Here is a 54192-nt window from a genome sequence, read left to right as displayed (position 1 = left end):
CAAAATCAACCAATTCATAAAAACAAATCGGTATCAACAAACTTGGCACACTATTGAGTTCTCAAACAACAGACACAATCCGAATACTCCTCGGAACAAATTCGATGTTCCGCATTTCCTCGCTGCGATGTTTCTACTTTATTTCATTCATTTCAACTTTGCAAATCCAGGATTTCTCCAGAAATTTACCCAAGTGAATCGAATTTTCCCCACAGAGTCGATAAATTATCCGATTTCCAGACTTTTGGTCTAAACCGAATTATTCACATTCAATGGGATTTTGTTCGCAATTTATCCGCTTCAGCGGCAGCGACTCAGAAAACGATACACGCTCCCCCGGAGCCGCGCAAGTCGGCTCGGAGGAGCGTGCAATAGAACATGGAACAGCCCGTCTGGCGCGCCCACACAAGAACACACCGTGGAGCTAAGTAGGCGTCAGACGGTCACTTCGACGGTGGCCAGATTCTTCTTGCCGCGGCGCAGCAAAAGGTACCGGCCGTGTAGCAGTTCCGCCTGGTCGATGACGGCGTCGGGGTCGGTCACCTTGCTGTTGTTCACGTAGGCGCCGCCCTCCCCCACCGTGCGGCGGGCAGCGGACTTGCTCTCGGACAATCCAGACGCAACCAAGAGGTCGATGATCCCGAGGCCATCCGCGCCGATCGAGGCAGACGGCAGCTCTGCAGTTGCCGACGCCAAGGTCACTTCGTCCAGAACCGAGAGATCGCCATTTCCGAACAGTGCAGCCGAAGCAGCGATCACTTTCTCCGTCGCGTCCACTCCGTGCACCAGTGAAGTGACCTCGAAAGCGAGCCTGCGCTGGCCTTCGCGGGCGAACGGGCGCTCGGCAACAGCGGCTGCGAGTTCCTCAATCTCGGCGCGGCTAAGGAACGTGAAGACCTTGAGGCGGTCAACGACGTCGGCATCCGCAGTGTTGAGCCAGAACTGGTAGAAGGCGTACGGGCTGCACATGTGGGCGTCGAGCCAAATGGCGTTGCCTTCGCTCTTACCGAACTTGGTGCCGTCAGAGTTGGTGATGAGGGGCGTCCCCAGGGCGTGGACAATCTTGCCGTCGACCTTGCGGATCAGCTCCGTACCGCTCGTGAGGTTGCCCCACTGGTCCGAGCCGCCGGTCTGCAGCACGCAACCGTAGTCGCGGTTGAGCTGGAGGTAATCCATGCCCTGCAGGATCTGGTAGCTGAACTCGGTGTAGCTGATGCCCTCATCGGAGCTGAGACGGGAGGCCACGGCATCCTTGCGGAGCATGGTGCCCACACGGAAGTGCTTGCCGATTTCGCGCAGGAAATCGATGGCGCTCAGGGGCGCGGTCCAGTCAAGGTTGTTCACCATGCGTGCGGCATTGTCGCCCTCGAAGCTGAGGAAGCGTCGGACCTGGGCCTGAAGGTAGCCGACCCACTCCGACACGGTGTCCTTGGTGTTCAAGGTGCGTTCCGCCGTCGGGCGCGGATCGCCGATCAGTCCGGTGGAGCCGCCCACCAGGCCGAGCGGCTTGTGGCCGGCCAACTGCAGACGGCGCATGAGCAGGAGCTGGACAAGGTTGCCAAGGTGCAGTGACGGAGCCGTGGGGTCGAAGCCACAGTAATACGTGATCGGGTCCCCGGCGAGCAGCTTTTCCAGTTCCGTTTCATCCGTGGAAACGTGGATCAGGCCGCGCCATTTGAGCTCTTGCCAGATATTGGCAAAGCCCGGGTCGTTGTGTTGGGACTCGAGGTTGTTTACGTGTGACACGAGTTCTAAGTTAGCAGGATTGCCGATCAGCTTGCGTACATGGCTCAGCGCTCGATACCCGCCGGCAGTGGCGCCGCGGTGATGAGGCGCAGCCGCTGCGTCGGACGCGTCATGGCGACGTAGAGATCGCCCACCTTGCCATGCTCGTGATTGAGCATCGCGGCTGGCTCAAGAACAACCACGCCGTCGAACTCCAGGCCTTTGGCTTCCTTGGGGCTGATGACCACGATGTCCTGGGAGTAGCTGCCCGCTCCGGTGCCCACACGGTGACCGTAGACCCCACGGAGGGCGGCTGCAGCCCGAGGCAGGAGGGCGCCGTCGGCAATCACGGCCAGGAGGCCGCCGTCGATCGCTTCCAGTTCCTCCGGAAGGATTTCGACGAGCCGGTCTACCATCCCCGCTTCGTCGACGCGGTCCACGATCGGTGACCACTTGCCTTCGCGAACGGCCTTGGGAGCAGAAACAACCAGCCCAGCGCGGTTCGCCATGCGGACTGCCGCTTCGGCGATCTGCGAGGGAGTCCGGTAGTTGACGGTGAGTTCTTCGAGCTGCCAGCGGTCCCCGAACGACGGCGCGAGGGCACTTTGCCAGGAATTCGCACCGGCGGAGGAACTCGTCTGGGCGATGTCGCCGACGATCGTGAAGGACTTCAGCGGGCAGCGGCGGACCAAAAGCCGCCACTGCATGGGCGAGAGCTCCTGCGCTTCGTCCACCACAATGTGTCCGAACGCCCACGAACGGTCGCTCGTGGCACGTTCTGCGGCGGTCAGCCGTGTTTCGCGTTCCTGGTTCTGGTCTGCCAGTTCTTCGGCCGTCATCAACACGTCGACGCCCATGGCCTCCATGTTGACCAGTGTCTGCTTGGCGTTGGCGATGTCGCGGGCACGGTCGTGTTCTTGCTGGGCCAGTCCCCTGCCCGCGGCAGGATCGAGCTCGCCGAGGAGTTCAGCGGCCTCGTCGAGCAGCGGAACATCGGCTTCCGTCCACGGTGCATCCGCGGGGCGAAGCAGGAGGGCACGCTGCGCCGGCGTGAGGTGCGGGGTGCAGGCCTCCAGGATGGCTGGCTTGCTGAAGAGCTCGGAAACGAGCTTCTCGGGAGTCATGGGCATCCAGCACAAGTTCAGGACGATCCTGACGTCGCGTGCCGAGCGGACGTCCTCAGCGAGGTAGGAACGGTCGGCATTGTTGCCGATGTTCGATTCCTCGACGATCTCCGTCAGCTGCTCCGTCAGCTCGCGCAGCAAAATCTTCACGAACGTCACGCGCGCTTCATTGTGCGGCTTGCCGGTGGCGCGTGCCCTGTCCCGGGCGCGGCGGACTTGCCGCACGGACAGCGTGAGCTTGCGGGAATCGACCTCGAGGATGCGGTCCTCAGCGGGAGTCCGCTGGCGGTTGGCCACGGCATTCGCAATCACGTCGGCCATGTTCAGCTTGCCCTTGAGCGCTGCGACGTCCGGATCCGCCTCCGGGACGGCATGGATACCGGGCATGAGGCGGCCCAGGCTCGCCATGACCACGCCGGTCTCGCCGAGGGACGGCAGGACCCGCTCGATGTAGTGCATGAACGACGAAGAAGGTCCAACAAGCAGCACACCTGCCGACTTCAGGCGGTCACGGTGGGTGTACAGCAGGTAGGCGGCGCGGTGGAGCGCGACGGCCGTCTTGCCGGTACCGGGACCACCTTGGACAACCAAGGCACCCGACATGGACGAACGGATAATCCGGTCCTGCTCGGACTGGATGGTGCCGACGATGTCCGACATGCGGCCGGTGCGCTTGGAATTCAGGGCGGCAAGGAGTGCGCCCTCGCCCTGGAGCGAGGCGTTGTCCGCCAGCATGCTGGCATCCAGGACATCGTCCTCGATCGCTTTGACCTCCCGGCCCTGCAGGATCAGGTGACGACGACGGCGGACGCCCTGCCGGTCGAAAGCGGTCGCCTGGTAGAAGTGGCCGGCTTCGGGGGCGCGCCAGTCGACCATAAGCCGCTGGAGATCCGCCGTGGACAGTCCGATGCGGCCGATGTACTGCGCCTCGCCGCTGTCCAGGTCAAGGCGTCCGAACACGAGACGGTCGTCGACGGCGTCCAGCTGGGCGAGCCGGTCCTCGTACAGTGCCGCGAAGGCGTCCCTTTCGGAAACGTTCTGCATGGTGCCCACCGCTCCGGCGCGCCGGACCTGCGCCAGCTGTTGGCGCTTTTCCTCCCGCAGCTCATCCAGGCGCGAGTAGAGACCGGCCACGTACTCCCGCTCGTGGATCAAATCAGCGTCGTGCATCGAAACGTTCCCCTATCGAAAAAGACGGACCGTCCATTCTACAGCGGTTTTGCTTGACGTGGGTGAAACTGCCCGCACGCCGGTGCGTCACACAATGTTCACCCGGCGCTAACCTCCTGAGCTTTTCCATCCGCACCAAGTGGTGCTTCAATGCTGCAATGCAGCACGACGTTGCCCTGACCCGACACGGCATCAGCCTGGTCCCGCTCTCCCCCGCACATGCCGGTCCGCTCTTCGATTTTGTGGACTCCGGGATGTGGTCCGGCATGGCCGCCGAGCAGCCCTTGAGTGCCGCGGAACTGGCCGAACTCTTCGCGGCCCGCCTCGAAGATCCGGCGACCATGCCGTTCGCCGTCGTCGAACAGCGGACGGGAGCGCTGCTCGGAACCACATCCCTGTGCGAGTACAGTCCGCGCCAGCAGCGCTTGGAAATCGGCGGCACTTTTTACGGGCGCCCGTTCTGGGGCAGCCACGTCAATCCGGCCGCGAAGCAACTGCTGTTGGCGTACTCCTTCGATGTGTTGGACGTCCACCGGGTGGCCTTCCGCTGCGATGCCCGCAATACGCGCAGTGCCTCGGCTATCCAGCGGCTTGGGGCCAGCTACGAGGGCACCCTGCGGGGGCACCGCTTCGCTCCCGACGGGAGCCGTTGCGACACGGCCGTCTTCTCGATCCTGCGCGAAGAATGGCCCCACGTGCGCGAGTCCCTGCTTGGCCGCCTCGCGCCGTTCGAGCTGGCCGACAACCAGTGTGCGTATGTCGCCGAGCCTGCCCGGACCGAACACGCCGCTTGAAGGATTCCTCGCTGGGCCCCTACAAAGGCTTCTCGACGGCGCGGCTGCGGCCCGGCTTGTAGCGGGACACCGTGGGATCCCCGGAGAGCCAAAAGCGCCACGGGTAGTCGGCGGAACCGCCGTCGCCCGATACTCCGACCCGGAGCCCGCTCGCGACTGCCGATGGCGCCGCCGGAGTGACCGGAAGTTCGAGGCCGAAGGGCTCGGCCAAGGCATCCCGGCCGCTGTCCGCCGTCGTCAGCCCCATGGCGGACGCCAGCCGGGCGGGCCCGCTGGCAAGATCGGTCGGCGATTTCGACGCCGGACGGCGGGACTGTGCCAAGGCTTGGCCGGCCACCACCTCCCCTGCCCGCAACAGCAGCGCGGACGCAACGCCGTCGGGACCGCAGACAATGTTGGCGCAATAGTGCATGCCATACGTGAAGTAGACATAGAGGTGGCCTGCCGGACCGAACATGGGAGCGTTCCGGGCGGTGGGGCCGCCGAAGGTATGGGATCCAGGGTCGGGTTGGGCCGATCCCCGCGGGCCCAGATACGCTTCCACTTCGCTGAGCCGGACGGACACCGTGCCCTCGGGAGTCCGGTGGCTCAGCACGGCGCCGAGGAGCAAGGGGGCAACGTGCCGCGGATCACCGGAAAGAATGGCCCTGATGGCCTCCGGAGACGCACCCTGCGTTGTCATGCCCAGACCCTAGCAAAAATCCGCCAACCGGGCCGTGGCCGGCTATGTCCGATTTCCGCTAGGACGCGCCTGCCGATGCTGAAAGGATGAAGTCATGGACTTTTGGCAACGCTACCGTGCGATCGATGCGCGGGATCCCCGGTTCGACGGCCAGTTCTTCACCGCCGTCCGCTCGACGGGCATCTATTGCCGGCCGTCGTGCCCGGCACGGACACCCAAGGCAGAAAACGTGACGTTCTACGAAACCTCGGCCGCCGCCCACGAGGCCGGGTACAGGGCCTGCAAACGCTGTCTGCCGGAGGCGGTTCCGGGCACGCCTGCGTGGAACCTGCGCTCGGACGTCGCCGGCAGGGCGATGCGGCTCATCAACGACGGCGCGATCTCCCGGGTGGGCGTCGAAGGACTCGCCGCCAGGCTGGGCTACTCCTCCCGCCAGCTCAACAGGATCCTCAGCCACGAACTCGGGGCCGGGCCGCTGTCCTTGGCGCGGGCCAGCCGGGCGCAGACGGCCAGGACGCTTCTGGTCTCCACCTCGATGAAACTCTCGGACGTGGCGTTCGCCGCCGGGTTCAACAGTGTCCGCCAGTTCAACGACACCATCAACGAAGTCTTCGCCCTGACTCCCACGGCACTCCGGGCCACCGCCAGGCCCCTAGGCCATCACGGCAAGCAGGGTGAGGCCACTTCCTTGACCCTCAACCTCCCGTACCGGGAGCCTTTCGACACGGGGATTTTCGATTTCCTCGCGGCCCGCGCGATTCCCGGCGTCGAACTGGCGGGCCCCACCAGCTATGCGCGGACCCTCCGCTTGCCCCTCGGCAACGCAGTGTTCGCAGTGGAGTACGACGCCGGGGCGCGCGGCGGCGCGCTGACCCTCGCCGTCAGCACCTTGGATCTCCACGATCTTCCCGTGCTCCTTAGCCGGGTGCGGCGATTGTTCGATCTCGACGCCGATCCCGTGGCCGTCGACGAGGCGTTGGCCTCCGATGCCAGGCTCTGCCCGTCAGTTCGCGATACGCCCGGGATCAGGGTTCCGGGTGCCGTGGATCCCCAGGAACTGCTGATCCGGGCGATGATCGGCCAGCAAATCACCGTAGCCGCCGCACGCACCGCTTTGAGCCAACTGTCCGACGCCGGGACCCGCTTGCCGGAAGGGCACCCGGGACACGCGCTGGGCCTGGACCGTCTCTTCCCCACGACCGGGGAAATCGCACGCTCGGGCCGGGAACTACTGAAAGGCCCCCAGCGCCGCATAGATTCCGTGCTTGCCGCGGCAGCAGCCATGGCCAGCGGGGAACTCGACTTCGACTACGGCGACGACCCCCAAACGCTCGCGGACAAACTATTGCCGTTGCCCGGCGTAGGACCATGGACCGTGGGCTACGTGGCGATGAGGGTCATCGGCGACCCGGACGTCTTCCTCGCCAACGACGCAGCCGTCCGGAACGGCCTCAAGAAATTGGCCGCCTCGGAGGGCCTGCCTACAGACTTCCGCAACGTGAGCCCGTGGCGTTCCTACGCCACGATGCATCTGTGGAGGGCAGCGGCAAGCAAACGCGGCAGCGCTATCGTGTCGCGGGAACGCTCGATGGCCACGGGAGAAGCTCCGGCAAGTCAACACCGTCCGCGTCGGCAGAGGCCCGCAGGCTCCCCAGGGTAGGCGTGCGGCCGGCGAGCCAGGCCGCGATATCCGTGATCATGCCGTTGATGGCAACGGACTGCCGCCCCGAGCCGATGACCACCTGCGGCAGGCCCAGGGGCTGAAGCACGAATTTCTGGTCTGCGGGCACGCGGGCCGAGAGGAAATCGAAAAGGTGCTCGCAGAATTGCCGGCTCCAGGCTTCCGGTCCGCGACCGATTCCCAGGTCCGTGACGTGGATGACCAGTTCGCGCCAGAGCGCCAGGCCGCCGTCGAGCACTGTTCCGTTCCGGAAGCTGATCCGGGTGTTCCAGCCGGACTCCACAAGCCCATCGAAGGCCCGCAGGGCCCGCGAGAGGGCCGCTTCGGTGGCGTCACGGTGTTCGGCAAGGCTATGGCTAGCCGCCAGCTCAATCGCCTTCGTACGGCCCTCGTAGCCGCCGTCGTAGATGTCGATGGTCTCGCCGCGTGCGGCGTATTCCAGTTGCCTGGCCATGGCGTTCGAGATACCGGCAATGTGAGCCAGTACGTGGCCGCGGGTCCACCCGGGCAGCTCGGAGTGAGCTGCAACATCGGCGTCGTCGAGTTTGGCGACAACGTCGGTGACAGTGCCGGCTGCTTTGTGGAGCTCGGCAAGAAGCGCTGAGGTAGTGATCTCGGTCATAGCGCCATAGTATCCGACAGGGTTAATGACTGTTAACGAGGATTAACTGGCAGCGGCGGGCATTTCGCTGCAGCCTTTGCGAAAAAGACTGCCTCGAAATACCCGCCGGCGTTGGCCTTCTTTTCGTTACTCCGCGTACTTCCGCACCGCCGCGAGCTCCGCTTCGAGGGCAAGCAGTTGGCGCTCGACGGCGGCCGGGGCCGTTCCGCCTTGGGAGTTGCGGCTGTTGAGTGAACCTTCGGTACTGAGCACGGTGCGGACCTCGGGAGTCAAGTGCTCCGAAATGCCCGCGTACTCTTCGTCCGTCAGGTCCCACAGCTCGACGCTGCGCCCTTCAGCCAGCTTCACCGCCGCACCGGAGAGCTCGTGCGCCTCGCGGAACGGCACTCCCTGGCGGACAAGCCACTCGGCGATGTCCGTGGCAAGCGCGAAGCCCTGCGGTGCCAGCGATGCCATGCGCTCGGTGTTGAAAGTGAGCGTGGCGATCATGCCGGAGACGGCCGGGAGCAGCACCTCCAAGGTGTCCGCGGCGTCGAATACCGGTTCCTTGTCTTCCTGCAGATCGCGGTTGTACGCGAGCGGCAGGCCCTTGAGCGTTGCCAACAGCCCGGTCAGGTTGCCGATGAGGCGCCCTGCCTTGCCGCGGGCGAGCTCGGCGACATCCGGGTTCTTCTTCTGCGGCATGATCGACGACCCCGTGGAGTAAGAATCATGGAGCGTGACGAAGGAGAACTCCTTGGTGGCCCACAGAATGACTTCCTCGGAGACCCGCGACAGGTCCACGCCGATCATCGAGCAGATCCATGCGAACTCGGCGAAGACATCGCGCGAGGCAGTGCCGTCGATCGAGTTGTGGACCGCCGAGAAGAAGCCGAGGTCCGAAGCGACGGCCTCGGGATCCAGGCCGAGCGAGGAACCTGCCAGGGCACCGGAACCGTAGGGCGAGACACCGGCGCGCTTGTCCCAGTCCTGGAACCGCTGCACGTCGCGCAACAGTGCCCAGGCATGGGCCAGCAGGTGGTGGCTCAGCAGGACAGGCTGGGCATGCTGCAGGTGCGTCCGGCCGGGCATGGCAACGCCCTGGTGGGCCTTGGCCTGATCAACGAGGGCGTCGATCGTGGCGAGCACGCCGCGGGCGATGATGCGGGCGTGGTCGCGCAGGAACATGCGGCCCAACGTGGCCACCTGGTCGTTGCGCGAACGGCCTGCCCGGAGCTTGCCGCCCAGGTGGGTTCCCGCGCGCTCAATGAGCCCGCGTTCGAGGGAACCGTGGACGTCCTCATCGCTCTCGGCCGGCTGGTAGGCGCCGCTCGCGACGTCGTCATCCAGCTGGGTGAGCGCCGCGAGCATGCCTTCTAGTTCGGCGTCGTCCAGCAGCCCCGCCTTGTGCAGCACGCGGGCATGGGCCTTGGAGCCGGCGATGTCGTAGCGGGCCAGCCGCCAATCAAAATGTGTGGACTTGCTCAGCGCCGCAAGCGCGTCCGCGGGACCGCCGGCGAACCGGCCGCCCCACAGCGCGCCAGTGTTCGTTGCCGAACGCTCCCCAACCTCGCTGCGCTCGGCCGGGGACCCCGGCGTCCGTGGGCCCACCGACGTCATTTGCCCGACACCCGCAGGTCGCGGCCTGCGGCGACCTTGGAGGACATTCCCCACAGCTCGATGAAGCCCTTGGCCTGCGACTGGTCGAAGGTGTCGCCGGTGTCGTAGGTGGCGAGGTCGAAGTCGTAGAGCGAGGTGTCGGAGCGGCGGCCGTTGACGATGGCCTGGCCGCCGTGCAGGACCATGCGGATGTCGCCGGAGACGTACTTCTGGGTGTCCTCGATGAAGGCGTCCAGGGAGCGCTTGAGCGGGGAGAACCACTGGCCGTCGTAGACCAGCTCGGACCAGCGCTGGCCGACGGTGGCCTTGAAGCGGGCCTGCTCGCGCTCGATGGTGACGTCCTCGAGGTGCTTGTGGGCGGTGATGAGGGCCATCGCGCCCGGAGCTTCGTAGATTTCGCGGGACTTGATGCCCACCAGGCGGTCCTCGACGACGTCGATCCGGCCAACGCCCTGGGCACCGGCGCGGCGGTTCAGTTCCTGGATGACCTGGAGCGGAGTGTGCTTGACGCCATCGATGGCCACCGGGACGCCGGCTTCGAAGGTGATGGTGACTTCGTCCGGTGCCGGCGGGAATTCCGGGGTGGCCGTGTAGTCGTAGATGTCCTTGGTGGGAGCGTTCCAGATGTCCTCGAGGTAGCCGGTTTCGACGGCGCGTCCCCAGACGTTCTGGTCGATCGAGTACGGGTTCTTCTTGGTGGTCTCGATCGGCAGTCCCTTTTCCTCGGCGAAGGCGATGGCCTTGTCGCGGGTCAGGGCGAGGTCGCGGACGGGTGCGATGCACTTCAAGTCCGGGCCCAGCGTCTGGATGCCGACCTCGAAGCGGACCTGGTCGTTGCCCTTGCCCGTGCAACCGTGCGCAACGGTGGTGGCACCGAATTCGCGGGCGGCCTTGACGAGGTGCTTGACGATCACGGGGCGCGAGATCGCCGAAACCAGCGGGTAGTGGCCCTGGTAGAGGGCGTTGGCCTTCAGCGTGGGCATGGCGTATTCGTTGGCGAATTCGTCGCGGGCGTCGGCCACGTAGGCCTCGACGGCGCCGCAGCCGAGGGCGCGCTGGCGGATGGTCTCCAGCGACTCGCCGCCCTGTCCGACGTCGACGGCCACAGCGATGACCTCGGCCCCGGTGGCTTCACCGATCCAGCCGATGGCTACGGAAGTATCAAGGCCACCGGAGTAGGCCAGAACAATGCGCTCAGTCACGAGAGTGCTCCTTTGTTGTTGCTTGGTTCTTTTGAGTCAAAGCTTGGTTCGGGCCGAAGGCCCGGGTGGAACAGCGCCGGAATGGTTCACTTGCCGGGCTGGACTAGCTCCCCGGTCCGGCTTCCTGGGCCAGCTGGAGGAAACGGGCTGCCAGCTCGGCGCCGCCGTCGGGATCCCTGGCAACCAAAAGCAAGGTGTCGTCGCCTGCGATCGTACCCAATACCGACGGCATCACCGAGTGGTCGATGGCCAAGGCGAGGAAGTTCGCGGCACCCGGAGGCGTCCGCAGCACCACGATATTGCCCGACGCCTCGGCGGTCACCAACAGCTCGCCGCACAGGCGCGACAGGCGCGCGTCCAGGATTTCCTGGGTGACACCGCTTTTCGCATTGCGGTCGCCACCCTCGCCGGGCACTGCGTAGACCAGCGCGCCGTCCTTGCCGCGCACGCGGACCGCCCCGAGTTCCACGAGGTCCCGGGAGAGTGTCGCCTGCGTGACCTGCACGCCGTCGTCCGCCAGCAGTGCCGCGAGCTCGGCCTGCGAGCGCACGGACTCGCCCGTCAGGATCGCGGTGATCCGCGCTTGCCGGGCAGTCTTGGTGGCAGGGCTGGCGCCTTGCGACGCAGGATGGGTGGACACTAGAACGTGCTCTCCCCGGTGCCCTCAACGGGGGAAAGGCCGTCGACGAATGCGAGTCCCGACTTGTGCATCAGCCACGCCATGAGCGCTTTCTGGGCGTGCAAGCGGTTCTCGGCTTCGTCCCAGACGATGGACTGGGGCCCGTCGATGACGCCAGCGGAGATTTCATAGCCTCGGTAGGCGGGCAGGCAGTGGAGCACGACGGCATCCGGTGCGGCGTGTTCCATGGCCGCCTCGTCCACGGAGTACTCGCGGAAGAGCTGCATCCGGGCTTCTTTTTCGGCTTCCTGGCCCATGGACACCCACGTGTCGGTGGCGACGACGTCGGCGTCGTTCAGGGCTTCCTTGGCGTCGGTGGTGATGAGCACGGAACCGCCGGTCTCGGCAGCGCGCTCTTCCGCTGCCGCCACGATCTCGGCCGCGGGCAGGTAGCCTTCCGGGCCCGAGATCCTGACGTGCATGCCCGCCGTGACGCCTGCCAAGAGATACGAGTTGGCCATGTTGTTCGCAGCGTCGCCCAGGTAGGCCATGGTGAGGCCCTTGAGTTCGCCCTTGTGCTCCTTGACTGCCAGGAGGTCCGCGAGCAACTGGCAGGGGTGGTAGTCATCGCACAGGGCATTGATGACGGGAACCTTGGAGTTTTCGGCCATTGCTACGAGGCCGGAGTGCGCGGACGTACGCCAGACGATGGTGGAGACCATGCGTTCGAGGACCTTTGCGGTGTCCTCCACGGATTCCTTGTGGCCGATCTGCGCCTCGCCCGGGTTGATGATGAGCGCGTTCCCGCCCATGTCCGCGATTCCGGTAGCGAAGGACACACGGGTCCGGGTGGAGGTCTTGTCGAAGATGACAGCGACGGTCTTGCGCCCATTGCCGGCAGCTGCGAACGGCTGGACGCTGTACGGAGCGGCCTTCATTCGAACGGCGAGCTCAAGCACTTCGGCTTGCTCGGCCGGTGTGAGGTCCGTGTCCTTGAGGAAATGACGTGTGGTGTTCACTGTGCGTCCTTAGCGGTCAGGGGTGCAGCGTTCTGGGCTGCCGCCGCCTGGATAATGCCGGGCAGCGCGTCGAGGAAACGGTCGGCCTGCTCGGTGGTCAGGATGAGCGGCGGAGCCAGCCGGATGGTGCGCGGGCCCGGGCTGTTGATGATGAAGCCCGCGTCGAGGGCGGCAGTCACCATGGCAGGGGCAATGTCGGCGTCAAGGTCGAAACCGATCAGGAGGCCTTCGCCCCGCACTTCGGTGACTGCGTCGACGTCGGACAGTCCGGCCCGCAAGCGGGCGCCGACGCTAAGAACGTTCGCCAGCACGCCCTGGCTTTCGATGGCATGCAAGGTGGCGAGGGCGGCGGCAGTTGCCACCGGGTTCCCGCCGAAGGTGGTGCCGTGCTGGCCGGCGGTCAGGAGCGACGACGTCGGCTCCCCGAAGGTGATGAGCGCGCCGACCGGGAAGCCGCCGCCCAGGCCCTTGGCGAGGGTTACGGCGTCGGGCACGATTCCGGCGTCTTCGCTGGCCAGCCACTTGCCGGTGCGCCCGATGCCGGTCTGGACCTCGTCCAGGATCAGCAGCGCGCCGGCGGCGGTGGTGGCTTCGCGGGCAGCCCGCAGGTACTCGACGCTGAGCGGGCGGACGCCCGCTTCGCCTTGGATGGGCTCAAGGAACACGGCCGCTGTGCTTTCGTCGACGGCGGCACGGAGCGCCTCGATGTCGCCGAACGGGATGTGGACCACGCCTCCGGGCAACGGCTCGAACGGTGCCCGGTAGGCTTCCTTGGCGGTCAGGGCCAGGGCGCCCATGGTGCGGCCATGGAAGGCACCTTCCAGGGCGATGATCTTGGTGCGCGTCGCAGAACTGTTGCGCCGAGCCAGCTTGAACGCGGCCTCGTTGGCCTCGGTGCCGGAGTTGGCGAAGAACACCTTGGAGCCGGCAGGAGCCTTGGTGATGGCCAGGAGCTTCTCGGCGAGCGCGATCTGCGTGGGGCTCGTGAAGAAATTGGAGACGTGCCCCAGCGTGGCCAGCTGGCTGGAGATGACAGAGGTGACGAACGGGTGGGCATGGCCCAGCGCGTTCACGGCAATCCCGCCGAGGAGGTCCAGGTATTCCTTGCCGTCGGCGTCCCACACGAGGGCTCCCGCGCCACGGACCAGGACCCGCTGCGGGGTGCCGAAGACGCCCATGAGCGAAGAAGAGTAACGGGCAAGCCAGTCGCTTCCCGTGCTCTGGGAAACGAGCGTGGTTGCGGCGGCCTCCGCAGCGCCGGTCGGGCTCAAACCAACAGTTTCGTTCATGCGTTCACTTCCTCGTCGGGGACAACTTGGGTTCCGATGCCCGCGGTCGTAAAGGTTTCCAGGAGCATGGAGTGCGGCAGGCGGCCATCCACGATGTGCGCCCGCTCGACTCCTTCATCGATGGCCTTCAGGCAAGCCGTCATTTTCGGGATCATGCCGGACTCCAGGCGCGGCAGCATCTCCCGCAATTCCGTGGCCGTCAGCGAGGAAATGAGCGAGGACTTGTCCGGCCAGTTGGCGTAGAGGCCCTCGACATCGGTCAGGATGACGAGCTTGGATGCGCCCAGTGCCGAGGCAACCGCCGCTGCTGCCGTGTCCGCGTTGACGTTAAGCACTTGTCCGGTAGTGGAGCCGGTGCCATCCCCTTCGTCAAGGATCTCGGGGGCGACCGTCGAAATCACCGGGATGCGGCCGGCGTCGAGGATGTCCTCGATACCCCTGGGATCAACGCCCACCACTTCGCCCACCAAGCCGAGGTCCACTTCCTCGCCGTCCACCACGGTGCCGGTGCGCACGGCACGCAGGAGTCCGCCGTCTTCACCGGACATCCCGACCGCATAGGGTCCGTGGGAGTTGATGAGGCCCACGAGCTCGCGGCCCACTTGTCCGGTGAGCACCATACGGACCACGTCCATGGCCTCGGGAGTGGTGACGCGCAGGCCGCCCTTGAATTCGGATTCGATGCCCAGGCGGCCAAGCATCGAGTTGATCTGCGGGCCTCCCCCGTGCACGACGACCGGGTGGATACCCACGTGGTGCAGGAAGACGATATCCTCGGCGAAGGCGCGTCGGAGTTCCTCGTTGACCATGGCGTTGCCGCCGTACTTGATCACCATGGTGGTACCGGCGAAGCGTTGGATCCACGGCAGTGCCTCGATCAGCGTCGCGGCCTTGTCCTGGGCATCGCTCATGGAGGTATTTTCGCGGGTGTGCGCAGTCATGGTCATCCCGTCTAGCTCGAGTAGGCGCTGTTCTCGTGCACGTACTCGTGCGTGAGGTCGTTGGTCCAGATGGTGGCCTCGGCGTCGCCGGCCTGCAGGTCGATTTCCACGAGCACCTCGCGGGGCTCGAGATCCACCAGGTTTCGGTCGTCGCCGATGCTGCCGTTGCGGCAGATCTGGATGCCGTTCATGGAGACGTTGAGCTGGTCCGGTTCGAAGACGGCGTCCGTGGTGCCCACCGAGGACAGGACGCGGCCCCAGTTGGGGTCCTTGCCGAAGATGGCGGTCTTGAAGAGGTTGGAGCGGGCCACTGAACGGCTGACGATTTCGGCGTCGCGCTCGCTCGCCGCGTTGAATGTGCGGATGGCGATGTCGTGGCTGGCACCTTCTGCGTCGCCGATCAACTTGCGGGCAAGCTCGGCACACACCTGGGTGATTCCTGCGCCAAGCTGCTCGGCGGACGGGATGGCCTCGGAGGCCCCGGAGGCCAGCAGGACGACTGTGTCGTTGGTGGACATGCAGCCGTCCGAGTCGGTGCGGTCGAAGGTGACGCGCGTGGCGTCGCGGAGGACGACGTCGAGCTCTTCCGCCGGGACCTGGGCATCAGTGGTGAGCACCACGAGCATGGTTGCGAGGCCTGGCGCCAGCATGCCGGCGCCCTTCGCGATGCCCCCGACAGTGAACGAGTTGCCTGCGGAGTCGGTGCCGCTGAAGACTGCTTCCTTCGCCACGCTGTCCGTGGTCATGATCGCCGTAGCGGCGGCAGGACCGCCGTTCTCGGAGAGTTCCGCGAACGCCGCTTCGATGCCCGGGATGATCTTGTCCATGGGCAGCTGCTCACCGATCAGTCCGGTGGAGCAGACCACGACGTCGGAGGCGGAGATCCCGAGCACGGCCGCCACTTTCTCTGCGGTTGCGTGCGTATTTTGGAATCCCTGCGGACCGGTGCAGGCGTTGGCGCCGCCGGAATTCAGCACCACTGCGTCAACGCGCCCGTCGGAGAGGACCTGCCGTGACCAGTGCACGGGTGCCGCGGCCACGCGGTTCGAGGTGAAAACGGCTGCCGCGGCTTTCAGGGGGCCGTCGTTGACAACCAGGGCAAGGTCCGGATTCCCGGACGCCTTGATGCCGGCTTTGACACCTGCGGCCCGGAATCCCTGGGGGGCGGTGATGGTCACGGGGCAACTCCTTGGACGTTGAGGCCGGCGGATTCGTCCAGGCCGAGGGCAATATTCATGGACTGCACGGCGCCGCCGGCGGTCCCTTTGGTCAGGTTATCGATGGCGCACGTGACAACCACGCGGCCGGAATGCTCGTCGAAGGCCAACTGCATGACTGCGTGGTTGGAACCCTGCACCGATTTAGTGGTGGGCCACTGCCCTTCGGGCAACAGGTGGACGAACGGTTCGTCGTCGAAGGCTTCGGCCCAGGCACTGCGCAGTTCGGCGGCCGTGACCCCGGCCTTGACCTTTGCTGTCGCCGTGCTCAGGATGCCGCGGCTCATGGGCGCGAGGGTGGGAGTGAAGGACACGGTGACTGGTTCACCGGCCGCGTTGGAAAGTCCTTGTTCGATCTCGGGGGTGTGGCGGTGTCCGCCGCCCACGCCATAAGGACTCATGGACCCCATGACCTCGGAACCGATGAGGTTCACCTTGGCTGCCTTGCCGGCACCCGAGGTGCCGGAAGCAGACACAATCACGACGTCGTCCGGCTGGAGAAGCTTGTTGGCGAAGCCGGGCGTGAGGGCGAGAAGGGCCGACGTCGGGTAGCAACCGGGCACCGCAATCCGCTTCGCCCCCTTGAGTGCGTCGCGCTGGCCGGGAAGCTCCGGAAGCCCGTAGGGCCAGGTCCCCGCGTGGGCGGAGCCGTAGAACTTTTCCCACGCCGCGGGGTCTTCGAGCCGGTGGTCAGCGCCGGCGTCGATCACCAGTGTGCCTTCGGGCAGCTGCGCCGCGATCTCAGCCGAGGCTCCGTGCGGGAGGGCCAGGAACACGACGTCGTGGCCAGCGAGGTTTTCCACGCTGGTGTCCTCGAGAATCCGGCTGGCCAAACCGTGGAGATGCGGCTGCAACTCCCCTAGTCTGGAACCGGCATTGCTGTGCGCGGTGATGGCGCCGATGGTGACGTCCGGATGGCCCGCCAGGAGGCGCAGCACCTCTCCCCCGGCATAGCCGCTGGCACCGGAGACGGCAACAGAAATAGTCATGGCACGACTATACAGCAAAACTATTCATGGTTGCCGATATTTATGCACGACCTTTTCAGGGCTTTCTGGAGCAGCCCGGCTCGGCGCGCCGATTTGGGAGCGTATGCTGAATAGAGGGTGATCTAGACCGTGCAGCCGATCGTCGGTTGCAGCGTTGCCCGTTATGTATTACGGGGCAACTGCATATGTCACAGACCTCCACCACTGAACGTCCTAGCAAGGTCGTCCGGCCACCCAACGCCGTCGTGCTCAGCTATTCCGAGCTTCTCAAGACGGTCCGCGCGGAGGGGCTTTTGAAGCGCCGCGTCGGCTTTTATATCAGCGTTTTCGCTTCCCTGGTCCTCCTGCTGACCGGCACCTGGTTCGGCTTCGCGCTGATCGGCCCCAGCTGGTACCAACTACTCATCGCCGCAGCCCTGGGCATCCTTTGTACCCAGTTGAGCTTCCTGGCACATGAGGCCGGCCACCGCCAGATTTTTGCCTCGCGCAGGGCCAACGACTGGTCCGCGCGTATCCTGGCCACGTCGGTTGCCGGCATCAGTTACTCCTGGTGGGAACAGAAGCACGGCGCGCACCACAACAGCCCGAACGTTATTTCCAAGGACCCGGACATCAAGACCGGCGCCCTGGCCTTCCACGTTGAAGCCGCTGCCGGCAGGCAGGGACGCTTCGCGTTCCTCACGCGCAGGCAGGGCTGGTTCTTCTTCCCGCTCCTCCTCCTGCTGGGTATCAGCCTGCAGTGGGAGTCCTTGATGTACATCTGCCGGCCCGGAGCCATCAAGCACCGCTGGGTGGAGACGCCCATCCTCCTGGCACGGCTTCTCGCCCTGCCGGTCCTCGCCTTTACCTTCCTGCCGCTGGGCATGGCATTTGCCTTCCTGGGCGTCCAGATCATGGTGTTCGGCTTCTACATGGGTGCTTCCTTCGCCCCGAACCATAAGGGCATGCCGGTTCTGCCGGAAGACTCCCGCGTCGATTTCCTGCGTCGCCAGATCCTGACTGCCAGGAACATCTCCGGCGGCCCCTTCATGAACATCCTCCTGGGCGGCCTCAACCACCAGGCCGAACACCACCTCTTCCCGGACATGGCCCGCCCCCACTTGCGCCGCGCCTCGGAGATCGTCCGAAGCTACTGCGAAAAGCACTCGATTGCCTACACCGAAACCACGTTGATGCAGTCATACGCCATCGTCGTGCGTTACCTCAATGAGGTCGGACTCGCCGCGGGCCGCGGCTTTGACTGCCCCGTCGCTTCCGCGCACGGCAGGGGCTGACACGCCCGGAAGTCATCCGGACACATTACGGCGAATCACCGCCCCGAGCCGCTGACTGGACACTCGACGGACTCCGCTCCCTAGGATGGTTGTGTGAATGCGGGCACGAAAGTGCCTCGACGGAGAAGGAGACCCATGACGCACGCAATCATTGCCCGGAAAGCCGGAGGACCCGAAGTCCTCGAACTCACCGAGGCAGAGGTCCCGGTTCCGGGTCCGCGCCAGCTCCTTGTCAAAGTTGCAGCCGCCGGAGTGAACTTCATCGACACATATCAGCGCAGCGGCATCTACAAGGTTGAGTATCCATTCACCCCCGGCTCCGAGTCGGCAGGCACCGTAGTTGCCATCGGCGCGGACGTGGTGGATTTCACCGTCGGCGACAGGATCGCTACCGCTGAAGGATCCCGCAGCTACGCGGAGTACACCCTGGTGGACGCCGACAAAGCGCTTCCGGTACCGGACGGCGTCGACGACCACACCGCGGCAGCCCTGCCGCTGCAAGGAATGACCGCGCATTACCTGATCAACTCGTCTTTCCGCGTAGAGCCGGGCCACACCGTCCTGACCCATGCCGGCGCCGGCGGCGTGGGACTCATCCTGACGCAGTTGCTCAAGGCCCGGGGTGCCCGCGTCATCACCACAGTCTCGTCGGACGAGAAGGAAGCCCTGGCCCGGGAAGCCGGCGCGGACGAGGTCCTGCGCTACAGCGGATTTGCGGACAAGGTCCGCGAGCTCACCGACGGCGAAGGCGTCAACGTGGTGTACGACGGCGTCGGCAAGGATACTTTCGACGGATCCCTCGCGAGCCTTCGCATCCGCGGCGCACTCGTCTTGTTCGGGGCAGCGTCCGGACCCGTGCCCCCGTTCGACCCGCAGCGACTGAACGCAGGCGGATCGTTGTCCCTGACACGCCCGACGCTTGGCCATTTCCTCCAAAACCCGCAGGAACGGCACTGGCGTTCGGCCGAAGTCTTCCGCGCTGCCGCCAGCGGCGCCCTCAAAGTCCGGGTTGGCGGAACCTACCCGCTCGCCGAGGCCGCCCAGGCCCATCGCGACCTGGAAGCGCGCAACACCACAGGCAAACTACTGTTGGTCCCATAAATCGAGGCAAATGCCACGCGGCCGCTGACACTTTTTGTTCACCTCAATCCGAGAAACTTGGGAACGTGACCCAGGAACATGAAATCCCGGCGGACAGCCTGGAACTCAAAGTCGTGCATCTCCCCCAGCTGCAAGGCTCGGCAGCCGCACCTCCAGCGCGCACACTCGTCGAGATCCTCCAGGACACGGCCCGGACATTCCCGGAGGCGTCTGCCCTCGATGACGGGCACAAGTCGCTGAGTTACTCCGAACTCATGGCTCAGGTGCGCGGTTTTGCGGCGACGCTCAACGCAGCCGGACTGGGGCCGGGAGACAAGATCGGCGTGCGGGTCCCTTCCGGATCCAACGATCTGTACATTGCCATCCTGGCGATCCTCTCGATTGCGGCCGCCTACGTGCCCGTGGACGCGGACGATCCCGAGGAACGGGCACGGCTGGTTTTCGGAGAAGCCAAGGTATCTGCCGTTGTCACCAAGGGCCGCAAGATCGAAGTGTCCGGAGAGCGCCCGGCACCGCACCCGGCTCCGCGCACCCCAGGGCTGGACGACGATTCGTGGGTCATCTTCACCTCAGGTTCCACCGGCACGCCCAAGGGCGTGGCGGTGCAGCACCGTTCCTCCGCTGCCTTTGTTGACGCCGAAGCCCGGATCTTCCTCCAGGAAGATCCGATCGGTCCGCAGGACCGGGTGCTCGCCGGCCTTTCAGTGGCCTTCGACGCTTCCTGCGAAGAGATGTGGCTTGCATGGCGGCACGGTGCCTGCCTGGTCCCGGCACCGCGCGCCCTCGTGCGTTCCGGCATGGACCTCGGCCCATGGCTCATCAACCACGGCATCACAGTGGTGTCCACCGTTCCGACGCTCGCGGCCCTGTGGCCGGCCGAAGCCCTTGAGAACGTGCGCCTGCTTATTTTCGGCGGCGAGGCGTGCCCGCCCGAACTCGCCGAGCGCCTCGCGGTGGAAGGCCGCGAAGTGTGGAACACCTACGGCCCCACCGAAGCGACCGTCGTGGCGTGCGCGGCTCCCCTCGGCGGGGACGGCCCCGTCCGGATCGGACTGCCGCTGGACGGCTGGGACCTCGCCGTCGTCGACGCCGCCGGGGTTCCGGTGGCGGAAGGCGGGACGGGCGAACTGATCATCGGCGGCGTCGGACTGGCCCGCTATCTGGATCCGGCCAAGGACGCCGAAAAGTACGCCCCCATGCCATCCCTTGGATGGGAACGGGCGTATCGCTCGGGCGACCTCGTCCGCTACGAGGAAGCCGGCCTCATCTTCCAAGGCCGCGCGGACGAACAGGTCAAGCTTGGCGGCAGGCGCATCGAACTCGGCGAGATCGACGCCGCCCTCCAGGCCCTCCCGGGAGTCGCCGGTGCCGCGGCCGCAGTCCGCACGACGGCGGCGGGGAACCAGATACTGGTCGGCTACCTGGCTCCGGCCGGACCTGAGGACATCGACCTCGCAGCTTCCCGCGAGCTCCTGACGGAAAGCCTGCCCGCCGCGCTGATCCCCCTGCTCACGGTCGTGGATTCGCTTCCAACGAAGACCAGCGGCAAAGTAGACCGGCATTCCCTTCCGTGGCCGTTGGCGGGCGCAGGCGCCGCGGATGCCGACAAGGCACCACTCAACCTTCCCGAAGACGCCCAATGGGTGGTTGAGCAATGGGAAAGCGTCCTCGGCTCCAGCGTCACCTCGCTCGACGCCGACTTCTTCGCCTACGGTGGCGGCTCCCTCGCCGCCGCCCAACTGGTCTCGGCGCTGCGTGTGCGCTACCCCACCATCACTGTGGCCGAAATCTACGCGACACCCCGCGTCGGCGCCCTGGTCGACGCCGCGCGGCAGTCTTTGCCCGAAGGCGGCATACAGGCGCCGGCGGCGGAACGCACGGTTCGCCCCACCTCCCGGAAATCGCAGGTCTTCCAGACCCTGATGGGGATCTTCCTCAACATCCTGGTTGGCATGCGCTGGCTCACGTATCTCATGGCCGCGAACCATTTGCTGGCCGACCTCGCCGGTTTCACAGCCGCTCCCGTGGTGTCCTGGTGGTGGATCCTGGCGTCTTGGCTGGTGTTCGTGAGCCCGCCCGGACGCATGGGCATCTCGATCCTGGCCGCGCGAACCCTCTTGCGTGGGGTCCAACCCGGAACCTACCCGCGATCGGGCAAAGTCCACTTGAAGCTGTGGCTGGCCGAACAGATCCAGGACCTTTCGAGCGCCATCAGCCTTGCCAGCGCTCCGTGGGTTCCCTACTACGCCAGGGCACTGGGGGCGAAGATAGGGAACAACGTCCATTTGCACTCCCTTCCTCCCGTCACAGGACTGCTGTCCTTGGGCAGCGGCTGCAACATCGAACCCGAAGTGGACCTCTCCGCCTGGTGGATCGACGGTGACTTTGTCCACATCGGCGCCATCCATGTAGGTGCCGGTGCCACAGTCGGCTCCCGCAGCACGCTGATGCCAGGGACCAGCATCGGCGCGGGCGCGCGGGTGGAGCCCGGTTCCGCGGTGTTGGGCAAGGTCAAGGCCGGGCACCTCGTTGCCGGATCCCCCGCCGAACGCCGTGGCAAAGCCAAGAATGGATGGCCCGAGACCCCCTCGTCGCACCACCTGATCGGCCGGCTCTGGTTTGCGGCGTTCGCTGCCGCCTCGGCGCTGCTCGCCTTGATTCCGTACATTTCGGCATTCGTCGCCGCGATCGTCATCCTGGTCTTCATCCAAGGCCGGAGCTCGCTGCAGGATGCCTTCCCTGAACTCCTGCTTGCCATTCCCCTGGCTGCACTCGCCTGGTTCCTGTGCAATCTCCTGCTGATCCTGGCGACTACCCGGATGCTCGGCGTCGGTCTCAAGGAGGGATACTATCGCGTCCGCAGCCGCGTCGGTTGGCAGGTTTGGGCCACTGAACGGGTCTTGGACATGGCCCGGGATCTGCTCTTCCCCATCTACGCCAGCCTCTTCACGCCCGTGTGGCTGCGCCTGCTGGGCGCCAAAGTAGGCCGCAATGTGGAGGCTTCCACGGTGCTGCTGCTGCCACGCATGACGACCATCGGCGACGGCGCGTTCCTCGCCGACGACACCATGGTGGCCTCCTACGAGCTCGGCGGCGGCTGGATGAAGATCGGACCGGCCAAGATCGGCAAACGCTCGTTCCTCGGCAACTCCGGCATGACCGCCGCAGGACGCAGCGTGCCCAAGAACTCACTCGTCGCGGTCCTGTCGGCCACGCCGGCCAAGGCCAAATCGGGCACCTCCTGGCTGGGCAGTCCGCCCGTCAGGCTGCGCCGGACCGCCGTCAACGCAGATCTGAGCCTCACCTTCAACCCGCCGCTGGCCCTCAAGACCAAACGGGCCCTGTGGGAACTATGCCGGCTGGTGCCGGTCATCCTGACCGTGGGGATCGCCGTCGGCATCATGCTGGCCCTCGACTGGATCGCCACCGAGACCTCCTACTGGCTTGCCGCCGTCCTCGGAGGCGTCGTGGTCCTCGCGGCCGGCGCGGTGGCCGCGGCAAGTTCGGTCGCCGCGAAATGGATACTGGTGGGGCGCATCAAAGAGGGCGAGCACCCCCTGTGGAGCTCATTCATCTGGCGCAACGAAGTGGTGGACACCTTCATCGAGATGGTCAGTGCTCCATGGTTCGCACGTTCGGCATCCGGCACGCCTGCGTTGGTGTGGTGGCTCCGTGCCCTCGGGGCGAAAATCGGCCGGGGTACCTGGTGCGAGAGCTACTGGCTCCCCGAAGCCGACCTCGTCACGCTCGGCGAAAGCTCCACGGTCAACCGTGGCTGCGTGGTCCAGACACACCTCTTCCATGACCGCATCATGAGCATCGATACCGTGGTCCTCGGGGATGGCGCCACGATGGGTCCGCACGGTGTCATCCTGCCGCGCGCAAGTATCGGGGCCGGCGGAACGGTGGGACCGGCGTCGCTGGTTATGCGTGGCGAGACGGTTCCCGCGGGCACATACTGGATGGGCAACCCGGTCAGCCCGTGGTCCGGACCGTAGCGTAGATTGGCAAGAGGGCGTGAAATACCGGCCCGTGACACGACCGCAGCACAACAAGCTACACGGAGGCAGCCAGCGCACATGAGCCGCAGCGAACCCGGAACAACCCAAGCGCAGGAAACAACCGCGACTGCCGCCGATCCCTACACCCTGCACCACGGGAGCACGGCATTCCAGGTGCTGAGGTACGAGCTGGACCTGGACTATAGCCTGGGCAGCAACCGGCTCAACGGCCGCGCCATGCTCCGTTGCATAACCCTCGAAGACACGGACTCCGTAGTCTTGGACCTGGTGGGCCTGAGGGCTTCCAAAATCCTGGTTGACGGCAAGAAAGTGCCGAAGTTCAGCCCGCGCGGCGAGCACCTCGTGATCACCGTCAAAGACCGCTTGCGGGCAGGCCAGCACTTCACGGTTGAACTCCGCTACGACGGCAACCCGAAGCCGCGCCGGGGCCTGTGGGGCGAAGTCGGGTGGGAAGAGCTCGAGGACGGCGTGCTGGTTGCCGGGCAGCCGAACGGCGCCGCGTCCTGGTTCCCGTGCAACGACCATCCGCGGCACAAGTCCAGCTACTTGATCAGCATCACCACCGACGACAACTACCGGGCCATCTGCAACGGCCGCCTCGTCTCCCACAGCAGGAAATCAAGCCGCGAAACCTGGGTCTACGAACAAGCCGAGCCGATGGCAAGCTATCTCGCCACGGTGCAAATCGGACGCTACCGGGTTCACCAGCTCAGCCCCGCCCTCGACGGCGTCCGCGCCGGGACTGCCCATCACGCCGAAGCCCTGCGGCAGGCTCCGGTGCCCCAGTTCGTCGCGGTCTCCCCCGGTTTATTGACCGAGGCCCGTGAAGGCCTGGCACGGCAGGCCGACATGATGCGCACCTTTGTGGAGTGTTTCGGTCCGTATCCCTTTGCCGAATACACGGCCGTGGTGACCGAGGACGAACTGGAAATCCCGCTTGAGGCCCAGACGCTCTCGATCTTCGGCCGGAACCACATGGAGCAATCGTGGGACGCGCAGCGCCTCATCGCCCACGAGCTGTCCCATCAGTGGTTCGGCAACTCGCTCACGGTGAGCAGCTGGAGGGACATCTGGCTGCACGAGGGCTTCGCCTGCTACGCGGAGTGGATCTGGTCCGAGGAAGCCGGCGTCATGTCCCTCGCCAACCGCGCAAAGACGGCGTGGCGCAAGCTCGACATGGGCGCCCAGGACTTGGTGATCGGGGACCCCGGGCCGGAGCACATGTTCGATGATCGCGTCTACAAGCGCGGAGCCCTTGCCCTCCATGCCGTCCGTCGTGCATGCGGAGACGCAGCGTTTTTCGGGTTGCTGCGGCATTGGACCGAGGCCAAGCGCCACAGCTCGGTCTCCACGGAGGAATTCATCGCTGCGGCCAACGCCTACGTCCCGGGACTCGACGCGGCCAGTGTCCTGGAACCGTGGCTGTACCAAGCAGGGCTGCCCGCTTTCAGCTGACCCTGGAATTCAGCTAAGCCAAGGACTCAGCGGGACGTTACCGCGAGCGCGGCGAGGAGTCCGGCCGGAAGATCCCGGCCGTCAGCGCTGACCGGGAGCTGCAGGTCCCACAGTCCCGGCCGTTCAAGCACCTCGAGGGAATCCGGAGCCACCCTGAGCCCTTCGCCTGTCATCTTCAACCAGGCTTCCTTGCGCGCCCACAATCGTGCCCGCTCTTGGGCCCGACGTCCGGGTTCCAGCGCGGCGAGATGGCGCCGCTCCCGTGCGGTCAGGGCAACGTCGTCGAAGCCGACGAACTCCGTGCCCGCCGCATTTTCCAGGTCGACGCCCACCCGCAGCCCGGGCCCGGGATACGCGACGGCGGCAAACAGCACCCAGCCCGACGACCGTGAGGCGCTGAGCGCCAGGGGTGCGGGGCCGCCGTCGAGCATGTATCCGGGCCGGCCATGCGCGATGTCCGGACCAGAACCGCAGTCCGGGCACTCATAGGCCGCCTTGAGCTTCGAGGCGGGAACACCCAGAAGGTTGGCGGCGAAGTCTTGCTTCGCCAGCCTGGATGCCAGGAACTCCAGGCGCAGGGTCGCAGCCATGGCGTCTCCCCTTAGGGTTTCGGCCGGAGACAGCAATTCCGCCGCTATCTTTTCGATGGCGGCGGAATCGGCAAGATCCAGGGACTGGATGTGAACAGCCAGCCCCTGGATGCCCGGGTTGATACTCGTCAGCGCTGGACTGCTCCGAACCGCTCTGCGGCGACGGCGACGGCGGCCTCGCGTGCCTCCGAGGCCTCGTCGGCGGTCAAGGTGCGGTCCGTGGCACGGAACCGCAGCCCGAAGGCAAGCGATTTCTTGCCGTCTTCGATGCCCTGGCCCGCGTAGACATCGAACAGGGCAACGTCTTCGAGGAGTTCGCCGGCGCCTTCCCGCAGGGCAGCCAGCACGGCGTCCGCCGGAACGTCCTGCGGCACCACGAGGGCAACGTCCTGCGTGGCGACCGGGAAGCCCGAGATGTGCTTGGCAACAATGACGTCCGGAGCAGCATCGAACAGTGCGTCCGCGTTGAGCTCAAGGGCCACGGAGCGCGCCGGCATGTCATGTGCTGCGAGCAGCTTGGGGTGCAATTCGCCCGCGTAGCCCACGACGTCGCCCGAGCGAAGCGCCAACTGGGCGGCACGGCCCGGGTGGAACGCCTGGTGGCTGCCTTGGCTGACCACGAGTTCCACGCCGAGGACGTCGCCGACGAGCCGCGCAACGTCCAGGGCGTCGGCCCAGTCCCAGGCACGCGGGGTGTGGGCCGCGGCTGCCGGGGAATCATGGCCGGTCAAAACAGCGGCGATGTGCAGCGGCTGGTCCGGGACGCCGTCGTACAGTCCGTCAAGGACCTCGTCGGTTGGCTTGACTCCCAGCGGCGGGATGGATGCCGTGCCCAGCTGACCGTCGGGGAGGAACACCGAGCCTGCCTCGAAGAGGGCGAGGTCCCGGAAACCGCGGGAGTGGTTGCGGCGGGCCACCTCGATCAGGCCGGGAAGCACGGAGGTACGGAGGTAACCGTGTTCCTCGCTGATCGGGTTGGCCAATTTGAGGGCGGTGCGTGCCGCGCCCTCTTCCGCCACGCCGAAGGTGTCGTTGGCCGACTTGGAGACGAACGGGTAAGAGAGGACCTCGGTGAGCCCGGCGTCGGCGAGGGCCTGGACCACGCGGCGCTTTTGCTGCTGGGTCCGGGTCAGGCCGCGCCCTGGAGGTGCCACGGGTAGGGTCGCCGGGATGTTGTCGTAGCCCACCAGCCTCGCGATTTCCTCGGAAAGGTCTTCCTTGGTTTCCAGGTCATTGCGCCAGCTCGGTGCCGTGACCACATAGGAGCCGCCCACTTCGTCCTTCAGGACGATGGCGCCCAGGTCCTTGAGCGAACCCGTGATCTGTTCTTCCGTGAAGTCGATGCCGATCCGGGAGGCCGCGTAGCCGGCAGGCAGCTCGATGGTCACGGCGTCAGGTGCCGTCCCGACGTCGGTACCGGCTTCGTCCGCCGTCCCGCCGGCGAGTTCCACCAGGAGGTCCACGACGCGCTGGGCGGCAACGTTGGCAACCTGCCAATCCACTCCGCGTTCGAAGCGCTTGGACGCCTCTGACGGCAGCTTGTGCCTGCGGCGCGAGCGCCCGATCGAGACCTCGTCGAAGTGCGCGGCCTCGACCAGGACGTTGGTGGTCGAATCGGAAACCTCGGTATTGGCTCCGCCCATGACGCCCGCGATGCCGATTGCGCCGGAGTCGTCGGTGATCAGGAGGTCTTCGACGTCGAGCGAGCGCACTTTGTCGTCGAGGGTGGTGATCTTCTCCCCCGCGACGGCGCGGCGGACCACGATATCGCCCGAAAGCTTGTCGAGGTCGTAGCAGTGGTTCGGCTGGCCGAGTTCGAGCATCACGTAGTTGGAGATGTCCACAGGCAGCGAAATGGAGCGGATGCCGGCCAAGCGCAGCCGGGAGACCATCCACGGCGGGGTGGGGCGGGTGGCGTCCACGCCGCGGACCGTGCGGGCCACGAAGCGGTCGCAACCGGGCTTCCCGTAGATGGGGGCGTCGTCGTTGAGCTTGACGCCGTAGCCGCCGGAGAGCGCGGCGGGGGCATTGACCTTGGCAGCCGGGTCCGTGAAGACGGTTCCGGTGGCGTGGGCGTACTCGCGGGCCACGCCGCGGATCGAGAACGCGTAGCCGCGGTCCGGAGTGACATTGATTTCGGCGGCTTCGTCGTAGAGGCCAAGGAGGGACATGGCGTCGGTGCCGATTTCGGGATCCAGGCCGATGCGGGAAAGCACCAGGATGCCGTCGTGGTCCTCGCCGATGCCGAGTTCACGGACGGAGGCGATCATGCCCGCGGACAGGTGCCCGTAGGTCTTGCGCGCGGAAATGTGGAAGTCACCCGGGAGCACGGCGCCCGGGAGGGTCACTACAACCTTGTCTCCCTCGACGAAGTTGTGGGCACCGCAAATGATGCCCTGCACGCCGGAGGGATCGATGCCCTTGCCGGTCAGGGTCTGCTCCTGGCCTTCGGGGACCACGCGGACCTGGCACCAGTTGATGGTCTTGCCGTTGCTCTGCGGTTCCTTGACGAGGCTCAGGACCTGGCCCACCACGATGGGACCCTTGAGTTCGTCCGTGGGGCGGTGGACAGCTTCTTCTTCAAAGCCGACCTTGACCAGTTCCGCCATGACGTCTTCGGCCGTGGCGTCGGCCGGAACCTGCGCGAATTCACGCAGCCATGAAAGTGGGATACGCACTGTTAGATCTCCATCCCGAAGTGCTCGCTGAAACGTACATCGCCTTCGATCATGTCGCGCATGTCGCCGACCTCGTTGCGGAACATGAGCGTGCGCTCGATGCCCATGCCGAAGGCAAAACCTGAATACTCGTCCGGGTCGATGCCGGCAGCGCGCAGGACGTTGGGATTGACCATGCCGCAGCCGCCCCATTCGATCCAGCGGGGGCCGCCCTTGGCACCGGGGTGCCAAATGTCCAACTCCGCGGACGGCTCGGTGAACGGGAAGTAGTTGGGACGCAGGCGGATCTGTGCCTCGTCACCGAACATCTGGCGGGCGAAGTGCTCCAAGGTGCCGCGCAGGTCGGCCATGCTCAGCTTCTTGTCAATGGCCAGGCCCTCGAACTGGTGGAACACGGGTGTGTGCGTGGCATCGAGTTCATCGGTGCGGAATACCTTGCCCGGGCACAGCACATAGATGGGTACTTCGCGCTCCAACATGGACCGGACCTGTACCGGGGACGTGTGCGTGCGCATGAGCAGGTGCGCCTCGGGAGGTTCCACGAAGAAGGTGTCCTGCATTTCGCGCGCCGGGTGGTCCGGCTTGAAGTTGAGGGCGTCGAAGTTGAACCACTCGGACTCGACCTCCGGTCCTTCGGCGATTTCCCAGCCCATGCCGACGAAGATGTCCGCCACGCGGTCCTGCAGCGTGGAGAGCGGGTGGCGGGCACCGGCGCGGCGCCGCCGCGGCGCTGCCGTGACATCGACGGTTTCCTCGACAAGGATGCGGGCGTCGTTTTCGGCTTCGAGCACAGCGGTCCGTGCTGCGAGCGCCTGGTTGACGCGGCCACGGGAGGAACCCATGAGCTTGCCTGCGGCGGCCTTCTGCTCCTTGGGCAGGCCGCCGATTTCACGGTTGGCAAGGCTCAAGGGCGACTTCTCGCCGGTGTGCGCCAAGCGGACGGCTTTGAGTTCTTCGAGGGAGGATGCAGCGGCAATCGCGGCGACGGCTTCCTCAACGGCAGCGGTGATGGCGGCTTCATCCAGAGGGTTCGGGATGGCAGCGCCCGGCAAAGTGTCAGTCATCTACTGTTCTTAGCTACGAGTCGGAAATGGTCTTCACCAGGCAGGGCCATGGCAAAAGCAGGAGCGATGCTCGCTGGACGCGTCCGGCGGGCACTAACAACCAGTCTAGTAGAAGGGTCCCGCGGGGATTTAACCCGTGACCCTGCCTCATCGATTCATCGGCGCGCCCGGGGCTAGCATGGCCTCATGACACCGGTCCGCACCATCACTGTCACCGGAGAGGGAACCGCGGAAGCCGTTCCCGACCTGCTCACGCTCACGCTCGCCGTCGAGGTCAGGCGCGACGCCGCCGAAGCGGCCTATGGCGATGCGGGAGCGATCGTCTCGGCGGTGACCGACGCGTTACGAGGGCACGGCGTGGCCGGTTCCGACTTGCGGACCAGCGGCCTCAATCTTCGCGCCGACCTTGTGTGGGCTGAGAACCAGGGGCAAAAGGTCAGCGGTTATGTTGCGTCAACCACCCTGGTTGCCAGGGTCGGCCCGCCGTCGGCGGCCCCCGCGGCCATCTCCGCCGCGGTGGCGGCGGGCGGCGACAACCTTCGCATCCACGGGATCGAACAGGGATTCACGGATGCCGCGGCCGTTGCGGCACGGGCACAGGAGGCTGCCTGGCGGGAGGCCGAAGCGAAGGCGGCCCGCTTCGCCGCGCTTGCCGGCGGCCGTTTGGGGCACGTCCTCTCCATCGATCAGCGGCCGGAGCATGGATCACCGGTGCCTATGATGGCCGGTATGCAGCGTGCTTCAACGAGCGAAGGCGTGCCCATCGAAGCGGGATCGTTGGCGGTTTCCGCGAGCGTGGTGGTGCAGTGGGAGCTGGATTCGCCCGCGCCGGCCTAGTGAACGGCGCCCGCGGACAGCTTGGTGTCCACCGGAGTCTCAAGCGCAGCGCGAACGACGACGGCGATCCCCCGCCCCATGTCCCGCGTCGCCATCCCGGGCGTCGCACTACCCTGCGGAAGTAGGGCTTCGTCATAGGGAACGTGGATGAAGCCGCCCCGCGCGCGGGGCGGAACGGCTCCGGCGAGTTCGTGCATCAGGGCATAGAACACGTGGTTGCACACGTAGGTCCCGGCAGTCTGCGAGACCTCGGCACGGATTCCGGCGATCTGGAGCGCCCGGAGCGCGGACTTCACCGGGAGTGTGCTGAAGTACGCCGCGGGACCTTCGGGGATTACCGGCTCGTCGATGGGCCTGTTTCCGGCGTTGTCCGGAATCCTGGCGTCATCGCAGTTGATGGCAACGCGTTCCAACGAGAGCCGGTCCCGGCCGCCGGCGAGCCCGACGCAGATGACCAGCTCCGGGCGCAGCCTCTCCACGGCCTCGCGCAGGACCGCGGCGGATTCACCGAAAACGCACGGCAGTTCGAGCGCTTCCACGTCATGGCCTTCGGAGCGCAAGATCTCCTGTGCTTCGAGGACGGCAGCCCACGAGGGATTGCTGGAATCGCCGCCAAAAGGCTCGAATCCCGTCAGCAGAATCATGCATCCACCCTAGCAACGGCTGAGCGATTTCCAGGTGGCTCGTTCGATCCTTAACCGGCCTTCTTTCAACCGACCTTGACAAGTGTTCGAACATATATTCGAATGGAGGCCATGAGATGGGACGCACAGGCACTTTCACCACAACGTGGTCCGGCACCCGGAGACAACAGCAGCAGCGGTCCGTCCGGAGCCGCCCCAGCAACGGACGCACTGCTGCCGCTGGCCGGGCTTGTGCGTTCCGTCTCAACCCCCGAATTCTCCGGAGTCACCTTTCATGAGGTCACCGCCAAATCGGTGCTCAACAAGGTGGCGTCCGGTTCCCAGATGCCCTTCGAATGGACGGTCAACCCGTACCGCGGATGCAGCCATGCCTGTGTCTACTGTTTTGCGCGCAAGAGCCACACCTATCTGGAGTTCGACGCCGGACACGATTTCGATTCCCAGGTGATCGTGAAGATCAACGCGGCAGAGGTCTTGCGCAAGGAACTGTCCAAGCCGTCGTGGGGCCACCATCATGTGGCCCTCGGCACCAACACGGATCCGTATCAGCGGGCAGAAGGCCGCTACCAGCTGATGCCGGGGATCATCCGGGCCCTGGCCGATTCCGGTACTCCGTTCTCCATCCTCACCAAGGGAACCCTCCTGGGCCGCGACATCCCCCTCCTCAAGCACGCCGCCAGCCACGTGCCCGTGGACCTGGGCATCTCCCTGGCCATGACTGACGAAGCCCTGGCCTCGGCAGTGGAGCCCGGCACACCCGCGCCGCGCGCCAGGCTCAAGCTCATCCGGCGGCTGCGCGAGGCCGGGCTGCCGTGCGGTGTCATGGCCATGCCCATCCTGCCGTGGCTGACGGACAGCGATGATGCACTGGAGTCGCTCTTTACGGCACTCTCCGGGGCCGGCGCCACTGGCGTCACGGCCGGGGCGTTGTACCTGAAGCCGGGCACGCGGGAATGGTTCATGCAATGGCTGGCGGCCAACCACCCCGAGCTCGTTGGCAAGTACCGGCGCCTCTATGGCCAAGGCTCGTATGCCTCGAAGGAATACAGGACCTGGCTAAGCGGCCGTATCAACTACTTCAAGGCCCGTCACGGTTTCTCCGGGAGCAGCGGTTTCAGCCACAGGAACGCGACGGCGGGCAAGGAGACGCCCGCTTCGCTTCCACCTGCTTCCTTTCCAACAACGGGCCAGTCCGCGCTTTTCTAGTTGAGCAGGCCGGAGGCCACCCGTTCCAGCAGTGCACGGACAATCGGCAGGTCGGCAGGAATCCACGGCAAGGTCAACGCCTCGTCGCCATTGCCAAGCGGAACCCACCGGAGTTCATCGTGGTCCTGGAGCGGACGCGGCTCGCCGTCGAGCAGTTCGGCGAACCATACCCTCATGACGGCGCGCTCGTTCAGCGGCCAAGCGGCGCCCGCGTCAGGCTCCACCTCAGACCCGAGCCGGACAGTGATCCCGAGTTCCTCGAGCAACTCGCGGTGCAGCGCGTCTTCGAAGGATTCCCCGGCCTCCAGCTTGCCGCCCGGGAACTCCCACATTCCCGCGAATTGCGGTGGGGCGCTGCGCCTCGCGGCGAGCAGCCGTTTCGGATTTTCAAGGGAATCGACGACGGCGGCGCCCGCCACGCTTATCAGTCCAGTCACCGCAACAGTCTATTGGCCCTCCGGTCATCGCCCCCGCTATGGAAGTTGTCACATTCAGGGCTATTCACCGAGGACTCGAACTAAGCTTGAAAGTCGGCTTTATTCCCTCCGAGTTGCATCCCGCTCGCCCCAAGAAACAGGACGATGACCACTACTGCTGTCACCAAGACCTCCCAAAAGACCCGAAGCCGTCACGTGGCGCTGGCGATCTTCGCCCTTGCCATGGGTGGATTTGCCATCGGGACAACGGAGTTCACCATGATGGGCTTGCTCAAGGAGATCGAGCAGGGACTCCACATCAGCACTCCCGAGGCCGGGAACCTGATTTCGGCCTACGCCTTGGGTGTCGTGGTGGGGGCGCCCATCTTCGCGGCACTTGGTGCCCGGCTCCCCCGCAAGCAACTTGCCCTGGGGCTCATGCTGTTCCTGTCGATAGCGAACCTGACGTCCTTCATCGCACCGGACTACGGAACCATGGTGATCACGAGGTTTGCCTCGGGACTGCCCCATGGCGCCTTCTTCGGAATCGCCGCGGTCATCGCCGCGAGCCTGGTTGCTCCCACCAAGCGCGGCTGGGCGATTTCGATGGTCATGGGCGGACTGACCGTCTCCAACGTCATCGGTGTTCCCGCGGCGACGTGGCTCGGCCAGACTTTCGGGTGGCGCCTTCTCTTCGTGGTGGTGGGCATCATCGGCCTGGCCACGAGTGTGTTGCTCTGGAAGTTCGTCCCCTTCGAGCCAGCCCACCCGGAGGCAAGCATCCGCCGGGAACTTGGTGCCCTCAAACGCATCCAGGTGTGGTTGGCATTGCTGATCGGAATCATCGGTTTTGGCGGCTTCTTCGCCACCTACACGTACATCTCCCACACCATGACGTCCGTGGCCGGCATCCCGGAGGCGCTGATACCCCTCGTGGTGGCCCTGTACGGACTGGGCATGGTGGCAGGCAACATCCTGGGCGGCCGCATCGCCGATAAGTCGGTCATGGGAACCATCTACCGGGTGCTGCCCCTCATCGCCTTGGCGCTGGTGGCCTACGCGGTCGCGGCCCACTGGGCGTGGTCGGCGTTCGTCATGGTCTTCATCGTGGGCGGCATCGGCTCCATGCTCATCCCGCCCTTGCAAACGCGCCTGCTCGACGCTTCGCCGGACGCGCCGTCCTTGGCCTCTTCGCTCAACCACTCCGCGCTCAACATCGCCAACGCCCTTGGCGCATTCCTCGGCGGGGTGGTCATCGCCTGGGGCTGGGGATACGTTGCCCCTGCCCTCGTCGGGGCCGTCCTGGCGATCCTGGGCCTCGGCGTCGCGGGCATCAGCGGCTGGTTGGAACGCAAGAAGCCGCTGGCTGCCTAGACCTGGACACGCTCTACGTCGGGCTCGAGGTAGATGACCCGGGCGATCGGTACCGCGGTGCGGATCCTGAGTTCGGCGGCGTCGATCGCTGTCGCAATCGCCTGCCCCGTATCTGCCGCGCCCACGCTGATCTTCGCAGCGACCAGCAACTCTTCCGGGCCCAAATGCATGGTCTTGAGGTGGATAATCCGCGTGCCATCCGACTCAATGGCTTCCGTGATCCGCGCATTGTCCTCTTTGGTGGCAGATTCGCCGAGCAGCAAGGACTTGGTTTCCACCGCGAGCACCACGGCGATTCCCACAAGGAGCAGGCCGATCATTCCGGTGCCCGCGGCGTCCCACAAGCCGTTGCCCGTGATGAGGGTCAGGCTCACGCCGAACAGCGCGAAAACGAGGCCCAGAAGGGCTCCGAAATCCTCCAGGAGGATCACGGGCAGTTCCGGTTGCTTGGCGTTGCGGATGAACTTGATCCAGCTTTGCTTGCCGCGCAAGGGATTGGATTCGTGGATGGCGGTCCGGAACGAGAAGGATTCCGCCACAATAGCGCCGAGCAGCACGGCCAGGGGTACCCACCAGAAATCGCCTTCAATGGCATGGGGGTGCTGGAACTTCTCCCAGGATTCATAGAGCGCAAAGAGTCCGCCAACACTGAACAGCACGATCGAGACGATGAAGGCGTAAATGTAGCGCTCACGGCCATAGCCGAACGGGTGCTCGGGACTCGCTGCGCGCTGTGCGCGCTTCCCGCCAAGCAGCAGGAGCAACTGGTTGCCGGAGTCGGCGACGGAGTGGATTGCCTCGGCCAACATGGACGACGACATCGTCAGGACGAATGCGACGAACTTGAGCACAGCGATCGCCAGGTTGGCACTCAATGCCGCCACGATTGCCTTGGTACCGCCATTTGCAGCCACGGAGGCTCCACCTCTTCTTCAATTCAGGGGATGTGAGTGAAAGGCACGAACAGACCGCGAGGTCGCGTTCCTGCAAGCAATACCGTACCTGCAGCGGGAGTGTCAGGAGGCTTGCTGCGAGCGTGCGCTGGCGTAGAGGCAAACCGTGGCTGCTGTGCCAAGGTTCAGGCTTTCCGCCGAACCGTAGACGGGCACTGCGACACGATGGTCGGCAAGGGCAAGCTCGGAGTCTGAAAGCCCTTGCGCCTCGTTGCCGAACAGCCAGGCGGTCGGGGCTTCGAGGGCGTAGGCGGAAGTCGCTGCTGACGCACCCAGGCGGCGCGCCGCGTTCTCGTCCTGAAGTTTGTCCAGGTTGAGGGTGCCGTAACCGTCCGCTGCGAGGATCCCGATGCCGCGCTCCTTGCATCCGGCCACGAGTTCCCCGACGTCCGCACCCAACACAACCGGTAAGTGGAAGAGCGAACCTGCCGTGGACCGCACAGCCTTCGGGTTGTAAATGTCAACGCTGGAGGCCGTCAGGACCACGGCATCCGCCCCGGCGGCATCAGCGGCCCGAAGCACCGTGCCCGCGTTGCCGGGGTCGCGCACCTGGCACATGACGGCGATCAGCCGCGGCCCGGCGTCGAGCACTGATTCAAGGCTGACGTCCACAAAGCTGCAGACGGCCACAATCCCTTGGGGATTGACGGTGTCCGCCATGGCGGCCAGGACATCGTCGTTCGCGAGCCGCAACGCAACGCCGTCGGCGAGTTCGGCGAGTTCAGGGAGCCGGTCCAGGCAGCTTTCGCTCGCGAACACTTCGTGTACGACGCCGGACTCCCCCGCCGCGGTCCGCTCCCGGTGCAGGACCAGCGCCTCGCGAACGGCCTGGGGGCCTTCCGCGAGGAACCGCCCGCGCTTTAAACGGGCCGGGCGCCCTGCAAGCTTTGCGACATCCCTGACCCGATCGGCTCGGGGGTTGGACATCGGAAGTTCTTGCGGGCACCCGGTTTCGTTCATATAAAGAACTTTAGTGGCAGTTGCGACTAGTTCTTGATCTGCTGGCGGGCTTCGCCACCGGCAGGCTCAAAGCCTGCAGCCTTTGCGGCCTCAACGGTGGAGAACCAGTACTCGGCAACAGTCACGTCGTACCAGGTGGAACCCGGAACGTGGTACTTGTTGGACTCGGCGTTGCCCTTGATGGCGTGGCCTTCCGGTGCGGCTTCGCCCTCAACGGCGACAACAGCGCCTTCGATGGCCGGCTTCTCGGAGGCAGAGGCCTTGACGGCGGTAGCGGTCTTCGCAGCCGGAGCAGCCTTGGCGGCAGCCTTCGGAGCGGCCTCGGCCTTGGCGGCCGGAGCGGAAGTGTCGGCAGGCAGGGAGTCCTTGGCAACCTTGACCAGCGCGGCGAAAGCGTTGGCGTCGGAAACGGCCAGCTCTGCCAGCATGCGGCGGTCAACCTCGACCTCAGCGGCCTTCAGGCCCTGGATCAGACGGTTGTAGGTCAGGCCGTTGGCGCGGGATGCAGCGTTGATGCGCTGGATCCAGAGGCGACGGAAGTCACCCTTCTTTTTGCGGCGGTCGCCGTAGCTGTACACAAACGAGTGCAGCAGCTGCTCTTTTGCCTTGCGGTACAGGCGAGACCGCTGACCGCGGTAACCCTTGGCCCGTTCAAGGACAACCCGACGCTTCTTGTGGGCGTTTACCGCCCGCTTCACACGTGCCACGTGCGTACTCCTTCAAAATTCTTATCCCAAGCTGCTACTGCCGGAAACCCGGCCGGCCTGAGAAGGCTTTGGTGTAGTCGGCGGCTACCGGATGGCAGCAACCAGAAAACTTGGAACTTAGACGCCGAGCATCTTCTTGATGACCTTGGCATCGCCCTTGAAGACGATCTTGTCGCCGGCAAGGCGACGGGTCAGGGTGGAGGACTTGTGCTCCAGGTAGTGGCGGCGGTTGGCCTGCTGACGCTTCAGCTTGCCGGTGCCGGTCAGCTTGAAGCGCTTCTTAGCACCACTGTGGGTCTTCATCTTCGGCATGGGAACCGATCTCCTTACGTGTCCGCAGACTGGGTCTGCAGTTCTTTCGTGCAGCCACCCCATAGGAGGCGGCTGCTGCTTTCGTGCCGGGCGGAGGGAATGCCTCCTGCGGCGTGACTAGTTGGTCTTGCGTGCCGCTGGCTTCGGAGCGGCCTTGGGGGCTGCCGGCCGAGCTGCAGGCTTCGGAACCGCGGGCTTCGCCATCGGTTTCGGTACTGGTGTGGCAGCAGGCTTGGGGGCAGCCGGCACAACAGGCTTCGAAGCTGCCTGCTCAGGTGCCTTTGCCGGTGCCGGTGCCTTTGCGGGCGCCGGCGCGACAACGGGAGCTGCTTCAACCGCGGGAGCCTTTTCGACAACTGGAGCTGCTTCAACTACAGGAGCTGCTTCAACTACAGGAGCCTTCTCGACCACCGGAGCTGCTTCAACCACGGGAGCCTCTTCGACAACCGTTTCCTCAGCGACCGGAGTCTCTTCGACTTCAGCGGCCTCCGCCTCAACGGCTTCCGATACGGTCTCCTCGGCCTGGGTTTCCTCGGCCTGGGCCAGGAGTTCCGCCGGCAGCAAGTCCGCGAGTGACTGGGTCAGGGGAGCATCCTCGCCTGAAACGTCAATCCGGCCTGCGGCCTTGGCTTCATTCTGGGCCTTGGCCTCTGCACGCTGCGCCGCGCGGCGGGCCTCGGCCTTGGCCTCGGCCTTGTTTTTCAGCGGACCGATCACCATGACCATGTTGCGGCCATCGATGCGCGGGCTGGACTCAATCACGCCGACTTCGGCAACGTCCTCAGCGAAGCGCTGCAACAGGCGGATGCCCATTTCAGGGCGCTGCTGCTCACGTCCGCGGAACTGGATCATGGCTTTCACCTTGTCACCGGCACCCAGGAAGCGAAGCGCGTGGCCGCGCTTGGTCTCGTAGTCGTGGGTATCGATCTTCAGGCGGAAGCGGATTTCCTTGAGGACCGTGTTGGTCTGGTTCTTGCGGGCCTCACGGGCTTTAACAGCGGCTTCGTACTTGTACTTGCCGAAGTCCATCAGCTTGCACACCGGAGGCTTCGCCTGCGGTGCAACTTCAACGAGATCCAGGTCAGCCTCGGCAGCCAGACGCAGGGCGTCCTCAATACGGACGATTCCAACCTGTTCGCCGGCAGGGCCGACCAAACGCACCTCGGGGACGCGGATACGCTCATTGATTCTTGGCTCGCTAATGTCAAAGCTCCTGTTGTTGTGATGAGTATTCCACCGGCAAATAGAGAAGGCCCCCAATTGCTGGCGCAATCGAAGGCCTCGAAGATCGGAAACGGCCCCTCAAGGGAGGCGTTCGCACCATCCAAGGCTGACCTTGAACGGTGTCCGACCAGGTACCCGGCAACTTACATCCCCGAAGGGAAACGGCTGACGCGGGTGGGAGAGAACTCCGCTTGCAAACTGAAAATCAATTCTACAGAAATCGGCAACCAACCGCACATTAACGGTGGGTGGCCGAGCGCTGCGTGAGCCATGGAAAATGGCAACTTCCAGTCGGTCTGTGACAAGCTTACCAGCATGAGCACTTCAGACAGCAATTCCCTCGACCACGAGCCCGCCGGCACTGGTGCCGGAGTAAGCCAGCAGATCCGCGACATTTCGGAAGTTCCGGCTGTTGAGGTCATCACCACCGGCGCCGTTCACCTCATGAGCGCGGCAGCCGTCAAAGTGGGCTTGGCCGACGACCCCGAGGCCGAAGAGCTCAAGGACCTGGACGAGGCCCGCAAGCTGATCACCGCCTTGGCCGGACTCGTCACCGCCGCAGCACCGGAAATCGGTTCGCAGCACGCCGGCCCCTTGCGCGACGGCCTCCGCTCCCTACAGCTTGCGTTCCGCGAGGCGTCCCTGATCCCGGACGAGCCGGGCAAGGGCCCGGGCGAAAAGTTCACCGGCCCGGTCAACTGATCCGGACTATCTGTACGACCGCGACGGCGGGCTGGCCCCTTTGGCCGGCCCGCCGTCGTCGTTTGGCGGCTTAGGCGCGACTCAGGTGGCGGGGTCTCCCGCGCCCGTCTGGGTGATGGTCATGCTCCGGCGCCGACGCAGCTGGAGGAACAACCCGGCAAGGCACAACACCACTCCCGCCGTCCCGATGGCGACGAAGCCGGCCCACGGCCCCACGCCGTCGATGAAGAGGCCCGCGACGGGCGAACCGAAAGCCACGCCTGCAGTGAGGGCCGAGCCGTACCAGCCCATGGCCTCGCCGCGCCGTTCCTCATCCACGATGTCGGCGACCTTTTCCGACGCCGCGGACAGCACCGGCGCGCAGAGCAGGCCGGGAAGCAGAGACAACAATGCAAGGGTCCACGTGTCCCCGGCGAAACCCATCGGGATGGTCAATGCCGCCATTCCCAGCAGGAGCAGGATGGGCGAGACGGGCCGGTGCATGGCGCCGTAGATGAGCCCGCCGACTACCGATGAGGCGCACCAGAAGACGAAGACAATTCCGATCTCGCTCTCGTGCCCGCCGCGCTGCAACACCGCGACGATTCCGACGTCGGTGCCGCTCAGGACCATTCCGGATCCTGCGGCGACGGCGAACACGGCGGCTACCGCCGCGGTGAACCATGTGAAGTTCCGGGCCATCTTTCCCCGCAACCCGGAAGGTTGCGACACTGTCGGAGCCATCTCCGAAGCCGCCTCCTGAAGATGGGCCGGAGCCGATGCCACCACCGCGGCTTCGGCCGCATGAAGCTCATCGGCATCCCGGTCGGCCGTCTGGCCGGCGTCCAGGACGCCCTCGCTGCGGGTGGGCGGGTTGAACCAGAGAAGGAAGAGCCCGGCGGCCGACGTGCACACACCCACGATGGTCAGGCCGAGGACCGTGAACCCGCTGGTAGCCACGACCGCGCCCACCGCGGGGCCGATCATGAAGACCACTTCGGTGCCAATGGAGTCCAGCGCATAGGCCGAACGCCGCTGCTCGCCGTCAACCAGCACCCCCAGGGACTGGCGGATGACGCTGAAGATGGGCAGCGTCAACAGGCCCCCGACGAAGACAAGTGGGAGGATCCATTCGTAACTGACGTGCGGCACCACGGACCAAATCACCAACTCAGACACAACGGAAGGAATAAGCGCCTTGCGCAGGCCGACAGTGTCCACGCGCCGCCCCCGCCACGGAGCGCCGATCGCGATGCCGATGGTGAATACCGCCGCGGCAGCACCGGCGGCGGCATATCCCTTGCCCAAAGTCAGCACGATGTGCAGGGTGAGCAGGACTCCCGCTGCCGAGTGCGGTATGCGGGCCACCATGCCCACCAGCAGGAGACGCCGCACGGACGTGATGGACAGCATCTCCCGGTAGAGAGAGAAATTCACGAGCTCATCCTCTGTTCTGCCGAGGGCAGGACAAGGACGTTCCCCCTGTGCCTTCGGCTACTGTGCCGCCCGCTGCAAGCTGACCTCGATCGAGTCAACCCGCTCGGCGAACAATTCGTTCTGCGCCCAACGCCCGTTCAGTCCGGAGACGAGATCCTGCACCGCGGCGGCGTCCAGGCCGTCTTCGAGGTACAGCACCACGCGCAATTCGGGGCCGGGTCCCCCGCCGGCCATGGCCGATCCGTCAGCCGTGCGCGAAGCCATTCCAGATCCCGGCCGCACCTCCAGGCGCCGCACGGCCGGGTACATCCCTGCCAGGGAATTGAGAGCAGACTCCAGTTCATCATCAAGGTACGACGGCGTCCAGTCGCGCTGCTGTGCCAGTGACCACATGGCAGGCCGGCGGACGACGAAGGTGACATCCGAACCGGGATCCAGGACGAGCAGCTGGGCTCCTTCGGAGACGGCAGACAGGGCCGCCCGGGCCGCATAAACAGCGACGGGACGGGCCTGCGGATGCCAGGCTTCAAGGGCGGCCGCCGACGTGAACACCGGCATGGCCGTGCGGCCATCAGGCGCCTTCAATGTCACGAGCGCCATGTCGGCCTGCTTGTCCGCATGGAGTCCGTCCACGCCCTCGGCTTCCTCAGCGAGCTGGGCCACCACCGGGACGAACACCCTCGCCGTTGCCAACGAAGCCACCACACCGGCCTCGCTGCCGGTTCCGGCGAGCAGAGCCGCGACGGCGGCGAGGTATCCGGCGTCGGCCGTTCCGTCGTCGTCCTCGAAATTATGGATCTTTGCGGCGTCGCCGCTCAGGTCGCGGCCTGCCCAGGGCTGGCCGGCAGAATCGCCTGCGCCGCCAGCACCTGCCAGGGCCGCAGCGATGTGCCCGGGCAACTGCCGGGGTGCCGGAGTCGAAGCCTGATCAGCTGCCGGGAACTGTGGATCGTGAGACATCAGCGGCGGCCGGCGACGTCCAGCGCTTCCGGGAGCGTAAAGGCACCGGCATACAGCGCCTTGCCGACGATCGCTCCTTCGACCCCAAGCGGTACGAGCTCCCGCAGGACGCGCAGGTCCTCAAGGCTGGAGATGCCGCCCGACGCGACAACTGGCTTGCCGGTCTTTTCGACCATCTGGCGCAACAGCTCGACGTTGGGTCCCTGCAGTGTCCCGTCCTTCGTGACGTCGGTGACCACGTAGCGGGCGCAGCCGGCATCCTCAAGGCGGGCCAGCACCTCCCAGAGGTCCCCGCCTTCCTTGGTCCAGCCCCGGCCTGCGAGCGTCGTTCCACGGACGTCGAGCCCGACGGCGATCTTGTCACCGAAGCGGTCGATGGCCCGGCGGGTCCATTCCGGATTCTCCAGCGCGGCGGTTCCGAGGTTCACGCGGGCGACGCCGAGCTCAAGCGCGCGCTCAAGGGATTCGTCGTCGCGCAGTCCGCCGGACAGCTCCACCTTGACGTTCAGCTGCGAGACGACCTCGCTGATGAGGCCGGCGTTGTTGCCGCGTCCGAACGCCGCGTCAAGGTCCACCATGTGCACCCACTCGGCTCCGGCGTTCTGCCAGTTCAGCGCCGCTTCCAGCGGGGTGCCGTAACTGGTCTCGGAGCCGGCTTCTCCCTGAAGGAGACGAACGGCCTGGCCGTCCACGATGTCGACGGCGGGCAGGAGTTCCAGAACGGGCAGTTCGGAGGCGGTGGTCATTGAAGTCCTCGGTGTTGTGGGGACGGGCGTCAGTTGCCCGGCAACTTATTTTGCAGGCAAAGTGAAGAGGTAGGCGGCTAGCAGAGCCAAGCCAGCGAGTACGTAGAACGAAATGGAGACCCAGGCGGGGCGTTTCTGCTGGTGGAAGGAGATTCCGCCGCCAACCAGCAGCCCGGCCGCGCCCATGAAGATAACGGACCACATATCAGGCAGCGCCTCCGGCCTCGGTCGGCTGCGGCTGGGTTTTTGCTTGCGGGCGCAAACCCTCAACCCAGTTGCGCAGGAGCCGGGCTCCTGCGTCGCCCGACTTCTCGGGGTGGAATTGCGTGGCACACAACGGTCCGTTTTCCACGGCGGCGATAAAGGGGGCGCCGTGTTCGGACCACGTCACCTTCGGCGGAGCCATGCGGGGCTGGACAACGTCGAATTCCCACTTCTGTACGCCATACGAGTGCACAAAATAGAAGCGTTCGTGCTCGACGCCGGCGAACAGCTTCGAGCCTTCCGGCACGTCCACAGTGTTCCAGCCCATGTGCGGCACAACGGGGGCAGGCAGGAGTTCCACTTTGCCGGGCCACTCGCCCATGCCTTCGGCCTCGGTACCGTGCTCCACTCCGGCCTCGAACAGGACCTGGAGCCCTACGCAGATACCCAGGACTGGCCGGCCTCCGGCAACGCGACGGCCGATCATCCGGATCGCGTCCACTGCCTTGAGTTCGCGCATCACCGTTTCGAAGGCGCCGACGCCGGGGACCAGGAGACCATCGGCGTTCAGGACGTCTTCTGGTTTGGCGCTCAACGTGACTGCCGCTCCGGCACGCTCAAGCGCGCGGACCGCCGAGCGGACGTTGCCCGAGCCGTAGTCAAGGACCGTTACGGTCGGCTTTCCCTCGGGCGAGACGATGCGGCTGGCAGCCTTCGGATCGACCACAGCGCCGTCCTTGAGGATCTGCCCACTCACAAGGCACCCTTGGTGGACGGAATGCCTTCGACACGGGGGTCGGACTCGACGGCGGAACGGAGTGCACGGGCAAAGGCCTTGAACTGGGCCTCCACGATGTGGTGCGGATCCCGGCCGGCCAGGACATTCATGTGGAGGCAGATACCGGCGTGCAAGGTGATGGCCTCAAAGACGTGGCGCGTCAGCGAACCGGTGAAGTGTCCACCGATCAGGTGGTACTCCTGCCCTGCGGGCTCACCGCCGTGGACCAGGTAAGGACGTCCGGAGACGTCGACGACGGCGTGGGCCAACGCTTCATCCAACGGGACCGTGGCCTCGCCGAAGCGACGGATCCCTGCTTTGTTACCCAAGGCGGTGCGCAGGACCTCGCCGAAGGTAATGGCAACGTCCTCCACGGTGTGGTGGGCGTCGATGTGGGTGTCTCCGCTCGCCTTGACGGTCATGTCGATGAGCGAATGCTTGCAGAGCGCCGTCAGCATGTGGTCATAGAACGGCACCGAGGTGCTGATATCCGAGACGCCCGTGCCGTCGAGGTTGATTTCAACCAGGACGGAGGATTCGCTGGTGGTGCGTTCCATGCGTGCTGTCCGGGCGGCCGCCGTGCTGGCGCCGTTTTCGCTCATCGATATGTCCTTAGGAGGAAGGAGTGGTGGGACTTGTTCAAGTCTAGGCCGGTGCGGAGACCTGGCCGTCCAGCAAGGCTTCGAGCGCCTTGAGGAATGCAGTGGTTTCAGGCTCCGTGCCGGCGGTGACGCGGAGGTGGCCCGGGATGCCGACGTCGCGGATCAGGACTCCGCGCTCCAGCAGGCCTTGCCACAGGGCGTGGGGATTCTCGATTCCACCGAAAAATACGTAGTTCGAATCCGAGGCGGCCGGCTTGAAGCCCATGCGGGTCAACTCGCTGACAATGCGATCGCGCTGGACCTTGATGTCCTCGACGTCCGCCATGAGGGCTTCTCGGTGACGGAGGGCCGCCAGTGCGGTCGCCTGCGTGATGGCGGAGAGGTGATATGGAAGGCGTACCAGACGGATGGCGTCGGCGACCTCGGGGGCGGCTGCCATGTAGCCGATGCGCGCACCGGCGAGGGCGAACGCCTTGCTCATGGTCCGGGACACAATAAGGCGCTCCCGGCCGGGGAGGAGCGTCAACGCGCTTGGCGTGTTGTCGTGGGCGAACTCGTGGTAGGCCTCGTCCACGATCACCACGGTCCGGCTCGCCTCGCCGGCGTCGTACACGGCTTCGACAACGTCCAGGCCAAGTCCCGTGCCGGTGGGGTTGTTCGGGGAGCAAAGGAACACGACATTCGGCTTGAGTTCACGGACCTGCGCGGCCGCCGAGGCCGCATCGAGGCCATAGTCTTCGGCGCGAATACCAGCGATGTATGCAGTGTCGGTTCCGCTCGCGAGCAAAGGGTACATGGAGTACGTCGGCGGGAAACCGAGCGCGGACCTGCCCGGGCCGCCGAAGACCTGGAGGATCTGCTGGAGTACTTCATTGGAGCCGTTGGCTGCCCAGATGTTCTCGGCCGAAAGGTCGTGGCCAAGGTATTCCGCAAGGGCCTCGCGCAATTCGGTGAACTCGCGGTCCGGATAGCGGTTCAGTCCGGTGGCGGCTGCCGCGACCGCTTCGGTGATGGCCGCCTGAACGTCCGCTGGGACGCCATGCGTGTTTTCGTTGACGTTGAGCAAAATCGGAACATCAAGCTGCGGCGCGCCATAGGGGCTCAGGCCGCGAAGGTTGGTCCGGAGGGGAAGTCGGTCAAGTCGCTCAAGCTGGTCACTCACCATGACAGTTTAAGGTGCCGCGGCGGATGCCCTGAAACTGTGACGGCACGGAGACCGTCCAGGGGCCGGGCAACCCGGTCCAAGTTGCCGCTAAGTCGAAGGAATGAACAGCTGCTGGCCGGGCACGATGTGGCCGTCCTGGAGGTTGTTCAGCTGGATGATCTCCGCAACGACGTCGCGTGGATCCCGGGACGGTGCGGCGCTTCCCGCAATCCCCCACAAGGACTGGCCCACTTGTACCGTGACGCTCGTGCTGGAGGTGGGCTGCAGTTCAGCGGCGGAATCAGCAGCCTTGGCCGGCGAATTCAGGAATCCCGCCAAGCTAAGGAGCGCTGCAACCAGGAGCATGGCCGGGACGCCGAAGAAGACCATGCGGCCCCTGCGGGTCAGGCGGAGCCGGCCCGCCGGCGCACCGTGGCCGGGTGTGTGGGTGATGGTGTTTGCGGACATGAGCTGAGCCCTTCTGAACAATGCCGCGTTCCGGAATCTCTGGTTGCGGCTGCCAATTCTTGCCTTCATTCAGTGCTTGCAGGACGGTTGTTCGTTGTTGTCTTCGAACGATTCGGGCGAACACCCGGACCCCGCACCACTTTTATAGAACACATATTCGAACCTTGCTATGACATTTTTAGCACTTATCAACGAACGATGTCGAGACTCGCTAGAACAAATGTTTGATAAACGCCTGCGCCTGCCCTACGTTTGAGTGAAGGAACGAGCACTGAATCAGTGCAACAGGAGGGTCTGACATTTCAGGCCGACAGTCCCGGCAAGCCCCTCAGGGCCGCGCGGACGGAACGGAAGGGTGTTGGCGAACATGGCAGCGAAAGCCACTGGCAGCGGGTCGGCCTCAGCGCGGAGCCAGCAGCCGCAGAAGGCCCCCAAGAGCCTGACCGTCCGCCAGAAGAAAATCCTGGAGACCATCCAACGTTCAGTGAACGATCACGGGTATCCGCCGTCGATGCGCGAAATCGGAGACACGGTCGGCCTGGCCAGCTTGTCCAGCGTCACCCACCAGTTGTCGCAGCTCGAGAAGCTCGGTTATCTTCGCCGCGATCCCAAGCGTCCACGCGCCATGGAAGTCCTCATGCCGTTGACCCTGGACGGCGGCTCCGCCATCCCCGGCGTTGAAGCGCCGGCGAAACTCCGCAGCGCCGGCGGCCTGGCCGTCACGGAACTCGCGAGTGCCAGTGACACGGCCATGGTTCCCCTCGTCGGGCGCATTGCTGCCGGTGGGCCCATCCTGGCCGACCAGACCGTTGAGGACGTCCTGCCTCTGCCCCGGCAATTGGTAGGCCATGGCGAGCTCTTCATGCTCAAGGTCGCCGGTGATTCCATGATCGACGCCGCTATCTGCGATGGAGACTGGGTGGTAGTGCGGCGTCAAAACGACGCACTCAACGGCGACATCGTGGCCGCACTCCTGGACGACGAAGCCACCGTCAAGACCTTCCGGCAGCGCGACGGCCACACGTGGCTGCTCCCGCAGAACACGCAGTACGAACCCATCCTGGGCGACCATGCCACCATCATGGGCAAAGTCGTCTCGGTCCTGCGCTCACTCTAGGACGCGCTCGCTCTAAGGCACCCTCACCCAGGGGCCCCTGCCTTAGTCCGTGGCCGACTCGGCGTAAAGACGTTCGAGGGCACCGCGCACCACTGAACGGTCCGTGGTGGGCCAGAAGGGCGGCAACGCTGCCCTGAGGAAGTTGCCGTAGCGCTCCGTCGAAAGCCGTGAATCCAGTACTGCCACGACCCCCTTGTCCCCCGTTGAACGGATGAGGCGGCCGGCCCCTTGTGCCAGCCGAATGGCCGCGTGCGTTGCAGACACTGCCATGAAACCGTTGCCCCCGGCCTGGGCGACCGCGCGGGACCGTGCCGTCATCAGGGGATCGTCCGGGCGAGGGAACGGGATCCGGTCAATCACGACCAGCCGGCATGAACCGCCGGGAACGTCGACGCCCTGCCAGAGGGACATGGTGCCGAACAGGCAGGTGTCCTCCTCCTCGGCAAACTGCCTGACCAGCGCGGCCATGGTCGATTCTCCCTGGCACAGGATGTCCACATCCAGGCGCGACCGCATCGCTTCCGCGGCGTCCTCAGCCGCACGACGGGAAGAGAACAGGCACAAAGCTCCGCCGTGCGAGGCCTTGATGAGCTCTTCAAGTTCGTCCAACGCTTCGGGCGAGGTGCCGCGACCCGGCTTGGGCAGGTGCTTGGCGACGTACAGCATGCCCTGCTTCGGGTAGTCGAAGGGCGAGCCGACATCCACGCCCGTCCAGCTGGGGGCGCCCTGGCCAGTCAAGCCCAGCCCTCCGGCTGTGGCCTCGAATGCAGACCCGATAGCCAAAGTGGCAGAGGTCAACACCACGGTATGGCCCGCGAAGAGCCCTTCGCGGAGGCGTCCGGCGACGCTGAGCGGCGCGATGTTGATGAGCGCCGGCGAGTCCTCGTCGGGGGCCGTGTAGCCCTGCTGGGGATCGAAGCTGCTGTTCCGGGAGAGCCACACGACTTCCCTGTTTTCCCGGGCGGAGAGCAGCCGTTCGCACAACTCGAGGATCAGCATGAGCCGTGAGCGCGCGAGCTGACGTCCGCCGTCGACCGCGTTGGACGAATCCCCCTTCGAATCGGAAAGCGCCGCACGGCACGCTTCCCGGAGCTGGTCCACGCCATCAAGTTGTTCGTCATTGAGCCCGTTGGGCAAGAGGCCGGACGGCGCTCCCATGATCGCGAGTTCCAAACGATCCGCGGCGGCGTTCAGCGCGTCCACGGTGATGGCCGTGTGTTTGCGGGCGCTGGAGGCCGCGGCATGGATCATCGCCACGGACAGCTGCCCGGACACGGCACCGGTCACACGGTCCTGGAGCTCGTGTGCTTCGTCCACCACCACGACGTCGTATTCGGGCAGGACGGCCAGCCCTTCAAAGGCACTGACGGCGAGCATCGCGTGGTTGGTGACCACGACGTCGGACTCCGCGGCGCGGTGGCGGGCGAGCTCGCTGAAGCACTCCTCGGCCATCGGACACTTTTGCGCTCCGAGGCACTCCATGGACGTGACGGATACCTGGCGCCAGGCCCGGTCCGTCACGCCCGGCATGAGTTCGTCGCGGTCCCCCGTCGTGGTCTTCGCCGCCCATTCACGCAGCCGCACGACTTCCTTGCCAAGCTGCGAGGCAGGCCCGCCGATGGCTGCGGCCAGATGCGGAACGCTGGTGTCCTCGCCAAGGGAGAACAGCTGCCCCTCAGCCGGTTCCTCGCTGGGGAACCCGCCCTCCAGCTTGTGCCGGCAGACATAGTTGGCCCGGCCTTTGACCAGGGCGATGCTGACCGGGCGCTCCAGCTCCGGATTGATGGTTTCCAGGAGCCGGGGCAGATCCCGGCCCACGATCTGCGTCTGCAGGGCCAAGGTGGCCGTGGACACGAGCGTGGGCTTGTTGCTCTCCATCGAGTGCGCAATCAACGGAATCAGGTACGCAAGGGACTTGCCAGTGCCAGTGCCCGCCTGGACCAGGAGGTGTTCGCCGGTCTCGATCGCCCGCGCCACCTGCCTGGCCATCTGGTGCTGGCCCGTGCGGTTTTGGCCTCCCATGCCGGCAACGGCTTTGTCCAGGAGTTCGAGGGCGGTCCGTTCCCCCACGGTTTCGCCGCGCTCCCCCGCCTCTGGATCAACCATTGCTGACGAACGACTCCAACTCGGCTGCCAGGTTCTCGTGGACCATGGCCACCACGCGGGTGCCTTCCTCCTCATGCTCAAGGCTGAGGATTTCGGCGTCGGTGTTGTGCAGCTTGTTGATGAGCTCGCCGCGGTTGTACGGAATCAGGACTTCAAGGCGCACGCCAGGGCGCGGAATAGCCTCGCTGATAGCCCCGAGCAGCTCGGCAATGCCCTGCCCGGTGCGGGTGGACACGACGACGTGGCGTGGCTCTTTTTGCTTGAGCCGCTCAATGACGAACGGATCAGCGGCGTCCGCCTTGTTCAGGACGATGATTTCCGGGATCTTCCGGGCATCTACTTCGCTGAACACCGTGCGGACGGCCGCGATCTGGCCTTCCGGATCGGGATGCGAAACGTCCACCACGTGGAGGATCAGATCGGCGTCGGCCACTTCTTCCAGCGTGGAGCGGAAAGCCTCCACGAGCTGGGTGGGCAGCGAACGCACGAAGCCGACGGTGTCCGAGAGCGTGTAGCCGATTCCGTCAGGGGTCTGGGCCTTGCGCACCGTCGGATCCAGGGTGGCGAACAACGCGTTCTCCACGAGGACACCGGCATCCGTCAGGCGGTTGAGCAGTGACGACTTTCCGGCGTTCGTGTAACCGGCGATGGCAACCGAAGGAACGGCATTACGACGGCGGTTGGCCCGCTTGGTCTCGCGCGACGGCTTCATCGCGGCGATTTCGCGCCGCAGCTTGGCCATGCGTGTGCGGATTCGGCGGCGGTCCAGTTCGATCTTGGTTTCACCAGGACCACGGGAACCCATGCCGGCACCGGCGCCACCCACCTGGCCACCGGCCTGGCGGGACATGGAATCGCCCCAACCACGCAGGCGCGGCAACAGGTATTCCAACTGTGCGAGCTCAACCTGGGCCTTGCCCTCGCGGCTCTTGGCATGCTGCGCGAAGATGTCGAGGATCAACGTGGTGCGGTCCACCACCTTGACCTTGACGATGTCTTCAAGGCCGCGCCGCTGGGATGGCGCCAGTTCGGCGTCGACCACCACGGTATCGGCTCCTGTGGACATCACGATGTCCTTGAGCTCCATGGCTTTGCCTGAGCCAAGGAAGGTGCCGGGGTCCGGTTTCATGCGGCGCTGGACGATGCCGTCCAAGACTTCCGAGCCGGCGGTTTCGGCCAAGGCGGCGAGCTCCCTCAGGGAATTCTCGGCGTCGGCCAGGGTGCCTTCGGTCCAGAGGCCTGCCAGCACGACGCGCTCAAGGCGCAGCTGCCGGTATTCGACCTCGGTAACATCTTCAAGTTCCGTGGACAGCCCCGCGGTACGGCGCAGGGCCCGGCGTTCGGCCAGGTCCTCTTGATCGCCGTCGTAGATGCTGTGTTCTTCGTCCAGGCGGGAAATTGCCTGGGCTTTGCCAAACACGCCTCGGGGTTCGTCGCGGTCCTGAACTATGGCAGGTGCGTCCTTGGAGAGAATCCGGTCGATGACAGCCTGGATTTCTTCAGGACTCATGTCCTGGGCGTCGGAATCGGGTCCGGTGTTCTTCTGCGTGGTCATGGTCTCCTTTTAGGGGGTTCGGCACTTCCAGAATAGTGCCGATTCGTCTCTTGTGGCGCGGAATTCGCGCAGGGCTGATGCCTGGCAAGCCTCTGCCGATGGCCTGGGATCTCCAACCGGACGGGCTGCGCGGATTGCGAGCACAGATCCCAGGGGCGGGAGGGGACGATCTGCTGAGTGTCCAGGCGTCAAGAACGGCGTCCGGAACGGACATGCCAAGGCGGAATGGCGCTGCACATACTGCAGGCCTGCGTCGCGGGCGGTGCCGGCTACACGGAGTCGGTTACTCGGAGATCAAGAACATGCGAACCACGCTATCAGACCTCGTCAAGCCCGGGCCGGGGCAGTCTGGAGCAGTGCGCGGTTTCCCTTGCCCGCTGCTGGCCACTAATCTGGCAAGCTATGGAGTCTGCTCACTATTTCAGCGCACAGCCCGCGGGGCCGTTCACCCGCAAGCCCCTCACGGTGGAACTGGCCGGCGCGACCCGCCGGCTCCAGACATCGGGCGGCATCTTCAGCCCCGACGGGATCGACAAGGGAACCGCGATCCTTCTCTCCGAGGTTCCACCGCCGGCGCCGCAGGGAAACCTGTTGGACATCGGCTGTGGCTGGGGTCCCATTGCGTTGACCATGGGGCTCATGGCGCCGCACGCTCAGGTCCACGCCGTCGACGTCAACGAACGCTGCGTCACCTTGACCAACGAGAACGCCGCGCTCCTGGAGCTCGGGAATGTCACCGCGAGCCTGCCCGACGAGGTCGATCCCGCCGTGACGTTCGACACTATCTGGTCAAACCCGCCCATCCGTATCGGCAAGGATGAACTCCACAGCCTGCTGCTCACCTGGCTGCCGCGGCTCGCTCCGGGTGGAAACGCCTGGCTCGTGGTGCAGAAGAACCTTGGCGCGGACTCGCTTCAGCGCTGGCTGGCCGATACCCTCGATGGTTCCTTCGCGGTGTCCCGGGAAAGCACGTCGAAATCCTTCCGCGTCCTGCGGGTCAGGAAAGCGTCCCGCTAGCGACAATCACGGCGGGGCCGCTGAGCTCCACGTGTTCGCGGCCGCTTTCTCCGGGGAAGAACCGCACGCCGACGACGCCGCCCGGCACGTTGACGCGCCACGTGTCGGGAGCACCTTCCCCGGCCCAGTGCCGGATGGCGACGGCGGCCGCGCAGGCGCCGGTGCCGCACGATTGGGTCTCACCGACGCCGCGTTCGTGCACTCGCATCGTGATGTTGCCTACGCCTTCGTGGACGAGGGGCTCAGCGGGAACCACGAATTCGACGTTGGTGCCGTTTGCCGGCTTGGGATCGACGACGGGCGCCTTGAAGAGCTGCGTGGATTTGAGTTCTGAAAGTTCGGCCAACGCCACCACAGTGTGGGGATTGCCCATGCTGACAGAAAGGGCAGGCCGGGCCACTTCGAGTCCGTCGGCGCTCACGAGGGAGTCCATGGCCTTGCTGGTGGCATCCTTGGGGAAAATGAACTCCCACGGACCCATGTCCACCGCATAGCCCTCAGCGGTCCGGACAATCTTCTTGATGCCGCCGCGCGTTCCGATGGTCAGGGATTCACCGGCGTTGAGGGTGACAAGACCCTGCTCGATCAGGAATTGGACGAAGACGCGGACTCCGTTGCCGCACATTTCGGACAACGAGCCGTCGCCGTTGCGGTAGTCCATGAACCACTCGGCAGCGGCATCCGCTTCGAGCAGCTGGAGGCCTTCGGGCAGGAATCGTGACGGGACTGCCCGGATGAGCCCGTCCCCGCCAATGCCCAGGTGGCGGTTGCAGAGCGCTGCGACCTGCTCCGGAGAGATCTGATGTGCGTCTTCGGGGTCCGCAATGAGGACGAAGTCGTTGCCCGTACCGTGCCCCTTGGAGAAGGCCAGCCCGTGAAGACCGGAGGCGGGTACGGAACCGCCGGCAGCGGCAGGCTGCGGGGCGGAAAATGCAAGGGTTTCATCCATGGCTCAAGGCTACCTGTACTGGGGGTTGCGCCTAAATCACCGACGCCGGACTCGCGCAGATTTCTGCGGCTTTGGCCACCAAATCCGTATCCTGCCAGTCCAGCCAGTGGATCCGGGGGTCCGCCCGGAACCACGTGTGTTGGCGCCGGGCGAATTGCCGGGTGGCCACGATGGTTTCTTCGGCCGCGGCAGCTGTGTCGGATTCGCCGTCGAGGACCTTCAGGAACTGCGCGTATCCGAGCGCCCGCGATGCCGTCTTGCCTTGCCGCAGTCCGACGGCGTCCAGCCGCGCGACCTCTTCAAGAAGTCCCGCGTCGACCATCTTCAGCACGCGCTCGGCCAAACGCTCGCGCAGTATCCCGCGGTCGACGTCGAGCCCTATCTGCACGGCCGGCTGGAAGTACTCGCGCTGCGGCATGAAGGAGCTGAACGGGCGGCCGGTGAGCTCGAAGACTTCCAGCGCGCGGATGACGCGGCGGGCGTCGCCGAGCCTGCCGGCGGACACGGGGTCGATGCGTTGGAGGCGTTCCTGGAGGCTTGGAAGACCGGAGGTTTCGTGCTCCTGCTCCAGCCGCTGCCGCACGCCGGGGTCCGTGCCGGGAAATTCCAGGACATCCAAGGCTGCGCGGACGTAGAGGCCGGAGCCGCCCACCAGGATGGCGCGCTTGCCTCGGCCATGGATATCACGGATGGCGGCGCGGCAGTCGGCCTGGAAAGCGGAGACGCTGGCTTCCTCGGTGACATCCATCGTGTCCAGGAGGTGGTGGGGCACTCCCCTGCGTTCGGCGACGGTGATCTTGGCCGTGCCGATGTCCATTCCACGGTAGAACTGCATGGCATCGGCGTTGATGACCTCGCCGTCGAGCGCGAGGGCGAGGTGGACGGCGAGATCGGACTTGCCGGAACCGGTGGGGCCGACGACGGCGATCACGGGCGGATTCGGATCAGCTGACCCGGCCGGTACTGCTGCCATGCCGGGCTAACCGCGTCGTACGGGGAGCGACGGCATACCGAGGGAGACGGCCCTTGAACCTGAAGACCCGATGCCGCCGGACCCTGCGCCCGAGGCACTCGGGGCTGGAGCGCCGCAGGAATCGGCCTGCGCGCGGTCCCACGCGTCGCCGGCACGGGAGCGCCTCAAGCTGTAGTCCGCCGTCGTCTCCGGATCGGAGACGAGGTGGAAGGCAGCGGCCTCGGTGATGGTCACGGTGACGAAATCGCCGGGCCGCGGAGTCTCTGCGCCTTCCGGCACGGAGAAGTGGACCAGGCGCTGGTCCTGGGAACGACCCGAAAGGCGATGCGTTTCCTCGGCCTTGCGGCCGGATTGGGCCGTGACAAGGAGCTCGACCCGGCGTCCGAGCTGTTTCGCGTTCTCCTCGGCTGCGATGCGGTCCTGGAGGGCCGTCAGTCGCTCGTAGCGTTCCTGGACAACGGCCTTGGGCAGCTGGTCCGGAAGGTCCGCGGCCGGGGTGCCCGGGCGCTTGGAGTACTGGAAGGTGAAGGCTGAGGCGAAGCGTGACTTCTCGACGACGTCGAGCGTGGCTTGGAAGTCCTCTTCCGTCTCGCCGGGGAAGCCCACGATGATATCGGTGGTGATCGCGGCGTGGGGAATCTTGTCGCGGACTTTGTCCAGGATCCCCAGGAACTTGGTCGAACGGTAGGAGCGGCGCATGTCCTTGAGGACCTTGTCCGAACCGGACTGGAGGGGCATGTGCAACTGCGGCATGACATTGGCGGTCTCGGCCATCGCGTCGATGACGTCGTCGGTGAAGGCAGCCGGGTGCGGGCTCGTGAAACGGACACGCTCGAGGCCTTCGATATCACCGCAGGCGCGGAGCAGTTTGGAGAAAGCCAAACGGTCCCCGAATTCCACGCCGTAGGAGTTCACGTTCTGCCCGAGCAGCGTCACCTCGACGGCGCCGTCGTCCACCAACGCCTGGATTTCAGCGAGGATCTCGCCGGGACGTCGGTCCTTCTCCTTGCCGCGGAGCGACGGCACGATGCAGAAGGTGCAGGTGTTGTTGCACCCGACGGAGATGGAAACCCAGCCCGAGTACACGGAGTCGCGCTTGGTCGGCAAGGTGGAGGGGAAGACGTCCAGCGACTCCAGGATTTCCAGCTGTGCCTCGTTGTTGTGGCGGGCCCTGTCCAGCAACGCCGGGAGCGCCCCTACATTGTGGGTCCCGAACACTGCGTCCACCCACGGCGCCTTGCGCACGATGGTTTCGCGGTCCTTTTGCGCAAGGCATCCGCCGACGGCAATCTGCATTCCAGGATGGGCGGCCTTGACCTGTTTGAGTTCCCCGAGGTTGCCATAAAGCTTGTTGTCGGCGTTCTCACGGACGGCACAGGTGTTGAAAACCACGACGTCGGCGACGCCGCCGTCGAACGGCACGTACCCTGCATCCTCGAGCAGCCCTGCCATGCGCTCGGAATCATGGACATTCATTTGGCAACCGAAGGTGCGGACCTGGTAGGTGCGCTTCGCCGCGTGCTCGGGTGCCGGATCGACGACAGGGCCCGGAGCGGGCTGCTGAACGGGGGCTGGTGCTGGTGCTGCAGAAGGGGAACTCACCAATCTAGGGTAGCCCCTCGGACTAGTACCAGTTGAAGCCCATCTCATGCTGCCAAGCGTTGCAGGGCGAACCGTAACGGTCGCGGATATAGCCGAGGCCCCAATCGATCTGGGTCCGGTAGTTGCTGAGCCAGTCGCTGCCTGCCGAATAGTACTTGTCCGGCGGCAGCGCCTGCGCTACACCGTAAGCGCCGCTGCTGGGATTGGTGGCGTCCGTCATCCAGCTTGATTCCTGGGTCCACAGCAAGGACAGGCACTGCATTTGGTCCTGGCCCCAACCATAGGCGCCGAGCCGGGAGGACGCGTATTGCCGTGCGCCGGCGGGGTCGTTGACGACGTTTCCCCCGCCACCGCCACCCCCGC

48 protein-coding genes are annotated in these 54192 nt (G+C 65.4%); 12 read left to right on the top strand and 36 right to left on the bottom strand.

What is annotated here, in order from left to right:
- Window positions 1-435 precede the first annotated feature (435 nt).
- A complete protein-coding gene (tyrS, locus tag AC3WJU_RS14845) occupies window positions 436-1746 on the bottom strand; it encodes a tyrosine--tRNA ligase (protein WP_307053474.1) in 1311 nt (436 codons plus the stop codon).
- A gap of 44 nt (window positions 1747-1790) precedes the next feature.
- Window positions 1791-4019, bottom strand: coding sequence for a helicase domain-containing protein (locus AC3WJU_RS14840; RefSeq protein WP_284989293.1), 2229 nt, complete (start codon window positions 4017-4019; stop codon window positions 1791-1793).
- 158 nt (window positions 4020-4177) lie between these two features.
- On the opposite strand from AC3WJU_RS14840, the gene AC3WJU_RS14835 reads away from it, so the two are divergent.
- Window positions 4178-4813 (top strand): GNAT family N-acetyltransferase, encoded by a 636-nt coding sequence (locus AC3WJU_RS14835; RefSeq protein WP_084784356.1) that lies wholly within the window; start codon window positions 4178-4180, stop codon window positions 4811-4813.
- A 19-nt stretch (window positions 4814-4832) separates the two neighbouring features.
- Here the strand turns inward: AC3WJU_RS14835 and AC3WJU_RS14830 are convergent, their stop codons facing one another.
- Complete coding sequence (locus AC3WJU_RS14830) at window positions 4833-5495, bottom strand: DNA-3-methyladenine glycosylase (RefSeq protein ID WP_492260212.1); 663 nt, start codon at window positions 5493-5495, stop codon at window positions 4833-4835.
- Between the two features lie 94 nt (window positions 5496-5589).
- Between AC3WJU_RS14830 and AC3WJU_RS14825 the strand changes: the two genes are divergently transcribed.
- Window positions 5590-7155, top strand: coding sequence for an AlkA N-terminal domain-containing protein (locus AC3WJU_RS14825; protein WP_492260211.1), 1566 nt, complete (start codon window positions 5590-5592; stop codon window positions 7153-7155).
- On the opposite strand, the gene AC3WJU_RS14820 is transcribed toward AC3WJU_RS14825, so the two are convergent.
- From AC3WJU_RS14820 to argC, 9 genes are all read right to left on the bottom strand, one after another.
- The gene (locus tag AC3WJU_RS14820) at window positions 7061-7798 is read right to left on the bottom strand and encodes a maleylpyruvate isomerase family mycothiol-dependent enzyme (protein WP_492260210.1); all 738 of its coding nucleotides are present in this window, start codon (window positions 7796-7798) and stop codon (window positions 7061-7063) included. The genes AC3WJU_RS14825 and AC3WJU_RS14820 overlap by 95 nt on opposite strands.
- A 126-nt stretch (window positions 7799-7924) precedes the next feature.
- Window positions 7925-9397 carry an argininosuccinate lyase gene (argH, locus tag AC3WJU_RS14815; protein WP_332603238.1) on the bottom strand — a complete coding sequence of 491 codons (1473 nt, stop codon included), beginning with the start codon at window positions 9395-9397 and terminating at the stop codon, window positions 7925-7927.
- A complete protein-coding gene (locus AC3WJU_RS14810; protein ID WP_236816785.1) occupies window positions 9394-10599 on the bottom strand; it encodes an argininosuccinate synthase in 1206 nt (401 codons plus the stop codon). Before AC3WJU_RS14810 ends, argH begins: the two co-directional genes overlap by 4 nt.
- 103 nt (window positions 10600-10702) lie before the next feature.
- On the bottom strand, window positions 10703-11239 hold the full coding sequence (locus tag AC3WJU_RS14805) for an arginine repressor (RefSeq protein ID WP_306962906.1): 537 nt from the start codon (window positions 11237-11239) through the stop codon (window positions 10703-10705).
- Window positions 11239-12237, bottom strand: a complete 999-nt coding sequence (argF, locus tag AC3WJU_RS14800; RefSeq protein WP_284989300.1) for an ornithine carbamoyltransferase — start codon at window positions 12235-12237, stop codon at window positions 11239-11241. The genes AC3WJU_RS14805 and argF overlap by 1 nt, the downstream gene beginning before the upstream one ends.
- Window positions 12234-13526 (bottom strand): acetylornithine transaminase, encoded by a 1293-nt coding sequence (locus AC3WJU_RS14795; protein WP_284989301.1) that lies wholly within the window; start codon window positions 13524-13526, stop codon window positions 12234-12236. The genes argF and AC3WJU_RS14795 overlap by 4 nt, the downstream gene beginning before the upstream one ends.
- A complete protein-coding gene (gene argB / locus AC3WJU_RS14790; RefSeq protein WP_059387787.1) occupies window positions 13523-14467 on the bottom strand; it encodes an acetylglutamate kinase in 945 nt (314 codons plus the stop codon). Before argB ends, AC3WJU_RS14795 begins: the two co-directional genes overlap by 4 nt.
- 11 nt (window positions 14468-14478) lie before the next feature.
- Window positions 14479-15645, bottom strand: coding sequence for a bifunctional glutamate N-acetyltransferase/amino-acid acetyltransferase ArgJ (gene argJ / locus AC3WJU_RS14785; RefSeq protein ID WP_492260209.1), 1167 nt, complete (start codon window positions 15643-15645; stop codon window positions 14479-14481).
- Window positions 15642-16673, bottom strand: coding sequence for an N-acetyl-gamma-glutamyl-phosphate reductase (argC, locus tag AC3WJU_RS14780; protein WP_492260208.1), 1032 nt, complete (start codon window positions 16671-16673; stop codon window positions 15642-15644). The genes argJ and argC overlap by 4 nt, the downstream gene beginning before the upstream one ends.
- A gap of 185 nt (window positions 16674-16858) precedes the next feature.
- On the opposite strand from argC, the gene AC3WJU_RS14775 reads away from it, so the two are divergent.
- From AC3WJU_RS14775 to AC3WJU_RS14760, 4 genes are all read left to right on the top strand, one after another.
- A complete protein-coding gene (locus AC3WJU_RS14775) occupies window positions 16859-17947 on the top strand; it encodes a fatty acid desaturase family protein (protein ID WP_059387786.1) in 1089 nt (362 codons plus the stop codon).
- A 135-nt stretch (window positions 17948-18082) separates the two neighbouring features.
- Window positions 18083-19048: a quinone oxidoreductase family protein gene (locus AC3WJU_RS14770; RefSeq protein WP_284989305.1), complete on the top strand. Its 966-nt coding sequence runs from the start codon at window positions 18083-18085 to the stop codon at window positions 19046-19048.
- Between the two features lie 65 nt (window positions 19049-19113).
- Complete coding sequence (locus AC3WJU_RS14765; protein ID WP_492260207.1) at window positions 19114-23046, top strand: Pls/PosA family non-ribosomal peptide synthetase; 3933 nt, start codon at window positions 19114-19116, stop codon at window positions 23044-23046.
- An 81-nt stretch (window positions 23047-23127) separates the two neighbouring features.
- Window positions 23128-24525, top strand: coding sequence for a M1 family metallopeptidase (locus AC3WJU_RS14760; protein ID WP_492260206.1), 1398 nt, complete (start codon window positions 23128-23130; stop codon window positions 24523-24525).
- Between the two features lie 26 nt (window positions 24526-24551).
- Here AC3WJU_RS14760 and AC3WJU_RS14755 read toward each other — a convergent pair whose 3' ends face one another.
- The 3 genes from AC3WJU_RS14755 to pheS form a co-directional block, all read right to left on the bottom strand.
- Window positions 24552-25115 (bottom strand): 4'-phosphopantetheinyl transferase family protein, encoded by a 564-nt coding sequence (locus AC3WJU_RS14755; RefSeq protein ID WP_492260205.1) that lies wholly within the window; start codon window positions 25113-25115, stop codon window positions 24552-24554.
- Between the two features lie 128 nt (window positions 25116-25243).
- Window positions 25244-27793 (bottom strand): phenylalanine--tRNA ligase subunit beta, encoded by a 2550-nt coding sequence (gene pheT / locus AC3WJU_RS14750; protein ID WP_492260204.1) that lies wholly within the window; start codon window positions 27791-27793, stop codon window positions 25244-25246.
- A 2-nt stretch (window positions 27794-27795) separates the two neighbouring features.
- Complete coding sequence (gene pheS / locus AC3WJU_RS14745; protein WP_078105647.1) at window positions 27796-28857, bottom strand: phenylalanine--tRNA ligase subunit alpha; 1062 nt, start codon at window positions 28855-28857, stop codon at window positions 27796-27798.
- 186 nt (window positions 28858-29043) lie between these two features.
- Here pheS and AC3WJU_RS14740 point away from each other — a divergent pair, with 186 nt between their 5' ends.
- Complete coding sequence (locus AC3WJU_RS14740; RefSeq protein WP_306962886.1) at window positions 29044-29694, top strand: SIMPL domain-containing protein; 651 nt, start codon at window positions 29044-29046, stop codon at window positions 29692-29694.
- On the opposite strand, the gene pcp is transcribed toward AC3WJU_RS14740, so the two are convergent.
- Window positions 29691-30338, bottom strand: coding sequence for a pyroglutamyl-peptidase I (gene pcp, locus AC3WJU_RS14735; RefSeq protein WP_306962884.1), 648 nt, complete (start codon window positions 30336-30338; stop codon window positions 29691-29693). The genes AC3WJU_RS14740 and pcp overlap by 4 nt on opposite strands.
- A gap of 111 nt (window positions 30339-30449) precedes the next feature.
- On the opposite strand from pcp, the gene AC3WJU_RS14730 reads away from it, so the two are divergent.
- Window positions 30450-31544 carry an Rv2578c family radical SAM protein gene (locus AC3WJU_RS14730; protein WP_441433233.1) on the top strand — a complete coding sequence of 365 codons (1095 nt, stop codon included), beginning with the start codon at window positions 30450-30452 and terminating at the stop codon, window positions 31542-31544.
- On the opposite strand, the gene AC3WJU_RS14725 is transcribed toward AC3WJU_RS14730, so the two are convergent.
- Window positions 31541-31981: a (deoxy)nucleoside triphosphate pyrophosphohydrolase gene (locus AC3WJU_RS14725; RefSeq protein WP_059387790.1), complete on the bottom strand. Its 441-nt coding sequence runs from the start codon at window positions 31979-31981 to the stop codon at window positions 31541-31543. The two genes, AC3WJU_RS14730 and AC3WJU_RS14725, sit on opposite strands and share 4 nt — an antisense overlap.
- A gap of 144 nt (window positions 31982-32125) precedes the next feature.
- On the opposite strand from AC3WJU_RS14725, the gene AC3WJU_RS14720 reads away from it, so the two are divergent.
- A complete protein-coding gene (locus AC3WJU_RS14720) occupies window positions 32126-33334 on the top strand; it encodes an MFS transporter (RefSeq protein ID WP_059387791.1) in 1209 nt (402 codons plus the stop codon).
- On the opposite strand, the gene AC3WJU_RS14715 is transcribed toward AC3WJU_RS14720, so the two are convergent.
- The 5 genes from AC3WJU_RS14715 to infC form a co-directional block, all read right to left on the bottom strand.
- Complete coding sequence (locus tag AC3WJU_RS14715; protein WP_284989314.1) at window positions 33331-34248, bottom strand: cation diffusion facilitator family transporter; 918 nt, start codon at window positions 34246-34248, stop codon at window positions 33331-33333. The two genes, AC3WJU_RS14720 and AC3WJU_RS14715, sit on opposite strands and share 4 nt — an antisense overlap.
- 102 nt (window positions 34249-34350) lie before the next feature.
- The gene (locus AC3WJU_RS14710) at window positions 34351-35247 is read right to left on the bottom strand and encodes a TrmH family RNA methyltransferase (protein WP_492260203.1); all 897 of its coding nucleotides are present in this window, start codon (window positions 35245-35247) and stop codon (window positions 34351-34353) included.
- Between the two features lie 26 nt (window positions 35248-35273).
- Entirely contained in the window at window positions 35274-35954 is a 681-nt protein-coding gene (gene rplT, locus AC3WJU_RS14705) for a 50S ribosomal protein L20, sunset domain variant (protein WP_284989316.1), read from the bottom strand.
- Between the two features lie 117 nt (window positions 35955-36071).
- A complete protein-coding gene (gene rpmI, locus AC3WJU_RS14700; RefSeq protein ID WP_059387794.1) occupies window positions 36072-36266 on the bottom strand; it encodes a 50S ribosomal protein L35 in 195 nt (64 codons plus the stop codon).
- A 117-nt stretch (window positions 36267-36383) separates the two neighbouring features.
- A complete protein-coding gene (infC, locus tag AC3WJU_RS14695; protein WP_059387795.1) occupies window positions 36384-37427 on the bottom strand; it encodes a translation initiation factor IF-3 in 1044 nt (347 codons plus the stop codon).
- A 378-nt stretch (window positions 37428-37805) separates the two neighbouring features.
- Between infC and AC3WJU_RS14690 the strand changes: the two genes are divergently transcribed.
- Entirely contained in the window at window positions 37806-38192 is a 387-nt protein-coding gene (locus tag AC3WJU_RS14690) for a DUF1844 domain-containing protein (protein ID WP_284989317.1), read from the top strand.
- An 81-nt stretch (window positions 38193-38273) separates the two neighbouring features.
- Here AC3WJU_RS14690 and AC3WJU_RS14685 read toward each other — a convergent pair whose 3' ends face one another.
- The 8 genes from AC3WJU_RS14685 to AC3WJU_RS14650 form a co-directional block, all read right to left on the bottom strand.
- Window positions 38274-39608 (bottom strand): MFS transporter, encoded by a 1335-nt coding sequence (locus AC3WJU_RS14685; protein WP_492260202.1) that lies wholly within the window; start codon window positions 39606-39608, stop codon window positions 38274-38276.
- Between the two features lie 57 nt (window positions 39609-39665).
- Window positions 39666-40568, bottom strand: coding sequence for an SseB family protein (locus tag AC3WJU_RS14680; protein WP_441433228.1), 903 nt, complete (start codon window positions 40566-40568; stop codon window positions 39666-39668).
- Window positions 40568-41314 (bottom strand): bifunctional 1-(5-phosphoribosyl)-5-((5-phosphoribosylamino)methylideneamino)imidazole-4-carboxamide isomerase/phosphoribosylanthranilate isomerase PriA, encoded by a 747-nt coding sequence (gene priA, locus AC3WJU_RS14675; protein WP_059387797.1) that lies wholly within the window; start codon window positions 41312-41314, stop codon window positions 40568-40570. The genes AC3WJU_RS14680 and priA overlap by 1 nt, the downstream gene beginning before the upstream one ends.
- Window positions 41315-41359: 45 nt before the next feature.
- Entirely contained in the window at window positions 41360-41518 is a 159-nt protein-coding gene (locus AC3WJU_RS14670) for a hypothetical protein (RefSeq protein WP_172465499.1), read from the bottom strand.
- Between the two features lies 1 nt (window position 41519).
- The gene (hisH, locus tag AC3WJU_RS14665; RefSeq protein ID WP_059387798.1) at window positions 41520-42275 is read right to left on the bottom strand and encodes an imidazole glycerol phosphate synthase subunit HisH; all 756 of its coding nucleotides are present in this window, start codon (window positions 42273-42275) and stop codon (window positions 41520-41522) included.
- Window positions 42272-42898, bottom strand: a complete 627-nt coding sequence (gene hisB, locus AC3WJU_RS14660; RefSeq protein WP_059387799.1) for an imidazoleglycerol-phosphate dehydratase HisB — start codon at window positions 42896-42898, stop codon at window positions 42272-42274. The genes hisH and hisB overlap by 4 nt, the downstream gene beginning before the upstream one ends.
- A 43-nt stretch (window positions 42899-42941) precedes the next feature.
- A complete protein-coding gene (locus AC3WJU_RS14655) occupies window positions 42942-44060 on the bottom strand; it encodes a histidinol-phosphate transaminase (RefSeq protein WP_492260201.1) in 1119 nt (372 codons plus the stop codon).
- A gap of 90 nt (window positions 44061-44150) precedes the next feature.
- Entirely contained in the window at window positions 44151-44510 is a 360-nt protein-coding gene (locus tag AC3WJU_RS14650; RefSeq protein WP_492260200.1) for a LysM peptidoglycan-binding domain-containing protein, read from the bottom strand.
- 367 nt (window positions 44511-44877) lie between these two features.
- Between AC3WJU_RS14650 and lexA the strand changes: the two genes are divergently transcribed.
- Window positions 44878-45627: a transcriptional repressor LexA gene (gene lexA, locus AC3WJU_RS14645; protein ID WP_492260199.1), complete on the top strand. Its 750-nt coding sequence runs from the start codon at window positions 44878-44880 to the stop codon at window positions 45625-45627.
- A gap of 42 nt (window positions 45628-45669) precedes the next feature.
- Here the strand turns inward: lexA and AC3WJU_RS14640 are convergent, their stop codons facing one another.
- A complete protein-coding gene (locus AC3WJU_RS14640) occupies window positions 45670-47733 on the bottom strand; it encodes an ATP-dependent DNA helicase (protein ID WP_307053491.1) in 2064 nt (687 codons plus the stop codon).
- Window positions 47726-49288: a GTPase HflX gene (gene hflX, locus AC3WJU_RS14635; protein ID WP_284753588.1), complete on the bottom strand. Its 1563-nt coding sequence runs from the start codon at window positions 49286-49288 to the stop codon at window positions 47726-47728. Before hflX ends, AC3WJU_RS14640 begins: the two co-directional genes overlap by 8 nt.
- 402 nt (window positions 49289-49690) lie before the next feature.
- Between hflX and AC3WJU_RS14630 the strand changes: the two genes are divergently transcribed.
- Window positions 49691-50305 carry a class I SAM-dependent methyltransferase gene (locus tag AC3WJU_RS14630; RefSeq protein ID WP_059387802.1) on the top strand — a complete coding sequence of 205 codons (615 nt, stop codon included), beginning with the start codon at window positions 49691-49693 and terminating at the stop codon, window positions 50303-50305.
- On the opposite strand, the gene dapF is transcribed toward AC3WJU_RS14630, so the two are convergent.
- The 4 genes from dapF to AC3WJU_RS14610 all read right to left on the bottom strand — a co-directional run.
- Window positions 50286-51254: a diaminopimelate epimerase gene (gene dapF / locus AC3WJU_RS14625; RefSeq protein ID WP_492260198.1), complete on the bottom strand. Its 969-nt coding sequence runs from the start codon at window positions 51252-51254 to the stop codon at window positions 50286-50288. The two genes, AC3WJU_RS14630 and dapF, sit on opposite strands and share 20 nt — an antisense overlap.
- 31 nt (window positions 51255-51285) lie before the next feature.
- A complete protein-coding gene (miaA, locus tag AC3WJU_RS14620) occupies window positions 51286-52227 on the bottom strand; it encodes a tRNA (adenosine(37)-N6)-dimethylallyltransferase MiaA (RefSeq protein ID WP_306962862.1) in 942 nt (313 codons plus the stop codon).
- A gap of 6 nt (window positions 52228-52233) precedes the next feature.
- Window positions 52234-53829 (bottom strand): tRNA (N6-isopentenyl adenosine(37)-C2)-methylthiotransferase MiaB, encoded by a 1596-nt coding sequence (gene miaB, locus AC3WJU_RS14615; protein ID WP_441433222.1) that lies wholly within the window; start codon window positions 53827-53829, stop codon window positions 52234-52236.
- 22 nt (window positions 53830-53851) lie between these two features.
- A partial coding sequence (locus AC3WJU_RS14610) for an aggregation-promoting factor C-terminal-like domain-containing protein (RefSeq protein WP_492260197.1) occupies window positions 53852-54192 on the bottom strand: 341 nt, incomplete at its 5' end.

This window comes from Arthrobacter sp. FW306-1B-F12A (assembly GCF_058781865.1).
This window is presented reverse-complemented; position numbering and strand designations above follow the sequence as displayed.

Coding starts and splice junctions, on each gene's coding strand:
- AC3WJU_RS14680 (WP_441433228.1), bottom strand. CDS start 40,568: ATGTCTCACGATCCACAGTTCCCGGCAGCTGATCAGGCTTCGACTCCG.
- AC3WJU_RS14630 (WP_059387802.1), top strand. CDS start 49,691: ATGGAGTCTGCTCACTATTTCAGCGCACAGCCCGCGGGGCCGTTCACC.
- AC3WJU_RS14640 (WP_307053491.1), bottom strand. CDS start 47,733: ATGGTTGATCCAGAGGCGGGGGAGCGCGGCGAAACCGTGGGGGAACGG.
- AC3WJU_RS14720 (WP_059387791.1), top strand. CDS start 32,126: ATGACCACTACTGCTGTCACCAAGACCTCCCAAAAGACCCGAAGCCGT.
- lexA (WP_492260199.1), top strand. CDS start 44,878: ATGGCAGCGAAAGCCACTGGCAGCGGGTCGGCCTCAGCGCGGAGCCAG.
- AC3WJU_RS14830 (WP_492260212.1), bottom strand. CDS start 5,495: ATGACAACGCAGGGTGCGTCTCCGGAGGCCATCAGGGCCATTCTTTCC.
- AC3WJU_RS14825 (WP_492260211.1), top strand. CDS start 5,590: ATGGACTTTTGGCAACGCTACCGTGCGATCGATGCGCGGGATCCCCGG.
- pheS (WP_078105647.1), bottom strand. CDS start 28,857: ATGACTGACACTTTGCCGGGCGCTGCCATCCCGAACCCTCTGGATGAA.
- AC3WJU_RS14710 (WP_492260203.1), bottom strand. CDS start 35,247: ATGAACGAAACCGGGTGCCCGCAAGAACTTCCGATGTCCAACCCCCGA.
- argB (WP_059387787.1), bottom strand. CDS start 14,467: ATGACTGCGCACACCCGCGAAAATACCTCCATGAGCGATGCCCAGGAC.
- AC3WJU_RS14755 (WP_492260205.1), bottom strand. CDS start 25,115: ATGGCTGCGACCCTGCGCCTGGAGTTCCTGGCATCCAGGCTGGCGAAG.
- AC3WJU_RS14690 (WP_284989317.1), top strand. CDS start 37,806: ATGAGCACTTCAGACAGCAATTCCCTCGACCACGAGCCCGCCGGCACT.
- hflX (WP_284753588.1), bottom strand. CDS start 49,288: ATGACCACGCAGAAGAACACCGGACCCGATTCCGACGCCCAGGACATG.
- dapF (WP_492260198.1), bottom strand. CDS start 51,254: ATGGATGAAACCCTTGCATTTTCCGCCCCGCAGCCTGCCGCTGCCGGC.
- argH (WP_332603238.1), bottom strand. CDS start 9,397: ATGACGTCGGTGGGCCCACGGACGCCGGGGTCCCCGGCCGAGCGCAGC.
- AC3WJU_RS14795 (WP_284989301.1), bottom strand. CDS start 13,526: ATGAACGAAACTGTTGGTTTGAGCCCGACCGGCGCTGCGGAGGCCGCC.
- AC3WJU_RS14775 (WP_059387786.1), top strand. CDS start 16,859: ATGTCACAGACCTCCACCACTGAACGTCCTAGCAAGGTCGTCCGGCCA.
- AC3WJU_RS14835 (WP_084784356.1), top strand. CDS start 4,178: ATGCAGCACGACGTTGCCCTGACCCGACACGGCATCAGCCTGGTCCCG.
- priA (WP_059387797.1), bottom strand. CDS start 41,314: ATGACCACCGCCTCCGAACTGCCCGTTCTGGAACTCCTGCCCGCCGTC.
- hisB (WP_059387799.1), bottom strand. CDS start 42,898: ATGAGCGAAAACGGCGCCAGCACGGCGGCCGCCCGGACAGCACGCATG.
- pcp (WP_306962884.1), bottom strand. CDS start 30,338: ATGATTCTGCTGACGGGATTCGAGCCTTTTGGCGGCGATTCCAGCAAT.
- rpmI (WP_059387794.1), bottom strand. CDS start 36,266: ATGCCGAAGATGAAGACCCACAGTGGTGCTAAGAAGCGCTTCAAGCTG.
- AC3WJU_RS14650 (WP_492260200.1), bottom strand. CDS start 44,510: ATGTCCGCAAACACCATCACCCACACACCCGGCCACGGTGCGCCGGCG.
- AC3WJU_RS14840 (WP_284989293.1), bottom strand. CDS start 4,019: ATGCACGACGCTGATTTGATCCACGAGCGGGAGTACGTGGCCGGTCTC.
- miaA (WP_306962862.1), bottom strand. CDS start 52,227: ATGGCAGCAGTACCGGCCGGGTCAGCTGATCCGAATCCGCCCGTGATC.
- argC (WP_492260208.1), bottom strand. CDS start 16,673: ATGACTATTTCTGTTGCCGTCTCCGGTGCCAGCGGCTATGCCGGGGGA.
- AC3WJU_RS14730 (WP_441433233.1), top strand. CDS start 30,450: ATGAGATGGGACGCACAGGCACTTTCACCACAACGTGGTCCGGCACCC.
- AC3WJU_RS14820 (WP_492260210.1), bottom strand. CDS start 7,798: ATGACCGAGATCACTACCTCAGCGCTTCTTGCCGAGCTCCACAAAGCA.
- AC3WJU_RS14770 (WP_284989305.1), top strand. CDS start 18,083: ATGACGCACGCAATCATTGCCCGGAAAGCCGGAGGACCCGAAGTCCTC.
- AC3WJU_RS14740 (WP_306962886.1), top strand. CDS start 29,044: ATGACACCGGTCCGCACCATCACTGTCACCGGAGAGGGAACCGCGGAA.
- AC3WJU_RS14670 (WP_172465499.1), bottom strand. CDS start 41,518: ATGTGGTCCGTTATCTTCATGGGCGCGGCCGGGCTGCTGGTTGGCGGC.
- AC3WJU_RS14760 (WP_492260206.1), top strand. CDS start 23,128: ATGAGCCGCAGCGAACCCGGAACAACCCAAGCGCAGGAAACAACCGCG.